General features: G+C 74.1%; 36 protein-coding genes (1 of these 36 cut by a window edge). 19 read left to right on the forward strand and 17 right to left on the reverse strand.

From position 1 onward, the window contains the following. Both EV284_RS02855 and EV284_RS02860 read left to right on the forward strand, forming a co-directional pair. Positions 1 to 12,117, forward strand: partial view of a non-ribosomal peptide synthetase gene (locus EV284_RS02855; RefSeq protein ID WP_130329895.1) — the 3' portion only. Its footprint begins 2,187 nt before the window's first position; only the last 12,117 of its 14,304 coding nucleotides appear in the window; its start codon lies beyond the left edge, outside the window; the stop codon is at positions 12,115 to 12,117. Beyond that, the gene (locus EV284_RS02860; RefSeq protein WP_130329897.1) at positions 12,114 to 19,622 is read left to right on the forward strand and encodes a non-ribosomal peptide synthetase; all 7,509 of its coding nucleotides are present in this window, start codon (positions 12,114 to 12,116) and stop codon (positions 19,620 to 19,622) included. Before EV284_RS02855 ends, EV284_RS02860 begins: the two co-directional genes overlap by 4 nt. Here EV284_RS02860 and EV284_RS02865 read toward each other — a convergent pair. Next, a complete protein-coding gene (locus EV284_RS02865; RefSeq protein ID WP_130329899.1) occupies positions 19,619 to 20,032 on the reverse strand; it encodes an SRPBCC family protein in 414 nt (137 codons plus the stop codon). The two genes, EV284_RS02860 and EV284_RS02865, sit on opposite strands and share 4 nt — an antisense overlap. Positions 20,033 to 20,248: 216 nt before the next feature. Between EV284_RS02865 and EV284_RS32920 the strand changes: the two genes are divergently transcribed. After that, complete coding sequence (locus EV284_RS32920) at positions 20,249 to 21,703, forward strand: DUF308 domain-containing protein (RefSeq protein ID WP_207228892.1); 1,455 nt, start codon at positions 20,249 to 20,251, stop codon at positions 21,701 to 21,703. Here EV284_RS32920 and EV284_RS02875 read toward each other — a convergent pair. Beyond that, complete coding sequence (locus EV284_RS02875) at positions 21,687 to 22,721, reverse strand: hypothetical protein (protein WP_130329901.1); 1,035 nt, start codon at positions 22,719 to 22,721, stop codon at positions 21,687 to 21,689. The genes EV284_RS32920 and EV284_RS02875 overlap by 17 nt on opposite strands. A 765-nt stretch (positions 22,722 to 23,486) precedes the next feature. On the opposite strand from EV284_RS02875, the gene EV284_RS02880 reads away from it, so the two are divergent. Both EV284_RS02880 and EV284_RS02885 read left to right on the forward strand, forming a co-directional pair. Next, positions 23,487 to 23,951, forward strand: coding sequence for a DUF5709 domain-containing protein (locus tag EV284_RS02880; RefSeq protein WP_130329903.1), 465 nt, complete (start codon positions 23,487 to 23,489; stop codon positions 23,949 to 23,951). Between the two features lie 78 nt (positions 23,952 to 24,029). Continuing rightward, positions 24,030 to 25,019 carry an NAD-dependent epimerase/dehydratase family protein gene (locus tag EV284_RS02885; protein ID WP_130329905.1) on the forward strand — a complete coding sequence of 330 codons (990 nt, stop codon included), beginning with the start codon at positions 24,030 to 24,032 and terminating at the stop codon, positions 25,017 to 25,019. Position 25,020: 1 nt separating this feature from the next. On the opposite strand, the gene EV284_RS02890 is transcribed toward EV284_RS02885, so the two are convergent. Further along, the gene (locus tag EV284_RS02890) at positions 25,021 to 26,133 is read right to left on the reverse strand and encodes a HAMP domain-containing sensor histidine kinase (protein ID WP_130329907.1); all 1,113 of its coding nucleotides are present in this window, start codon (positions 26,131 to 26,133) and stop codon (positions 25,021 to 25,023) included. Then, positions 26,126 to 26,872 (reverse strand): response regulator transcription factor, encoded by a 747-nt coding sequence (locus EV284_RS02895; RefSeq protein WP_130329909.1) that lies wholly within the window; start codon positions 26,870 to 26,872, stop codon positions 26,126 to 26,128. Before EV284_RS02895 ends, EV284_RS02890 begins: the two co-directional genes overlap by 8 nt. A 105-nt stretch (positions 26,873 to 26,977) precedes the next feature. Here EV284_RS02895 and EV284_RS02900 point away from each other — a divergent pair, with 105 nt between their 5' ends. Genes EV284_RS02900 through EV284_RS02910 form a run of 3 tightly spaced genes read left to right on the forward strand, consistent with a single transcriptional unit; the run spans position 26,978 to position 29,125 of the window. After that, the gene (locus EV284_RS02900; RefSeq protein WP_165425444.1) at positions 26,978 to 27,709 is read left to right on the forward strand and encodes a glycosyltransferase family 2 protein; all 732 of its coding nucleotides are present in this window, start codon (positions 26,978 to 26,980) and stop codon (positions 27,707 to 27,709) included. 43 nt (positions 27,710 to 27,752) lie between these two features. After that, positions 27,753 to 28,370 (forward strand): DUF2064 domain-containing protein, encoded by a 618-nt coding sequence (locus EV284_RS02905; protein WP_130329913.1) that lies wholly within the window; start codon positions 27,753 to 27,755, stop codon positions 28,368 to 28,370. Next, positions 28,367 to 29,125: a methyltransferase domain-containing protein gene (locus EV284_RS02910; RefSeq protein WP_130329914.1), complete on the forward strand. Its 759-nt coding sequence runs from the start codon at positions 28,367 to 28,369 to the stop codon at positions 29,123 to 29,125. The genes EV284_RS02905 and EV284_RS02910 overlap by 4 nt, the downstream gene beginning before the upstream one ends. 310 nt (positions 29,126 to 29,435) lie before the next feature. Here EV284_RS02910 and EV284_RS02920 read toward each other — a convergent pair whose 3' ends face one another. Further along, on the reverse strand, positions 29,436 to 30,668 hold the full coding sequence (locus EV284_RS02920; protein WP_130329915.1) for a molybdopterin-dependent oxidoreductase: 1,233 nt from the start codon (positions 30,666 to 30,668) through the stop codon (positions 29,436 to 29,438). Positions 30,669 to 30,781: 113 nt separating this feature from the next. Here EV284_RS02920 and EV284_RS02925 point away from each other — a divergent pair, with 113 nt between their 5' ends. Beyond that, positions 30,782 to 32,119 carry a hypothetical protein gene (locus EV284_RS02925; protein WP_130329917.1) on the forward strand — a complete coding sequence of 446 codons (1,338 nt, stop codon included), beginning with the start codon at positions 30,782 to 30,784 and terminating at the stop codon, positions 32,117 to 32,119. 12 nt (positions 32,120 to 32,131) lie between these two features. Here the strand turns inward: EV284_RS02925 and EV284_RS02930 are convergent, their stop codons facing one another. Further along, the gene (locus tag EV284_RS02930) at positions 32,132 to 32,659 is read right to left on the reverse strand and encodes a GNAT family N-acetyltransferase (RefSeq protein ID WP_130329919.1); all 528 of its coding nucleotides are present in this window, start codon (positions 32,657 to 32,659) and stop codon (positions 32,132 to 32,134) included. Further along, positions 32,646 to 33,473, reverse strand: a complete 828-nt coding sequence (locus EV284_RS02935) for an alpha/beta fold hydrolase (protein WP_130329921.1) — start codon at positions 33,471 to 33,473, stop codon at positions 32,646 to 32,648. The genes EV284_RS02930 and EV284_RS02935 overlap by 14 nt, the downstream gene beginning before the upstream one ends. A gap of 221 nt (positions 33,474 to 33,694) precedes the next feature. Between EV284_RS02935 and EV284_RS02940 the strand changes: the two genes are divergently transcribed. Both EV284_RS02940 and EV284_RS02945 read left to right on the forward strand, forming a co-directional pair. Beyond that, the gene (locus tag EV284_RS02940; protein ID WP_130331018.1) at positions 33,695 to 35,041 is read left to right on the forward strand and encodes an MFS transporter; all 1,347 of its coding nucleotides are present in this window, start codon (positions 33,695 to 33,697) and stop codon (positions 35,039 to 35,041) included. Continuing rightward, positions 34,995 to 36,152: an anhydro-N-acetylmuramic acid kinase gene (locus EV284_RS02945; protein WP_130329923.1), complete on the forward strand. Its 1,158-nt coding sequence runs from the start codon at positions 34,995 to 34,997 to the stop codon at positions 36,150 to 36,152. The genes EV284_RS02940 and EV284_RS02945 overlap by 47 nt, the downstream gene beginning before the upstream one ends. Before the next feature lie 13 nt (positions 36,153 to 36,165). Here the strand turns inward: EV284_RS02945 and EV284_RS02950 are convergent, their stop codons facing one another. Continuing rightward, entirely contained in the window at positions 36,166 to 37,269 is a 1,104-nt protein-coding gene (locus EV284_RS02950; RefSeq protein ID WP_130329925.1) for an NADH:flavin oxidoreductase/NADH oxidase, read from the reverse strand. 108 nt (positions 37,270 to 37,377) lie between these two features. Next, positions 37,378 to 38,553, reverse strand: coding sequence for a spore photoproduct lyase family protein (locus EV284_RS02955; protein ID WP_130329927.1), 1,176 nt, complete (start codon positions 38,551 to 38,553; stop codon positions 37,378 to 37,380). Positions 38,554 to 38,623: 70 nt separating this feature from the next. Here EV284_RS02955 and EV284_RS32580 point away from each other — a divergent pair, with 70 nt between their 5' ends. Together EV284_RS32580 and EV284_RS02960 are read left to right on the forward strand one after the other, a co-directional pair. Next, complete coding sequence (locus tag EV284_RS32580) at positions 38,624 to 38,797, forward strand: hypothetical protein (RefSeq protein WP_165425445.1); 174 nt, start codon at positions 38,624 to 38,626, stop codon at positions 38,795 to 38,797. A 28-nt stretch (positions 38,798 to 38,825) separates the two neighbouring features. Further along, complete coding sequence (locus EV284_RS02960) at positions 38,826 to 40,889, forward strand: SpoIIE family protein phosphatase (RefSeq protein ID WP_130329929.1); 2,064 nt, start codon at positions 38,826 to 38,828, stop codon at positions 40,887 to 40,889. Between the two features lie 9 nt (positions 40,890 to 40,898). Here the strand turns inward: EV284_RS02960 and EV284_RS02965 are convergent, their stop codons facing one another. Genes EV284_RS02965 through EV284_RS02985 form a run of 5 tightly spaced genes read right to left on the reverse strand, consistent with a single transcriptional unit; the run spans position 40,899 to position 48,436 of the window. Next, positions 40,899 to 42,233, reverse strand: coding sequence for a nitrate/nitrite transporter (locus tag EV284_RS02965; RefSeq protein WP_130329931.1), 1,335 nt, complete (start codon positions 42,231 to 42,233; stop codon positions 40,899 to 40,901). Then, on the reverse strand, positions 42,224 to 42,598 hold the full coding sequence (locus tag EV284_RS02970; protein WP_130329933.1) for a nitrite reductase (NAD(P)H) small subunit: 375 nt from the start codon (positions 42,596 to 42,598) through the stop codon (positions 42,224 to 42,226). Before EV284_RS02970 ends, EV284_RS02965 begins: the two co-directional genes overlap by 10 nt. Then, entirely contained in the window at positions 42,595 to 45,171 is a 2,577-nt protein-coding gene (gene nirB / locus EV284_RS02975; RefSeq protein ID WP_130329935.1) for a nitrite reductase large subunit NirB, read from the reverse strand. The genes EV284_RS02970 and nirB overlap by 4 nt, the downstream gene beginning before the upstream one ends. Then, positions 45,168 to 46,328 carry an FAD-dependent oxidoreductase gene (locus tag EV284_RS02980; protein ID WP_242625535.1) on the reverse strand — a complete coding sequence of 387 codons (1,161 nt, stop codon included), beginning with the start codon at positions 46,326 to 46,328 and terminating at the stop codon, positions 45,168 to 45,170. The genes nirB and EV284_RS02980 overlap by 4 nt, the downstream gene beginning before the upstream one ends. After that, a complete protein-coding gene (locus EV284_RS02985; protein ID WP_130329937.1) occupies positions 46,325 to 48,436 on the reverse strand; it encodes a molybdopterin oxidoreductase family protein in 2,112 nt (703 codons plus the stop codon). The genes EV284_RS02980 and EV284_RS02985 overlap by 4 nt, the downstream gene beginning before the upstream one ends. Before the next feature lie 192 nt (positions 48,437 to 48,628). On the opposite strand from EV284_RS02985, the gene EV284_RS02990 reads away from it, so the two are divergent. Both EV284_RS02990 and EV284_RS02995 read left to right on the forward strand, forming a co-directional pair. Beyond that, the gene (locus EV284_RS02990; RefSeq protein WP_130329939.1) at positions 48,629 to 49,786 is read left to right on the forward strand and encodes a uroporphyrinogen-III synthase; all 1,158 of its coding nucleotides are present in this window, start codon (positions 48,629 to 48,631) and stop codon (positions 49,784 to 49,786) included. Continuing rightward, positions 49,783 to 50,499 carry a CbiX/SirB N-terminal domain-containing protein gene (locus EV284_RS02995; protein ID WP_242625536.1) on the forward strand — a complete coding sequence of 239 codons (717 nt, stop codon included), beginning with the start codon at positions 49,783 to 49,785 and terminating at the stop codon, positions 50,497 to 50,499. The genes EV284_RS02990 and EV284_RS02995 overlap by 4 nt, the downstream gene beginning before the upstream one ends. 30 nt (positions 50,500 to 50,529) lie before the next feature. Here the strand turns inward: EV284_RS02995 and EV284_RS03000 are convergent, their stop codons facing one another. The 3 genes from EV284_RS03000 to EV284_RS03010 form a co-directional block, all read right to left on the reverse strand. Further along, positions 50,530 to 50,967, reverse strand: a complete 438-nt coding sequence (locus tag EV284_RS03000; RefSeq protein ID WP_207228893.1) for a DUF2267 domain-containing protein — start codon at positions 50,965 to 50,967, stop codon at positions 50,530 to 50,532. Positions 50,968 to 51,032: 65 nt separating this feature from the next. Continuing rightward, entirely contained in the window at positions 51,033 to 51,428 is a 396-nt protein-coding gene (locus EV284_RS03005) for a DUF2267 domain-containing protein (RefSeq protein WP_130329943.1), read from the reverse strand. Positions 51,429 to 51,538: 110 nt separating this feature from the next. Continuing rightward, positions 51,539 to 51,970 (reverse strand): Hsp20/alpha crystallin family protein, encoded by a 432-nt coding sequence (locus EV284_RS03010; RefSeq protein WP_130329945.1) that lies wholly within the window; start codon positions 51,968 to 51,970, stop codon positions 51,539 to 51,541. Between the two features lie 125 nt (positions 51,971 to 52,095). Between EV284_RS03010 and EV284_RS03015 the strand changes: the two genes are divergently transcribed. The 4 genes from EV284_RS03015 to EV284_RS03030 all read left to right on the forward strand — a co-directional run bounded on the left by EV284_RS03015 (position 52,096) and on the right by EV284_RS03030 (position 56,628). Beyond that, complete coding sequence (locus EV284_RS03015) at positions 52,096 to 52,728, forward strand: type III effector protein (protein ID WP_130329947.1); 633 nt, start codon at positions 52,096 to 52,098, stop codon at positions 52,726 to 52,728. A 316-nt stretch (positions 52,729 to 53,044) separates the two neighbouring features. Next, positions 53,045 to 54,022 (forward strand): alpha/beta hydrolase, encoded by a 978-nt coding sequence (locus EV284_RS03020; protein ID WP_130329949.1) that lies wholly within the window; start codon positions 53,045 to 53,047, stop codon positions 54,020 to 54,022. Positions 54,023 to 54,112: 90 nt separating this feature from the next. After that, complete coding sequence (locus EV284_RS03025; protein ID WP_130329951.1) at positions 54,113 to 55,033, forward strand: acetoacetate decarboxylase family protein; 921 nt, start codon at positions 54,113 to 54,115, stop codon at positions 55,031 to 55,033. 14 nt (positions 55,034 to 55,047) lie between these two features. Then, on the forward strand, positions 55,048 to 56,628 hold the full coding sequence (locus tag EV284_RS03030; RefSeq protein WP_130329953.1) for a succinic semialdehyde dehydrogenase: 1,581 nt from the start codon (positions 55,048 to 55,050) through the stop codon (positions 56,626 to 56,628). The last annotated feature ends 127 nt before the right edge of the window (positions 56,629 to 56,755 follow it).

The following is a 56,755-nucleotide window of genomic DNA, read 5'->3' on the forward strand; positions in this document are numbered from 1 at the left end:
GCGCTGTTCAACCTCGTCGCCGAGACCGACCCCGCCGCCTTCGCCGGGCTCCGCCTGGTCTCCACCGGCGGTGAGGCGGCCGCCCCCGGCCTCACCCAGCGGGTCGCCCGGGCCGCCCCCGGCACGCGCGTGCTGAACGTGTACGGCCCCACCGAGACCACCACCTTCGCCACCCGCCACCAGGTCGCCGCCGGCACGACGGGCGTGCCCCCGATCGGCCGCCCGCTGGACGGCATGAACGCCTACGTCCTAGACGACCGCCTGCGTCCGGTCCCGCCCGGCGTGGTGGGCGAGCTGTACGTCAGCGGCCGGGGCGTGGCCCGCGGCTACCTGGGCCGGGCCCGGCTCACCGCCACCCGGTTCGTGGCCGACCCGTACGACGCGGACGGCGCCCGGATGTACCGCACCGGAGACCTCGCCCGCTGGACCGCCGACGGCGACATCGAGTACGCCGGACGCGTCGACGGCCAGGTCAAGCTGCGCGGGTTCCGTATCGAGCCCGCCGAGATCGAGAACACCCTGCTCACCGACCCCGCCGTACGGTCCGCCCGTGTCCTGGTCCGGGAGGACGTGCCCGGCGACCCGCGTCTCGTCGGCTACGTCGTCCCCGCACCCGGCACCGCGCCGGACGCCGCCGCGCTCGCCCGTACCCTGGGCCGGGCGCTGCCCGCCTACATGGTGCCGTCGGCGTTCGTCCTCCTCGACGCGCTGCCCCTGAACGCCAACGGCAAGCTCGACCACCGCGCCCTGCCCGCGCCCCGCGCCACCACGGCCGCCGGGCGTGCCCCGCGCACCGCCCACGAAGAGGTGCTGGCGGGGCTGTTCGCCGATGTGCTCGGTCTGGACGAGGTCGGCGTGGACGACGACTTCTTCGCCCTCGGCGGCCACTCCCTGCTCGCCACCCGCCTCACCGGCCGGGTCCGCACCGCGCTCGGCGCCGAACTCGACCTGCGGACCCTCTTCGAGCACCCGACGGTCGCCTCGCTGGCCGCCGTGCTCGACACCTCCGGCGAGGCGCGCCCCGCGCTCGTCCCGCAGGACCGGCCCGACACGGTGCCGCTGTCCTTCGCGCAGCAGCGGCTGTGGTTCCTCAACCGGGCCGAGGACTCCGGCGACACCTACAACGTGCCGCTCGTCCTCGACCTTCAGGGCCCGCTGGACACCGGCGCCCTGCGGGGCGCCCTCGCCGACGTGGTGGCCCGGCACGAGAGCCTGCGCACGGTGTTCGCGGAGGAGGACGGGGTGGCCCGGCAGGTCGTCCTGGACGCCGCGCACGCCGCCGAGCTGGTCCCGCTCGCCGTCGAGGAGCCCCCGGCCGGGGCGGACGCCGAGGCGTGGGCCGAGGAGGCGGTGGCCCGGCTGGCCGGCGCCCCCTTCGACCTCGCCGGTGGTGTGGCCTTCCGGGCCGGGCTGCTGCGGCTCGGTGCCGACCGGCACATCCTGGTCCTGGTCCCGCACCACGTCGTCGCCGACGGCTGGTCCCTCGCCCCGCTGAGCCGGGACGTCGGCGCCGCCTACCGGGCCCGGCTCGCGGGGGAGGACACGCCCGACTGGCCCGCGCTGCGGGTGCAGTACGCCGACTACGCCCTGTGGCAGCGTGAGCTGCTCGGGGAGGACGGTGACCCGGAGAGTCTGGCCGGGCGGCAGCTCGCCTTCTGGCGCGAGGCGCTGCACGGCGTCCCCGACCTGCTCGAACTGCCCCTTGACCGGCCGCGCCCGGCCGTTGCGAGCCACCGGGGCGGGGCGGTGCCCTTCGCGCTGCCCGCCGACGCGCACACCGCGCTGACCGGGCTGGCCCGCGCGGCCGGCTGCACCCCGTTCATGGTGCTGCAGGCCGCCCTCGCCGTGACCCTGCGCGCCCACGGCGCGGGCGAGGACATCCCGCTCGGCACGGCGGTCGCCGGACGCGCGGACGAGGCGCTGGACGACCTGGTCGGCTTCTTCGTCAACACCCTCGTGCTGCGCACCGACCTCTCCGGTGACCCGACGTTCCGGGAACTCCTGGGCCGGGTGAAGGAGTTCGACCTCGCCGCGTTCGGCCACGGGGACATCCCGTTCGAACGGCTGGTGGAGGCGGTCAACCCCGAGCGCTCCGGTGACCACCACCCGCTCTTCCAGACCATGCTGGTCCTCCAGAGCCAGGAGCGGGCCGGGATCGACCTGCCCGGTGTCACCAGCCGGGACCGCTCCCGGCACACCGGGATCAGCAAGTTCGACCTGACCTTCTCGCTCACCGAGAACGCGGCCTCCGCCGACCAGGACGAGCCGGCCCGGGGCATCGGCGGCTACCTCGAGTACGCCACCGATCTCTTCGACGAGGCCACCGCCCGTGACCTGTGCGACCGGTTCGCCCGCGTCCTGACCGAGGCCGTGCGGCACCCGGACCGGCGCCTCGGCGACCTCGACCCGCTCGGCCCCGGAGAACGCGACCGCCTCCTCGCCCAGGGCCACGGCACCCACCGCCCGCTCCCCGCGCTCACCGCACCGGAGGCGGTCCGCGAGTGGGCCGCCCGCACCCCGGACGCCACCGCCGTCCGGGACGCCGGCACCAGCCTCACCTACGCCGAACTGGACCAGCGGGCCGACGCGTTGGCCCACGTGCTGCGCGAGCGCGGCGCCGGGCGCGAGACGCTGGTCGCGCTCGCCCTGCCGCCGTCCGTCACCTCCGTCGTCGCCATGCTGGCCGTCCTGCGGGCCGGAGCCGCCTATCTGCCCGTGGACCCGCGCTACCCGGCCGCCCGCGTCCGGCACATGGTCACCGACGCCCGCCCGGTCCTGCTGCTCACCACACCCGACGTCCACCAGACGCTCCCGCCCACCGACGTGCCGTGGCTCGACCCCGGGCGACCCGTCGCCGGCAGAGGCGAGTCGGTGCGGCCGGTCCACCCCGCCGACCCCGCGTACGTCATCTACACCTCCGGCTCCACCGGCCGGCCCAAGGGCGTGACCGTGCCGCACGGCGCGCTCGCCAACCACATGGCCTGGATGGCGGGGCACCTCTCGCTGACGCGGGGCGACCGGGTCCTCGCCCGCACCTCCACCAGCTTCGACGCCTCCGTGTGGGAGCTGTGGCTGCCCCTGATGAACGGCGCCGAGGTGTGCGTGCTGCCCGACGGGGTCAACCAGGACCCTCGGGCGCTGGTCGACTGGATGGGCCGGTTCGGCGTCACCATCGCCCAGTTCGTGCCCTCGCACCTCGCGCTCGTCCTCGCCGAGGCCGCCGACGCGGCACCGCTGCCCGCGCTGCGCGCCGTCCTGTGCGGCGGAGAACCGCTGCCCCGCGCCCTCGCCGACGACATCGCCCGCACCTGGCACGCCGAGGCGCACAACCTGTACGGCCCGACCGAGGCCACCATCGACGCCACCGCCCACCGCGTCCATGAGGCCGCCGAGGGCCACGCGGCGGACACCGTGCCGATCGGCCGGCCCGTCGACACCATGCGCGCCTACGTCCTCGACACCCGGCTGCGCCCCGTGCCCACCGGGGTCACCGGCGAGCTGTACCTCGCCGGGCCCAACCTCGCGCGCGGCTACCTGGGACGCCCCGGCCTGACCGCGGAGCGCTTCGTCGCCGACCCGTTCGGCACCGACGGTGCCCGCATGTACCGCACCGGCGACCTCGTGCGGTGGAACCGGCACGGGCTGATCGAGTACGTGTCCCGCGCCGACGACCAGGTCAAGCTCCGGGGTTTCCGCATCGAGCTGGGCGAGGTCGAGGCCGCGCTCCTCGCCCGTCCCGGTGTCACCTCCGCCTGCGCCGTCATCCGCGAGGACGCCCCCGGAAAGCGCCGGCTGGTGGCCTACGCCGTCACCTCCGACGGCGCCCCGCGCGCCCTCACCCTGCGGGACGACCTCGCCGAGACGCTGCCGCACTACATGGTGCCCGGCGCCGTCGTCGTCCTGGACGAACTCCCGCTGCTGCCCAACGGCAAGGTGAACCGGCGCGCGCTGCCCGAGCCCGAGCCGGAGGCCGGAACCTCCACGGCGCCCGGCCGGGGCACCCCGCAGGAGGAACTCCTCGCCGGGATCTTCGCCGACGTGCTGCACCGCCGTGCCGTCGGCCCGCACGACAGCTTCTTCGACCTCGGCGGCCACTCCCTGCTCGCCATGCGCGTCGTCAGCCGCATCCGCGCCGTCCTCGGGACGGAGGTCGCGGTGCGCACCCTCTTCGAGCACCCGACCGTCGCCGGCCTCGCCCGCGCCCTGGACACACCCGGCCGGGCCCGTCCCGCCGTCTCCCCCGCCCCCCACCGCCCCGAGCCGCTGCCGCTGTCCTACGCCCAGCTGCGGCTGTGGTTCCTCAACCGGCTGGAGGGCCCCAGCTCCACGTACAACATCCCCCTCGTGCTCGAACTCGACGGCGCCCTCGACCCGGACGCCCTCCGGGCCGCGCTCGGCGACGTCGTCGAGCGGCACGAGGCGCTGCGCACGGTGTTCCCCGAGCGGGACGGCGTGCCGTACCAGACGATCCTGCCCGCCGAGGCGGCCACGCCCGCGCTGCCCGTCGTGAGCACGGCGCCGGCCGACATGGAGGCCACCGTGCTGGCCGCCGTGCGGGAGACGTTCGACGTCACCGCCGACCCGCCGCTGCGCGCCCTGCTGCTGCGTTCGGCGCCCGGACACCATGTGCTGGTCCTCGTCCTCCATCACATCGCCGGCGACGGCTGGTCCCTCGCCCCGCTCGCCCGCCACCTCGGCACCGCCTACCGGGCCCGCCTCGAAGGCGCCGAGCCCGGCCTCACCCTCGGTACCCCGCTCCAGTACGCCGACTACACCCTCTGGCAGCGTGCCCTGCTGGGCGACGGTGAGGACGACGCCGAGGACGACGGCGTGCTGCGCGGACAGCTCGACCACTGGAACACCGCGCTCGCCGGGATGCCCGGTCTGATCGACCTCCCGCTCGACCGGCCCCGCCCGGCCGCCGTCGACCCCCGGGGCGGCGTCCACACCTTCGAGGTGCCCGCCGAGCTGCACACCCGACTGGGGCGGCTGGCGCGGGAGTCGGGCAGCAGCCTCTTCATGGTGCTCCAGGCGGCCGTGGCCACCCTGCTCCACCGGCACGGCGCCGGCGACGACATCCCGCTCGGCTCGCCCGTCGCGGGCCGCACGGACGAGGCGCTGGAGGACCTGGTCGGCTTCTTCGTCAACACCCTCGTCCTGCGCACCGACCTGTCCGGACGCCCCACCTTCCGCGAACTCCTGGTTCGCGTCAGGGAGTTCGACCTCGCCGCCTACGCCAACCAGGACGTGCCCTTCGAGCGGCTGGTGGAGCACCTCAACCCGGTCCGGGCCCGTGACCACCACCCGCTGTTCCAGACCATGGTGGTGCTGCAGAACCAGGACAGCGTCCGTCCCGACCTGCCCGGGCTCACCGTCGAGGACCGGCTCGTGCACAACGGGCTCAGCAAGTTCGACCTCACCTTCGCCTTCACCGAGGAGCGGGACGGCGGCCTCGCCGCCGGGGTCGAGTACGCCACCGCGCTGTTCGACCGCGGCACGGTCGAGAACCTCACGGCCCGATTGCTGCGCCTGCTCGAACAGGTCGCCGCCGAACCCGAACGCCCGGTCGCCGAGCACGACTTGCTGACGCCGGACGAGCACACCCGCGTCGCCCGCTGGGGCACCGGCCGCGCCCTGCCCGCCGCCGACGAGCCCGCCGTCCTGCCGGCGCTGTTCGCCGCCCAGGCCGCGCGCACCCCGCACGCGACCGCCGTCACCAGCGACGACGCCTGCCTCACCTACGCCGAACTCGACACCCTCTCCGCCGAACTCGCCGCCGGCCTCGCTGGTCTCGGCGTCGGCCCCGAGACCGGCGTCGGCGTACTGCTCGGCCGGTCCCCGGCCGTCGTGACCGCCTCCCTCGGCACCGTCCGCGCCGCCGGGGCCTACGTCCCGCTCGACGCCCGCTGGCCCGAGGAGCGGCTCGACCAGGTCGCCGGGGCCGCGGGCGTGCGGGTGCTCCTGGTCGACGAGGACGCCCACGGCTCGCCCTGGGTGCGCGCGGCCGCCGGACGGACACCGGTCGTCGTCCTGGACCGGCTCGGCCGGGTCCTGCGGGGCGCGCCCGAGCGCCCCGCCCGGCCGGTGCCCGTACCGGGCCCCGCGGCGCTGGCCTACGTGATGTTCACCTCCGGCTCGACCGGTCTGCCCAAGGGTGTCGGCGTCAGCCACGCCGACGTGGTCGCGCTCGCCGCCGACTCCGCCTGGCGGGACGGCGCCGCCGACGCCGTGCTGATGCACTCGGCGTACGTCTTCGACGCCTCCACCTTCGAGATCTGGGCTCCGCTGCTGCACGGCGGCCGGATCGTCGTCGCCCCCCAGGGCGTGCTGAACGCCCGCGCGCTGGACGACGCGGTGCACACCCACGGGGCCACGGCCGTCTTCATGACGACCGCGCTGTTCAACGTGATCGCCGAGACCGACCCCGGCGCCTTCACCGGTCTGCGGCTGGTGTGCGCCGGCGGTGAACTGGCCTCCCCGGACGCCATGCAGCGGATCGCGGCCCTCGCATCCGACACCCGTGTCCTGCACGTGTACGGCCCCACCGAGACCACCACCTTCGCCACCCGCTACCGGGTGCCCGCCGACCTGCCCACCGGGCCGCCGCCCATCGGCCGCCCGCTGGACGGCATGCGCCTGCACGTCCTGGACGACTCGCTGCGGCCCGTACCGCCGGGCGTGGTGGGGGAGCTGTACCTCGCCGGACACGGTGTGGCGCGCGGCTACACGGGCCGCCCCGGCCTCACGGCCACCCGCTTCGTCGCCGACCCGTTCGACGCCGCGGGCGGCCGGATGTACCGCACCGGCGACCTGGTCCGCTGGACCCCGGACGGGCAGATCGCCTACGTCGGCCGGTCCGACGGCCAGGTGAAGCTGCGCGGCTACCGGATCGAGCTGGGCGAGATCGAGAACACCCTCGCCTCCTGCCAGGGCGTCGCGGACGCCTTCGCCCTGGTCCGCGAGGACACGCCGGGCGACCGACGCCTCGTCGCCTACGTGGTCCCCGCGAGCGGCGCCGCCCCCGACCCCGCCGACCTCGCCCGCGCCGTCGGCCGGTCCCTGCCCGCCTACATGGTGCCCAGCGCCCTCGTCCCGCTGGACGCGCTCCCGCTCACCCCCAACGGCAAGGTGGACCGGCGCGCGCTGCCCGTCCCCGAGTACGCGCCGGTGAGCGGACGCCCGGCCCGGACCGCGCGCGAGGAGATCCTCTGCGGCCTCTTCGCCGACGTGCTCGGCCTGGACGCGGTCGGTCCCGACGACGACTTCTTCGCCCTCGGCGGCCACTCCCTGCTCGCCACCCGGCTCACCGCCCGCATCCGGGCCGCGCTCGGCGTGGAGGTCCCCGTCAAGACCCTCTTCGAGCACCCGGCGCCGACCGCGCTGGCCGCAGTGCTCGACGGCGCCGAGGCGGCGCGGCCGCCACTGCGGCGGGCCGAGCACCGTGCCGAGCTGCTGCCGCTCTCCTTCGCGCAGCGCAGGCTGTGGTTCCTCAACCGGTTCGAGGGGCCCAGCGACACCTACAACGTCCCGCTCGTGCTGCGCCTGGACGGCCCGCTGGACGCCGACGCGCTGGAAGGCGCGCTGGCCGACGTGGTGGAACGCCACGAGAGTCTGCGCACCGTCTTCCCCGACACCGACGGCGTGCCGCGTCAGCTCATCCTCGACGCCCGCACCGCCGACCTCGACCTCACCCCCCGCGACACCGACCCCGCCCGGCTGGACGAGGTGCTCGCCGCCGAGGTGGCCCACGCCTTCGACGTGAGCGCCGAGGCACCGGTACGGGCCCGGCTGGTGCGGCTCGGCACCGAGGCGCACGTCCTCGTCCTGGTCCTGCACCACATCGCGGGCGACGGCTGGTCCCTCGCCCCGCTCGCCCGCGACCTCGGCGAGGCGTACCGGGCGCGGCTCGCGCACGAGGAGCCGGGCTGGACCGACCTCGCCGTCCAGTACGCCGACTACACGCTCTGGCAGCACGCGCTGCTCGGCGACGAGCAGGACCCGGACAGCCGGGCCGCCCGGCAACTCGCCTTCTGGCGCGAGGCGCTGGCCGGGGCACCCGAGCTGCTGGAGCTGCCCGGCGACCGGCCGCGCCCGGCGGTCACCGGGCACCGGGGCGACGCGTTCGCCTTCCCCGTGGACGCCGACACCCACCAGGCCCTCGCCGCGCTCGCCCGTGCCCGCGGGTGCAGCCTCTTCATGGTGCTGCAAGCGGCCCTCGCGGTGCTGCTGTCCCGGCACGGCGCCGGGCAGGACATCCCGGTCGGCACCGCCGTGGCCGGCCGCACCGACGAGGCCCTGGACGACCTGGTCGGCTTCTTCGTCAACACCCTGGTGCTGCGCACCGACCTCACCGGCGACCCCACCTTCGACGAAGTGCTCGACCGCGTGCGGGAGTTCGACCTCGCCGCCTACGACCACCAGGACGTGCCCTTCGAGCGGCTGGTGGACGCCCTCAGCCCGGAGCGGGCACAGAACCACCACCCGCTGTTCCAGACCATGCTGGTGCTCCAGAACACGGCCGGCGCCGACATCGAACTGCCCGGCCTCACCGTCTCCGAGCAGCCGGTGCGCACCGGCATCAGCAAGTTCGACCTGACCTTCACCTTCACCGAGACCGAGGACGGCGCCGGGCACCCCACCGGGCTCGACGGGGTGCTGGAGTTCTCCACCGAGCTGTTCGACCACGCCACCGCGTACACCCTCGCCGACCGGCTGACCCGCCTCCTCGCCTCCCTCGCGGCCGACCCCGGACAGCGGGTGCACGGCACCGAGGTGCTGGGCGCGGCCGAGCGGGAGCGGCTGGAGCGGGTGGCACTCGGGCCGGTCCGCCCGGTGGCCGCACGGACGGCACCCGAGGCGTTCCGCGCGCAGTGCGCCCGCACCCCGGGCGCCGTCGCGGTACGCGGGGCCGACCGCACCCTCACCTTCACCGAACTCGACCAGCTCTCCGGCGACCTCGCGCACCACCTGCGCGGCCGGGGTATCGGCCGGGGCGATCTGGTCGCCCTCGCCCTGGAGGGCACCGCCGACCAGGTGGTCGCGATGCTCGCCGTCACCAAGGCGGGGGCCGCCTACCTGCCCATCGACCTGGAACACCCCGAGGCGCGCGTCGCCTACACCCTGTCCGACGCGCGCCCGGCCCTCCTGCTCACCCATGCCCACCGCGTCCGGGACCGCCGGCCGGCGGTCCCGATCCTCACCCTGGACGACCGCGCCGCCTGGTCCACCGGGCACACCGCCCCGCCCCTGACCGTGCCCGACCCGCGCGACGCGGCGTACGTCATCTACACCTCGGGCTCCACCGGCCGTCCCAAGGGTGTCGTCGTCACCCACGCCTCGCTCACCAACCACATGGCGTGGATGGCCGGGCACCTCGCCCTCACCGGTGACGACCGGGTCCTGGCCCGGACCTCGCCCAGCTTCGACGCCTCGGTGTGGGAGACCTGGCTGCCCCTGCTGCACGGCGGCTCCACCTGCCCGGTACCGGCCGCGCTCAACCACGACCCCGCCGGGCTGCTCGGCCGGGCGCGTGAACTGGGCGTCACCATCGCGCAGTTCGTGCCCTCGCACCTCTCGCTGGTGCTCACCGAGACGGCCGGAGAGGAAGCGCCGACCACACTGCGGGCCGTGCTCTGCGGCGGCGAACCCCTGCCGCGCTCCCTGGCCCGGCGGGTCCGGGACGCCTGGGGGGCCGAGCCGCACAACCTGTACGGGCCGACCGAGACCACCATCGACGCCACCGCCCACCACCACACCGACGACGACACCGGCACCGCCGAGGGGAGCGTGCCGCTCGGGCGCCCCGTCGACAACACCCGCGCCCACGTCCTCGACGCCCGCCTCCAGCCCGTGCCGCCGGGCGTCACCGGCGAGCTGTACCTCGCCGGCGACGGACTGGCGCGCGGTTACCTGGGCCGGGCCGGGCTCACCGCCACCCGCTTCGTGGCCGACCCGTACGGGCCCGCCGGAAGCCGGATGTACCGCACCGGCGACCTCGTCCGGCGCGACGCGGACGGCCTGCTCACCTACGTCTCCCGCGCCGACGACCAGGTCAAGCTCAACGGCTTCCGCATCGAACTCGGCGAGATCGAGACCGCGCTCGCCGCCCTGCCCGGCGTCACCGCCGCCTGTGCCGTCGTCCGCGAGGACCAGCCGGGCGAACGCCGGCTGGTGGCCTACGTCGTGCCCGGCGGGGGAGCGGCCGACGTGGCCGACGACGCGCTGCGCCGGGGACTGGCCGACGTGCTGCCGCCGTACATGACGCCCGCCGTCTTCGTACACCTGGACGCGCTGCCGCTGATGACCAACGGCAAGACCGACCGGCGCGCCCTGCCCGCGCCGGCCCGCACCACCGGCACCCGGCCGGGCGGGGAGCCGCGTACCGAGCGGGAGCGCGTGCTGTGCGAGGTGTTCGGCTCCGTGCTGCGGGCGGCCACCGTCCGTACCGACGACGACTTCTTCGCGCTCGGCGGCGACAGCATCCTCTCCATCCAGCTCGTCAGCCGGGTCCGGCAGGCCGGGCTCGCCGTCACCCCGCGCGACGTCTTCGTGCACCGCACGCCGGAGGCCATCGCGGCCGCCGCCACCGTGCTCACGGCGGGCTCCGCCGAACCCGCCGAGGCGGGCACCGGAGAGATGCCGCCCACGCCGATCGCGGCCTGGTTCCTGGAGCGGCCCGGCCCCACGGACGGCTACAACCAGTCCGCCGTTCTGCGCACCCCGGCCGGCGCCGACGAGGAAACCCTCGCCGCCACCCTCCAACTCGTCATCGACCACCACGACATGCTCCGGATGCGGGTCACCCGGTCCACCGAGGAGGAGCCGTTCCTGTACGCCCAGCCGCCCGGCTCCGTACAGGCGCGCAAGCGCCTCACCCGGCTCGACATCACCGGGCTGGACGCTGCCGCCGCGACCACCGCGCTCGCCGGGGCGGGCGAACAGGCCCGCGCCCGGCTGCGGCCCGCCGACGGCCAGGTCATCGAGGCCGTCTGGGGCGACGCCGGCCGGGCCGCCCCCGGCCGGCTGCTGATCGTCGTCCACCACCTGGCCGTCGACGCGGTCTCCTGGCGGGTGCTCGGCGCCGACCTCGCCGCCGCCTGGCGGACGGTCACCGGCACGCCGTCGCCGCTGCCGTCCGTCGCCACGCCCTACCGGAGCTGGGCCCGCCTCCTCGCCGCCCAGGCCCGCACCCCGGAACGGGAACGTGAACTCCCGCTGTGGGAAGGGGTACTGAGCACCCCGGACCCGCGCATCGGACACCGGCCGCTCGACGCCGAGCGGGACACCGCAGAGCGCACCCGGACCATCACCACCCGGCTGGACGCCCGCTGGACCGGTCCGCTGCTCAGCACCGCGCCGGCCGCCTTCCACGCCGGGGTCGACGACGTGCTGCTCACCGCGCTCGCCCTCGCGATCCGCGCCTGGCGCGAGGACCGGGGCACCGGCCGCACGGACGACACCGCCGTCCTGGTCGACCTGGAGGGACACGGCCGGGAGCAGCTCGCCGACCACATCGACCTCTCGCACACCGTCGGCTGGTTCACCAGCCTCTACCCGGTGCGCCTCGACCCCGGACCCGGCCGGGTCCTGGACCCCGGACGCTTCGACGCGACGCTGATCGACCGCGCGGTGAAGCTGGTCAAGGAACAGCTCCGGGCGATACCCGACCACGGCGTGGGCTACGGGATGCTCCGGCACCTCAACCCCGCCACCCGCGACCGGCTCACCGCCGAAGCACCGCAGATCGGCTTCAACTACCTGGGCCGGTACACGACTGCGGCCGAGGGTACCGGTGACTGGGAGGTCCTGCCCGAGGGCGGCCAGCCGCGCAGCCAGGACCCGGACATGCCCGTCCACCACGTCGTCGACATCAACGCGCACACCGAGGACCGCCCCGAGGGCCCCGTCCTCGTCACCCGCTGGGCCTGGCCCGGCGACCTCCTGAAGGAGGAGGACGTGGCGGACCTGGCCGACGCCTTCGCCCGCGCCCTGCGGGCCGTCGCCGAACACGCCGAACAGCCCGACGCGGGCGGTTACACGCCCTCCGACCTTCCCCTGGTCTCCCTCGACCAGGCCCAGATCGACCGACTTCAGAACAAGTGGGGTGGACGCAAGTGACCGGGTTCCAGCTGGAGGACGTACTGCCCTTGACGCCGTTGCAGGCGGGCATGCTCTTCCACTCGCTCTACGACTCCCAGGCCGTGGACGTCTACACCACCCAGTTCGTGTTCGACCTCGAAGGCACCGTCAGCGTCTTCGCCCTGCGCTCCGCCCTCGGCACCCTGCTGCGCCGCCACGCCAACCTCCGGGTCGGCTTCCTCCACGAGGACCTGGACCAGCCCGTCCAGGCGGTCGCGGCGCAGGTGCCCGTACCGCTGGAGGAACTGGACCTCACCCCGGCCGACGGCACGGAGGCGCTGGAGGCGTTCCTCGCCGAGGACCGCACCCGGCGGTTCGACCTCACCACGCCGCCCCTGATGCGGTTCACCCTCGTCCACACCGGGCCCGGCCGGCACCGCCTGGTGATGACCAGCCACCACCTCCTCTTCGACGGCTGGTCCGTCCCGCTGCTGGTCCGCGAGCTGTTCGAGCTGTACGCCCGCCAGGGCGACGACCTCACCCTGCCCCGCGTCACCCCGTACCGCACCTACCTCGCCTGGCTGGCCGCGCAGGACCGGGCGGCCACGCTGGACACCTGGCGGGCGGCGCTGGCGGGGCTGGAGACGCCGACCCTGCTCGCCGGGCGGGGCGCACCGGAGGGGCCCGACTCCGCCGAGCTGCCCGAGACCCTCGTACTGGAGCTGGACCGGGACACCACACACCGGCTGCGCGAGACGGCCCGCGCCTCCCGGCTCACCCTGAACACCCTGGTCCAGGGCGCCTGGGGCCTGGTGCTGGCCCACCTCACCGGACGCTCCGACGTGGTGTTCGGCACCACCGTCTCCGGACGGCCGCCGGAGATCCCCGGCATCGAGACGATGATCGGCCTGTTCATCAACACCGTCCCGGTCCGACTACGCCCCGAGCCCGGCGAGTCCCTGGCAGCGCTGCTCACCCGGCTCCAGGAGGAACAGGCCCGGCTGCTGGGCCACCAGTACGTCGGGCTGACCGAGATATGCGAGACCGCCGGGCTGGACCGGCTCTTCGACACCCTCGCCGTCTTCGAGAACTACCCCCTCGACGCCGAGGCCCTGCGCACCGCCCAGCAGGGCATGGCCGGCCTCACCGTCGCCGGGATCGAGGGCACCGACGCCGCCCACTACCCGCTCACCCTCACCATCGCCCCCGGCGAGGACAGCCTCCGCGTCACCTTCGGCTACCGCGCCGCGCTGCTCGAGCGCACCCTGATCGAGCAGACCGTGGCGCGCACGCGCCGCCTGCTCACCCGCATGGCGGAGGGCCTCGACGTAGCGGCCGACAGCCTGCCGCTGCTGCTGGAGGGCGAGCGGGAGCGACTGCTGGCGACCGGACGCGGCGCGGAACTCCGGCTGGACGTGCGGAACCTGAGCGTGCCGGACGCGGTGGCCCGGCAGGCCGTGCACCACCCCGGCACCATCGCCGTCACCGGCGCGGGCGAGGAACTGACCTACGGGCAGCTCCAGGAGCTGTCCGCCGGGCTGGCCAAGGCCCTGACCGGCTCCGGGGCCGGACCCGAGGACGGGGTCGGCATCCTGCTCGGCCGCTCCTCGGCCCAGGTCACCGCCGCCCTGGCCGTCCTGCGCGCGGGCGCCGCGTACGTCCCGCTGGACCCGCGCTGGCCCGCCGAGCGCCTCGACCGCGTCACCGAGTCCGCCCCGCTGCGCGCCCTCGTCGTGGACGGGACCACGCGGGACAACCCCTGGGTGCGCGGACTCGGCATCCCCGTTCTCACCGTGGACTCGGCCGGACGCGTCGTCAGCGGCGGCCCCTTCGCCCCCGGCGCGCTGCCCGCCGTGTCCGGCGGCGACCGGCTGGCGTACGTCATGTTCACCTCCGGCTCCACCGGCCTGCCCAAGGCCGTAGGCGTCACCCACGCCGACATCACCGCCCTCGCCGCCGACCGCACCTGGGCCGACGGGGCCTCGGACGCCGTGCTGCTGCACTCCGCGTACGTCTTCGACGCGGCCACCTTCGAGATCTGGGCGCCCCTGCTGAGCGGCGGCCGGGTCGTCGTGGCCCCGCCGGGAACGCTCCAGCCCGAGACGCTCCGGGACCTCGTCGCCCGGCACGGGGTGACGGCGGCCTTCCTGACCACCGCCCTGTTCAACGTCATCGCCGAGACCGACCCCGGTGCCCTCGGCCTGCTCCGGCTGGCCGCAGCCGGCGGCGAGGCGGCCACACCCGGCGTGCTCCAGCGGCTGGCCACCGCCCACCCCGGCACGGCCGTCCTCAACGCCTACGGGCCCACCGAGACCACGACCTTCGCCACCCTCCACCGCGTCCCGGCCGACGCCCCGCCCGGCATGCCCCCGATCGGCCGCCCGCTGGACGGCATGCGGGCCTACGTGCTGGACGCCGCCCTGCGCCCGGTGCCGCCCGGCGCCGAGGGCGAGCTGTACGTCGCGGGCCCCGGGGTGGCGCGCGGCTACCTCGGGCGCCCCGGCCTCACCGCCACCCGGTTCCTCGCCGACCCCTTCGAGGCGGACGGCTCCCGGATGTACCGCACCGGTGACGTGGTGCGCCGGGACACCGAGGGCCTGATCCACTACGTCAGCCGCGCCGACCAGCAGATCAAGCTCCGCGGCCACCGCATCGAGCCCGCCGAGATCGAGGCGGTCCTGCGCACCGACCCCTCCGTACGCGCCGCCTGCGTCCTGGTCCGCGAGGACCTCCCGGGCGACCGCACCCTCACCGCGTACGTCGTCCCCGCCCCCGGCCACACCGCGGACCCCGGCAGGCTGGCCGCGCACATCGGCCGTCACCTGCCCCCCTACATGGTCCCCTCCGCCATCCAGCCGCTCGACGCCCTCCCGCTCACCGTCAACGGCAAGGTGGACCGGGCCGCCCTGCCCGCCCCCACGGGGCCGGGACCGGGCGGAGCGGGACGCGCCCCGCGCGGGGCGCACGAGGAGATCGTCGCCGGACTGTTCGCGGACGTCCTCGGGGTGCCCCACGTCGGCCTCGACGACGACTTCTTCGCCCTGGGCGGCCACTCCCTGCTCGCCACCCGGCTGGTGGGCCGCGTCCGTACCGCGCTGGGCACCGAGACCGAGATCCGTACCCTCTTCGAGCACCCGACGGTCGCCTCCTTCGCCGCCGTCCTCGCCGACGGCGACCGCCCGGCGCGGCCCGCCCTGGTCCCGCAGCCGCGTCCCGAGGTGCTGCCGCTCTCCTACGCCCAGCGGCGCCTGTGGTTCCTGCACCGGCTCGACGGCCCTTCGGCCACCTACAACATCCCCTTCGCCGTACGCCTCGACGGCCCGCTGGACGAGGAGGCCCTGCGCGCCGCGCTGGACGACGTAGTGGCCCGGCACTCCGCGCTGCGCACCCTCTTCCCGGCCGGGGACGGGCCGCACCAGCACATCACCGAACCGGGCGCGGCGAGCGTGCCGTTCACCGTCCGCGACGCCGACGAGGACGGGCTCGACGCGGCCGTGGCGGAGACCGCAGCCGAGGCCATCGACATCGAGTCCGAACTCCCGCTCCGGGCCACGCTGCTGCGGCTGGCCGGCGACTCGCACGTGCTGGTGCTCGTCGTCCACCACATCGCCGCCGACGGCTCCTCCCTGGCGCCCCTCACCCGCGACCTGGGCACCGCCTACCGCATCCGTGCCGGCGGTCAGGCCCCGGAGTGGGCCGCGCCGCCGGTCGACCACGTGGACCACGCGCTCTGGCAGCGCGCCCTCCTCGGCGACGAGGACGACCCAGACAGCGTGCTCTCCAGGCAACTCGACCACTGGAGGCGGGCGTTGAGCGGGCTTCCCGAGCTGATCGAGCTCCCGTGGGACCGGCCGCGCCCCGCCGTGCCGCAGCACACCGGCGCCACCCACGACTTCACCCTGGACGCCGGCACCGCCCGCCGGATCGCGGACCTCGCCCGCTCCAGCGGATGCAGCGTGTTCATGGTCCTCCAGGCCGCCCTCTCCCTGTTGCTCTCCCGGCACGGCGCGGGCGAGGACATCCCGCTCGGCACCGCCGTAGCCGGGCGCACCGACGAGGCGGCCACCGATCTGGTCGGCTTCTTCGTCAACACCCTCGTCCTGCGCACCGACCTCTCGGGCGACCCCACCTTCCGCGAACTCCTGGACCGGGTGAAGGAGTTCGACCTCGCCGCCTACACCCACCAGGACCTCCCCTTCGAGCGGCTGGTCGAACTCCTCAACCCCGCCCGCTCGCAGAGCCACCACCCGCTGTTCCAGACCATGCTCGTCCTTCAGAACCACAGCCCCGCCGCCCCGGTCGAGCTGCCCGGCCTGACCGTGAGCCCGGTCCCGGTCGAGCTGGAGGTCAGCAAGTTCGACCTCTCCTTCACCTTCACCGAGACCCGCGACGACCAGGGCGCACCGGGCGCCATGCGGGCCGCCGTGGACTACGCGACGGAACTCTTCGACACGGCCACCGTGGAGGCCCTCGGCGAGCGCCTCACCGGGCTGCTCACCGCCGTCACCGCCGACCCCGACCGCCCGCTGCGCGCCTACGACGTGCTCACCGACGCCGACCGCGCCCGCGTCACCGCCTGGGGCACCGGCCCCGAGGCGGACCGGCCCGAGAGCGTCCCCGCACTCCTCAGGCGCTGGGTGCGCGGCACCCCGGACGCACCGGCGGTCCGAGACGCCGCCACCACGCTCACCTACCGCGAACTCGACGCCCTCGCCGGCTCCGTCGCCGCCGGCCTCACCGCGCGCGGCATCGGCCCCGAGGACCGGGTCGCGGTCGCGCTGCCCCGCGACCGCGAACTGCTGGTCACCCTGCTCGGCGTCCTCAAGGCCGGGGCCGCGTACGTACCGCTGGACCCCGACTATCCGGCCCGGCGCCTCACCCACATGGTCGAGGACTCGCGGCCGCGCCTGCTGCTGACCACCCCCGAGGTGCGCGAGCGGCTGCCCGAACTGCCGGTGCCGTACGCCCACGTGGGGGACCTCGCCGAGGCCACGGCGTCCGCACCCGCCCCCGGTGACCCCGACCCGGCGCACCCGGCGTACGTCATCTACACGTCCGGCTCCACCGGCCTGCCCAAGGGCGTCGTCGTCACCCACCAGGGAGTCGCCGCGCTGGCCCGCACCCACGCCGAGCGGCTGCGGGTCGGGCCGGGCCACCGGGTGCTGCACCTCGCGTCCGTGAGCTTCGACGCGGCGTTCTGGGAGATGTGCATGGGCCTGTTCACCGGGGCCTGCCTGGAGATCGACGAGCGGGACGCCCTGCTGCCCGGACCGGCCCTCGCCGGCACGGTCCGGGAGCGCGGGGTCACCCACCTCACCCTGCCCCCCGCCGCGCTCGCCGTGATGCCGCCCGGCTCGCTGCCCGAAGGCACCACCATCGCCCTCGCCGGTGAGGCGTGCCCGCCGCACCTGGTGCACACCTGGGCGCGCGACCGGCACCTGGTCAACGCGTACGGGCCCACCGAGACCACCGTCTGCGCCACCATGAGCGCCTTCCAGCACGCCGACGGCCCCCTCGCCCCCGACCGCACCGTGCCCATCGGCGTCCCCGTCGACGGCACCCGCGTCCACGTCCTGGACGACCGGCTGGCCCCCGTACCGCCCGGCGTGGTCGGCGAGTTGTACGTCTCCGGCGCCGGCCTCGCCCGTGGCTACCACGAGCGGGCCGCCCTGACGGCGACCCGGTTCGTCGCCGACCCCTTCGACCGTGCGGGCGGCCGGATGTACCGCACCGGCGACCTGGCCCGCTGGACCGCCGACGGCGAACTCGTCTACGTCTCGCGCGTCGACGACCAGGTCAAACTGCGCGGTTTCCGCATCGAGTTGGGCGAGATCGAGGCCGCGCTGACCGCGCTGCCCGGTGTCGGCTCCGCCTGCGCGATGGTCCGCGAGGACCGGCCAGGCGACCGGCGCCTGGTCGCCTACACGGTCGCGGAGGAGGGGCAGCGGGTCCCCGACGGCACCGAACTGCGCGCCCGGCTCGCCGAGACGCTGCCCGACCACATGGTCCCGGCCGCCTACGTCACGCTCGACACCCTGCCGCTGACCCCCAACGGCAAGACCGACCGGCAGGCCCTCCCCGCCCCCGGGCGCACCGCGCCTGGCGAGGGCACCGCCCCGCGCACCGACCTCGAACGTGAGCTGTGCGCGGTGTTCGCCGAGACCCTCGGGGTGCCCGAAGTCGGCGTACAGGACGACTTCTTCGCCCTCGGCGGCCACTCCCTGCTCGCCGTCACCCTCGCCCAGCGGATCGAGGAACGCCGCGGCCGGCGCCTGTCCCTGCGGGACCTCTTCGCCGCGCCGACCGTGGAGGGCGTCGCCCGCCTTCTGGAGCGCACCCCGGGGGAGCAGGGGTACGGCAGCGGGCCCGACCTCGCCGCCGAGGTCCGCCTCGCACCGGACATCACGGGCGCCGCGCGCAGGAGCGCCCGCCCCGGCGCGCGCCCGTTGCTCACCGGTGCCTCCGGGTTCCTGGGCGCGTTCCTCCTGCGCGACCTCCTGGAGAGCACCGGCGGCCCGGTCGACTGCCTGGTCCGTGCCGAGGACCCCCGCCGGGCCGCCGAGCGGCTGCGGGCGAACCTGGAGCACTACGGCCTCTGGCGGCCCCGCTACAAGACCCTGATCCACGCGGTGCCGGGCGACCTCGCCGCCCCCGGCCTCGGCCTCACCGCCGAGGAGCGCACCGCCCTGGTCCGCCGCCTCGGCCCGGTCCTGCACAACGGCGCCCGCGTCAACTTCGCGGCGGGGTACGGGGATCTGCGCGCCCCCAACGTCGCGGGCACCGAGGAACTGCTGCGGCTGCTCGCCGACTCGGCGTCCCCGGGCATGCACTACATCTCGACCACCAGCGTGTTCGCCCCGGCGGCCGGCGACGACCCGGTCGTCGTCACCGAGTCCACCCCGACCGGGCCGCCGGCCGGCCTGCCCGACGGGTACGCCCGCAGCAAGTGGGTCGCGGAGGGCCTGGTCGGACTCGCCGCCGAACGGGGCCTGCCGGTCACCGTGCACCGGCCCGGCCGGATCAGCGGGGACACCGCCACCGGTGCCTGCCAGGACCGGGACCTGCTGTGGCAGCTCATCAAGGGCTGCCTCCAGGCGGGCGCCGTGCCCGACCTGCCGTACGGCTCCACGGACTGGGTGCCGGTGGACCACGTCAGCCGCGCCGTCGTGGCGCTCGCCGGGGCGGCGCAGACGGGCGGCGAGGTCTACCACTTCACCAACCCGGACGCCCCGGACCTGGGCCGCGTCTTCGCGGCGGCCGCCCGGCTCGGCCACGGACTGGCCACCGTCCCCGTCGAGGAGTGGCAGGCCCGCGTCGCCGCCGACCCGGACAACGCGGCCCAGCTCTTCCTCGGGGACGAACCGCGGACCCGGCACGAGGCGATGGACCGGCGGCGCTTCGACTCCCACCAGACGGCCAAGGCGGTGGACACCCTGGGCGTCCACCAGCCCGACCTGACCGACGAGGTGCTCGCCCGCTACCTCACCTGGTTCCAGCGCACGGGCTTCCTGCCGGCGCCGGGGAAGGGAGGAGCCGCGCGCTAGCGCGCGGAACGCTCGGCGGCACGCTTGATGCCGTGCAGGGCCTCCTCCAGGCCGCGGCTGACGTGCTCGCCCTCGACGTTGTCGGTGTGCAGCTCGACGGTCAGCCGCGAGCTGCCCGCCTCGTCGCCCGCGGCCACGTGCAGCCGGCCGTGGTAGTCGTCGGGGCCGGGCGCTCCCCACTCCAGGCTCTTGCCGTCCTCCAGCACATGGACCCACGCCTGGCTGGTGACGTCCTGCTCCGGTTCGCCGGGCGGGTCGATGTGCGCGGTGACGGTGACCCGGTCCCCGCCCTCCGGCTCGACCGCGGTCAGCCGGGGGAGGTAGGACGGGAGGTTCTCCACGTCCGCGAGGTAGTCGAAGAGGCGGTCCGCGGGGACGGCCACGGTGATCGAGTTGTCGTAGTTGCCCATGGTCCCGCTGTGCCCCGGCGCGGGGGGCGGTAACGGCGCGGACGGGCGGATTGATCCGGACGGGTGAACGGGAGCGAATGGCTGCCCCCACTACCGGTCCAGGGGGTGGTCCTCTTGCCGGTCGGTCCACCCGCATCCGAGGGCGGGGCCGTCCGCGTGGCGCCAACCGGAGCGCACCCGCGTGCGCGGCTCCGCCTCCGGTTCGAGGCTGGCTTCATGAACATCCGTCCATGGGTCGTCGTCGAGGCGCCGGACGGTCGTGGTCTTCGCCGGGTGACTGTCGGCGGGGAGACCGTAGGCACTGCCTGGTCGCTGCGTGAGCTGCGAAAGCTGCTGGATCGTCTCGGTTACCCGGATGTGGATGTGGAGGATCCGGCATCCGTGTGCTGGCGCGGCGGGGACAGCGGTACCTGGCCCGCCCGGGTCTGCAGAAGACGCGTGACCAGCGTCCTCCTGATGCTGGGACTGGTCGCGTCGGCGGTCCTCAACGGAATCATCGGATGGCCGGACGCCTCCGGCGCCCTGACTTTCGCGCAACGGATAACCGGGGCCCTCTTCGTCCTGTCCGGTCTGATACAGATCGCGGCAGCGATCTCGGTACTCGACTACGGGGGAAGACGGCAGTCCAAAGTCTCGGGTGCGATCGTCCTGCTCGGTGTCCTCATATCGCTCGGTACGGACAGCCTTCTCCTTCTCATGTGGTTCGAAGAGCGGGAGTACACGCCCTACATGCTGGCGTTCATGCCTCTCTGGTGCTGGTCGGTGTGGGCCCTCGTCCTGCTGGTCCGGGAGAAGGCATGGAAGGGAGTTCCGCAGCCCAGGAAATTCGCGGCCGGCGTGTTCGTGTCGGCCCTCCTGACTGCTCTCAGTCTGGCGTACTCGACCCTGTACCAACCAGCGGTCGCCCCTATGCGTTTCGCGCTGAAGGCGGAATTCGGAACAGCGCGGGAAGATCGCGTACGCCCCTTCATCCAGGTCCCTCTGAAACTCTCTGTCCGGAACACCGGGGAGGTCTCGGTGTACGTCATCATCAATGACTTCACGGTGTACGGCAGAACTGCCAAGTATTCCGAGCAGGGTAACTTGACGGAGCAGCAGTGGAAGAAGAGCTTCGAAAAGGGAAAGACGGGAGAGGAGGCGGAACTTCACGTCGATCAACTCGAATACACGCGGATCAGCAGCGGGCGGTTCTATCATCCGGGTGAAGTACTCGGCAGTGGACAGGAAGACGCTCGGGTGCATGTTTTCGAGATCCCCAAGAACGTCCGGTACGACCTCCTGCGTGTCGACCTTCAGGTCACATACATGAGGAAGGATCGAGGGCGGATCGCCGTGAGGGATTTCAGTGAGCCACACGCATCGTGGATCAAGACGAGCCCGTACTACTGTCATCCGTCACTGTGCGGGGAAACGCTCAGATATCACGGCCGGGTGCGTCATGATGACAACCTGGTGAACGTGACGCGCGAACCACGCTATGTGACGGCGGAGTGGTCGCCGAAGAAAGGCCCCAAGTACTCTATTTCTTCCACTTATGATTTCGAAGGAGGAGGGGCTGCGGGAGATCCTGCCGAAGAAGCGAGAGAAGTCGACAGATTCGGCGTGTCCACGGTTTATGCCTATTCGGAGGTGCCTGTGACGGAGTTGCTGAAAGCTATTCCTTCTCCTTAGCCATCTTGAGCCAGGAGCCCGATGTGACACCGGAATTCTGATCAAGCTGCAAGGCCGCCCGGAGGCAATGAAGTCCCGGAGTGGCGAGGGTCTCGAACAGTTCACTTGCCGGTACTGCCTCGGCGAGCTTGGGGATGAGCCGTTTGATTTTCAGGCGAGCGTTGACGGATTCCTCGTTCAGCAACTGGACGAGTACCTCAAGGGAGTCGTCCCCTGATTCGTCGGATTTCCAGAAATCGTTGACACCTTCGGTTTTCCACTTCTCGGGAACCACGCTTTTGAGATCGCGGTTCAGAGTGTCGTCCGAGACGGAATCAAAGACGGCGTTGGTGCAGATTTCGGCCGCCTTCGGGAGTGGTTCGTCCGGCAGGGCCTGCGCGGAGGCGGCTTCCTCCTGCTTCTTCTTCATGCGCGCGGTCCGCTCGTCCGAGTCACCCTGGTCCGCCAGAGACGAACTGGCCTCGTGCGTGGTTTCCGCGAGCTCCTTCCGCTCCTTGTCGGGAGTGTTCGGGTCGCCGATGATGACGAACGAAGCAGTGATTGACTCGGCGAGCTTCAAGGCCCTCGCGTCACGGTGACGGCTCACGGCGCCGGTCGCGTCCTTCACGGCCCCGCTCAGCTCTACGCGCACCCCCTGCGTCGTCCCGCGGTCAGCGATCACGCCCGCGACGGACGCCGACCTCTCCGCGACCAGGGTGGCCGTGCGCCGCTGCCCGGGCGGTGTCCCTGACTGGTTCGCCGTGTCCAGTGCGGCGGTGACCTGCTTCACGAGCTCGGTCAACTGTCCCCGCAACGGTCCAGGTGTCTCAGGGTCGGCGATCACGTCCAGGGTGGAGCTCAGCGCCCGCGCGGTCCTGATGACGCCGTCACGCTCCTGCGGCGAGGTCCCCGGGTCCTCCACCGCCCGCAGGACAGTGGTCAGTTGCCCGAGGCTGGGGACCAGATCCTCCGGAACCTGCCCCTTCTTCTGGTTCAGGTCTCCCGTCACTTCGTCGATGTCCTTCTTCTGCCGCGTCACGGCGTGGGACGCGGATGTATCACCGTCGCTGGGACTGGGCGGCTCATCGGTGCCCGACGTCTTGCCCGGGCGCGGGGTCTCGCTCGGACTCGGAGTCCCGCTCGGTGTGGAGCCAGACGATGATGTCGTCGAGGGCGGAGTGCTCGGCGTCGACGCAGGAGTTGATGCCGTGTCCGACGGAGCGTCCGGCGTCGACGGGGGAGTGGGCCGCGGTGACGGAGGCGGTGACTGACGAGGCAGGACCGCCTGGGCCTCGCTGGGGACTTGGGGGGCCGGCAGAGGGGCCGAGGGGGTTGCCGGCACTCCGAGCGCCACTGCCAAGGCGGATGCGCCGGCCACGTGCAGAACGTTTCGCCGGGTAATTCTGGCCATCGTGCATCCAGACGGGATATACGTCGCACTGCCTTGTCCGTTACGGACAGAACTTTTCGAGAGTGGTCCAACGGCTTGCTCCGCGTACAGATCCGCTGCAAAAGCCGCCACAAGCACAGTTTTCACCGGTTCGGCCCCTCACGCAATGTGAGTCCGAGCGTCTGCAGAAGTACCCCTCGGGCGGAAGGAGCGTCAGCTCGTGGGCCGTACCCGCCCTCGGACGCCGCCGACGGGACGGCCGAGAACCTCGACGGCGTCAGCGGACCGGCCCGGACGGGAAGACCGTCCGCGATGCCCGGGCTGAGCAGGGGTTTCGCAGGTGGACAGGATTATCCGGCCGCCTCCGGGAAACGCGGACCCAGACCGCTTGACCGCGAGCGCCAGGAGGCGACCATGAGTGACGAGACCCCGATGGCGGACGACGCCTACCAGCCCACCGGCGGCAATGAGGAGCAGCAGGACGCCGCGCCGCTGGACCTGCAGGACGCGATCGGTGAGCGGGACTACGACGAGATCCTCGACGAGGGGTACTCCCCGCCCGAGCGGCCCCTGGGCGTCGAGCAGCACGGGACCACGGCCGCCGAGCAGCAGGAGGGGGAGACGCTGGACGAGCGGCTGGAGCAGGAGGTGCCGGACGTGACCGTGCCGACCGGGGACGGGGTGGGCGACCTGCCCGGCGGGGAGGGCGAACCCGTCGACCCGGAGGTGGGCGACGCCCGCGCGGGCCGCCTGGTCGCCCCGGACGAGGGCGCGCACTCCGACACGGTGAGCGAGGAGGTCGCGGAGGATGTCGGCATCGACGGGGGCGCGGCGGGCGCGGAGGAGGCGGCCGTGCACGTCATTCCGGACGAGGGCTGACCCCCCGGGTTCTTACCGAGTGGTGACGCCGGGGCGGTGAACCGGGGAAACGGGCGTCCCGGCGCCTAGCTTGAGGCCATGCGTGTATTGGTCACCGGCGGTGCCGGATTCATCGGGTCGCATGTCGTGGACGTGCTGCGGGCGTCCGGGCACGAGGCCGTGGTCTTCGACGTCCGTGCCGATCCCGCCGAGGACGTGCGGGACCGGGAGGCCGTCACCCGCGCCCTCGCCCGAGTGGACGCCGTCTGCCACCAGGCGGCCATGGTCGGCCTCGGTGACGGTGTCGCCGACGCCGCCGAGTACGTCTCCCGCAACGACCTCGGCACCGCCGTGCTGCTGGCCGCGATGGCGGAGGCGGGCGTACGGCGGCTGGTGCTGGCCGGGTCGATGGTGGTGTACGGCGAGGGCCGCTACGAGTGCCCCGCCCACGGGGTCGTACGGCCGGGCCCGCGTGCCGAGGCCGACCTGAAGGAGGGCCGCTTCGAGCCGCCCTGCCCCCTCTGCGGCACCGCGCTCGTCCCCGGCCTGGTGGGCGAGGACGCCCCGGCCGACCCGCGCAACGTCTACGCCGCCACCAAGCTGGCCCAGGAGCACCTGGCCGCCGCCTGGGCCCGCGCCACGGACGGCACCGCGCTCTCCCTGCGCTACCACAACGTGTACGGCCCCCGGATGCCCCGCGACACCCCGTACGCCGGAGTCGCCGCGTTCTTCCGCTCGGCGCTGGAACGGGGCGAGGCGCCCAGGGTGTTCGAGGACGGGGACCAGCGGCGCGACTTCGTGCACGTACGGGACGTGGCGGCGGCGAACCTGGCCGCGCTGCTGGCACCGGGGAGACCCGGCACGCTCACCGCGTACAACACCGGCAGCGGCGAGCCCCGCACGGTCGGCGAGCTGGCCCGGGCGCTGTCCGCCGCGCTCGGCGGACCGGAGCCGGTGGTCACCGGTGAGTACCGCCTCGGCGACGTGCGGCACATCACCGCGGACTCCGCCCGGCTGCGCACCGAGCTGCGCTGGCGGCCCCGGGTCGGCTTCGCCGAGGGCATGGCGGAGTTCGCGGGGACCGGCTGAGTCAGGAGGCCGGGGCGGGCAGCGTCACCTCGAAGCGGCAGCCGCCGGGGATGTTCCGTACGCTCGCCCGCCCCTGGTGCGCCTCCACGATCCCCCGGACGATCGCCAGCCCGAGCCCCGCGCCCGCCGGCGGCGTCCGCGCGTCCGTGCCGCGCCAGCCGGTGTCGAAGACACGGGGCAGGTCCTCCTCGGGAATGCCGCCGCAGCCGTCCGTCACCGACAGCACCACGCCCTCCGGCGCCCGCCGGGCCGCGACGGCGACCGTGCCGTCGGCCGGGGTCCGGCGGATGGCGTTGACCAGCAGGTTGGCGATGACCCGGCTCATCTCCTTGCCGTCCACCTCGACCGGTACCGGTCGCACCCCGTCGCCCACCAGCCGTACGCCGTGCTCGCGGGCGAGCGGGCCGACCCCGGCGAGGGCGTCGCCCACCAGGTCGTACAGCGAGATCCGCGAAGGGCTCAGGGGGAGCGTCCCGGCGTGGATGCGGGAGAGTTCGAAGAGGTCACCGACCATGCCGTTGAGGCGTTCCACCTCGGTGCGGATCTGTCGCAGATAGCGGGGCGGATCGGCGGCGACCCCGTCCTCCAGCGCCTCCGACATGGCGCGCAGACCGGCCAGCGGGGTCCGCAGGTCGTGCGAGATCCAGGCGACCAGCTCACGCCGGGACGCCTCCAGGGCCCGTTCGCGCTCACGGGAGGCGGCCAGCCGGGCGCTGGTCGCGGCCAGTTCCCGGCTCAGGGCGTCCAGTTCGGCGGTGGCCGGCGCGGCGGGTGCGGAGAAGGCGCCCGCGTCGCCGAAGTGCCGTGCCGCGTCCGTGAGTTCCCGGCTGCGGGCGACCACCCGGCGGCCCAGGAGGAGCGCGCTCGCGAGCGAGACGACCGCCGCCATGGCGACGACCGTGGTCACCACCCGCAGGTCGTGGGGGGACAGGAACATCGCCCACGCCACCGCCATGGTGCCCGCCAGCATGGCGAACACGCCGACGCCCGCGACCACCGTGAGCGAGGCGGTCAGCGAGCGGCGCCGCACCAGCCGCAGCACTGCGGCGCCGAGCAGACCGGAGGCGGCGGCGCCGAGGAAGGCGTACAGGGCGATGAGGAGGTTGTCACGCACGTCCGTCCTCCTCCGGCCCGGCGGCCGCGTCCGGTTCGAAGCGGTAGCCGACGCCCCAGACGGTGCGGATCAGCCGGGGCCGGGCCGGGTCCTCCTCGATCTTGCCGCGCAGCCGGCGGACGTGGACGGTCACCGTGGACAGATCACCGAAGTCCCAGCCCCACACCTCCCGCATCAGCTCCTCGCGGCCGAAGGCGCGGCCGGGGTGCCGCAGAAGGAAGGCCAGCAGATCGAACTCCCGCAGGGTCAGGGCCAGTTCTGTGCCGTTCCTGGTGGCCCGACGGGCAGCCGTGTCGAGGGTCAGGCCCGCCGCGGCCAACGGGCCGGGGGCGGCCGGAGCCCGGCCGGCGGGGCGGGTGCGGCGCAGTACCGACTCCACGCGCAGCACCAGCTCGCGCGGGCTGAACGGTTTCGTCACATAGTCGTCCGCGCCGACCTCCAGACCGAGCACACGGTCGTCCTCGTCGCCGCGGGCGGTGAGCATGATGACCGGCACCGGGCCGCGCTCCCGCAGCCGGGCGCACACCTCCAGCCCGTCCATGCCGGGCAGCATGAGGTCGAGCACCACCAGGTCGGGCCACCGGCCGGCGGCGGACGCGAGGGCGGAGGGGCCGTCCGCGGCGCGGTCCACCGCGTGTCCGGCACGGACGAGGTACCCGGCGACGACCTCCGCGACGGTCGGGTCGTCGTCCACGACCAGGACGCGGCCCGCGGACGGTGCTGTGTTCGGCTGCTGCATGCCCTCCAGCCTGGCACCACGGGAGGGCCCCGGCCCCCACGGCAGCCGGACGTCCGCGTTTCGTAAGGAGCGGAAGTCCGGTTCGTCCCGGTTCGGCTTCGTAGGGTGAAAGCCGTGACCACCTCATCCCCACCCACCCCTTGCCCCGTGGACGTCGTACTGCCCTGCCTGGACGAGGCGGAGGCGCTGCCCTGGGTGCTGGCCCGCATCCCGGCGGGCTGGCGCGCCATCGTCGTGGACAACGGCTCCAGCGACGGCTCCGCCGAGGTCGCCCGCGCCCTGGGCGCGACCGTCGTACGCGAGGAGCGGCGCGGCTTCGGCGCCGCCTGCCACGCCGGGCTGCTCGCCGCCACCGCGGACCTGGTCTGCTTCTGCGACTGCGACGCCTCCCTCGACCCGGGCCTGCTCGTGCCCTTCGTCGAGGAGGTACGCGCGGGCGGGGCCGACCTGGTGCTCGGGCGGCGCCGTCCGCAGGGGCGGGGCAGCTGGCCCGCGCACGCCCGCGCGGGCAACCTCGCGCTCTCCCTGCTGCTGCGCCGCCGCACCGGGCTCACCCTGCGCGACCTCGGCCCGCTGCGTGCCGCCCGCCGGGCACCGCTGCTCGACCTCGGCCTCACCGACCGGCGCAGCGGCTACCCCCTGGAGATGGTGGTCCGCGCGGCCGACGCGGGCTGGCGGGTGGCCGAGCACGACGTGCCGTACCTGCCGCGCTCCGGCGCCTCCAAGGTCACCGGCACCTGGCGCGGCACCTGGCAGGCGGTACGCGACATGAGCCGGGTCCTGCGCGACACACCGCCGGGCCCGCGGGAGCGGACGGCAGCGAGGGGTACCCGGTGACGGCAGGGCCGCCCCCCGGCGCTGCGGTACCTGGAGAACGCCCATGACCACTCTCCTCGTCATCGCCAAGGAACCCCGGCCGGGCAGGGTCAAGACCCGCCTGACCCCGCCGTTCACGCCCGTGCAGGCCGCCGCCCTCGCCGAGGCCGCGCTCACGGACACCCTGCGCGCGGTGGCCGCCGCCCCCGCGAAGCGCCGGGTACTCGTCCTGGACGGGCGGCCGGGGCCCTGGCTGCCCGCCGGGTTCGAGGTCGTCCCGCAGTGCGGGGGCGGCCTCGACGAACGGCTGGCGGACGCCTTCGCCCGCTGCACCGGGCCCACTCTGCTGGTCGGCATGGACACCCCGCAGCTCACCCCCGACCTGCTGGCCCCGGACTTCAGCGACTGCGACGCCTGTTTCGGGCCGGCCGAGGACGGCGGCTTCTGGGCCCTCGGCCTGGCCCGTCCCGAGCCGGGGCTGCTGCGGGGCGTCCCGATGTCCGTGCCGGAGACCGGGAGCGTGCAGCGCGAGCGGCTGGCCGCCGCCGGGCTCCGGGTGCGTGAGCTGCCCCGGCTGCGGGACGTCGACACCGCCGCCGACGCCCATGCCGTGGCCGCCCTCGCCCCGGACACCGCCTTCGCCGCGTCTCTGGCGGCCCTCACTCATCCCGGAGCAGCATGAGCACCGCGACCGCGCCCGCCTGGGCGGCCTCCGACCCGTACACGACCGCGCTGCGCACCGGCCGGGGCCCGCTGTTCCTGCGGCGCGGCGACGGCTGGCTGCTGCCGCTGGACGTGGAGCGCTGGTGCGCGGCGGCCGACACCGTGGACCGCGCGGTGCTGGACCGCTGCGAAGGGACCGTGCTCGACGTGGGCTGCGGCCCCGGCCGGCTGGTGGCGGAACTCGCCACGCGCGGCCGCAGGGTCCTGGGTGTCGACGTGAGCGAGGCCGCGGTGGCCCGTACCCACACGCTCGGCGGGCAGGCGCTGCACCGCTCGGTGTTCGACCCGCTGCCCGGCGAGGGCAGCTGGGGCACGGTGCTGCTCATGGACGGCAACGTGGGCATCGGCGGCGACGTGAGCGCCTTGCTGCACCGGATGCGTGAACTTCTCCGTCCCGACGGCCTGCTGATCGTCGAGACGGTGCCCGGGGACGTGGACGAGCGGGCCCGGGTGCGCGTGGTGGACGTGACGCACGGCGGGGGAGCGGTGGGCGAGCCGTTCTCCTGGGCCCGCATCGGCACCCCCGCGCTGCTGGAGCGCGCGCGGCGCGGGGGCTGGCCGGAGACCGTTCAGTGGACGGACGGCGACCGGTGCTTCGTGGGCCTGCGCAGCCGCAGGACGAGCAGCAGGGCGGAGCCGCCGAAGAGAACGGCCGTGATGAGCAGCCAGCGGAGCAGGAACACGTCCGGGTCGAGCCCGGTGGCCGACCGGTAGCGGTCGGCCGACAGGCCGAGGATCAGCGGACACCACACCAGCAGGGCCAGTGCGGACAGCACGGCGGGCACCCGTACGTACAGCGTCCACCGCGCTGCGGTCCCGGCCCGCAGCGCGCGGTCGAGCGCGGAGTACAGCGGCAGCAGCACCAGGTCGTGCAGCAGCGCCGCCCCCGCGAACCAGAGGACCACCCCGAGCCAGTCACCGGAGAGCAGCCGTACGCCCGCGTAGGCGGCGAGCGCGAACGAGCAGACCAGCAGCAGCAGTTGCAGCGGACTGCCGAGCGGGACACGGAAGGTCGGCCGGCTCATCACAGGTCTCCGAAGGTCAGCCGGCCCACCCACTTGGTGTTGTGGACGCCGGGAGCGGCGGGCACGATGATCCGCGCCGGATAGCCGTGGTCGGGGGACAGCTCCTCGCCGTTGACGTACAGGGCGAGCAGGGAACGCGGGTCGGACACCTGGTTGGCGCGCAGCGCCGCCCGCCGGAAGGCGCCGTGCCGCTGGAGCGACTCCACGAGCACGTCGGGCGGATCGCCCCCGTACCCGGCGAGCGCGGCGAGGTCGCGCAGCCGCACCCCGCGCCACCACTGGTCCGCCGTGGACCACCCCTCGACGCAGGCGATCGGCAGGGACGAGCTGTGCTGCGGCATACGGAGCAGCTCGGCCCGGCTGAGCCGGAGCGTGCCGGCCGGGCCGGTGACGACCAGGCGCCAGGCGTCCGGATGTGTGTCGGCGCCGGTGATCCCGGCGTAGCGGGCCGTCTTGTTGATCTGGAAACCGTTCGGACCGCCACCGGGATCTGACCCGCCGTGCGGCGCGAGCAGCGCGGTACGGCGCAGCGGGCCGCCGAGGCTCTGGCCCACCGTCGTCGCGAACAGCAGCAGCGAACCACCGCCGACCAGCCACAGTGCGCCCCGCCGGGAGACGGTGGGCGGGGCGGGCCGGGGCGCCTCCAACCCCGCCTCGTCCCGCCCTCGTGCGCGGACGGCACGCACGGCCATCGGTGTCCGCAACGCCGCGTGGACGGCGAACGCGGCGATGAACACCCAGGCGCCGTAGAAGTGCAGCGGGTAGAACGAGCCGGGAAAGACGTACTCCAGCTGGACGTTGAGCAGCCCGGTGACGAACTGGAACAGCACGCCCCCGACCAGGAGCAGCAGCGACACCCGCTCCAGCGCGTGCGCCACCGAGCGGGCCGGCGGCAGCGCGAACAGCTTCGGCACCACGGACCACAGCTTGGCCAGCAGGACCGGGACCAGCACCACGCCCAGCGTGACGTGGACGCCCTGGCTCAGCCGGTACAGCCAGGACGGCCCGGCCGGCCAGTCGAAGAGGTAGAAGCCGAGCACCCCCTTGTCCGGGGTCGTGTCGTTCACCGGCGAGAGGTCGGGGTTGTAGGCGGCGTACGACACCAGGCCGGTCACGAACAGCACGCTGATGCCGCCGAGCAGCACCAGCCCGAGCACCGCCGTGAACCAGGTGCCGCGCAGGGGGCTGCGCCAGAAGAGGGAAGAGGTGGGAAGCCGGGGATCGTCGCGCATGTTCCGACCGTAGGCCCGGCAGCACCCCGGAACGGGTGCGCGACCCATGACGAAACGCTGACGTCGGGCCCGGAAGGCGGACCGGAGCCGCCCCCACGGCCTAGCGTGCCGATGTGATCCACCGCGAGCCCCACGCCCCGCGCCGCGACCTGTACGCCGCGGCGGCAGCCGTCCTGCTGGTGACCGCCGCCGTCCTGGCCGGCCGTCACATCCAGCACGCCCACCACACCCTGTTCGTGCACTGGCCCCCGCTCTTCGCCGACTGGGACCCGCACCTCGGCCCCGGCACCCCGGCCGCGCTGATCCTCGCGGCCGCCGGAGTGGCGTACGGACCCCCGCTCGCCGCCCGGCTCCCGTGGCGCGCCCTGCCCTGGGTGGCCTGGGCCGCGTCCGCCGCCTGGATCGTCTCCCTCGCCCTGGTCGACGGCTGGCACGAGGGCATCGCCACCCGGCTCACCGCCGCGAACGAATACCTCCAGGTCATCGACCGCTTCCACGACATCCCGGCGACCCTGCGCGGCTTCGACGGCCACATCCTCGCGGGCGTCCCCGGCAACTGGCCCGCCCATGTCGCCGGCCATCCCCCCGCCGCCACGCTCACCTTCGTCCTGCTGGACCGGATCGGGCTGGGCGGGGGCGGCTGGGCCGGCATGTGGTGCGCGGTGCTGGGCGCGTCCGCGTCCGCCGCGGTGCTCGTCGCCGTACGGGCGCTGGCGGACGAGCGCCTCGCCCGGCGGGCGGCGCCCTTCCTGGTACTCGCCCCGGCCGCGGTCTGGATGGGCTCCTCGGCCGACGCCTACTTCGCCGCGGTGGCCGCCTGGGCGCTGGCCTGCCTCGCACTCGCCCTCACCCGGCGGTCACTGCCGTGGGCGGGCGCCTCCGGCCTGCTGGCCGGTCTGACCGGCTACCTCTCCTACGGCCTCGCCCTGATCGCCCTGATCGGCCTGGCGGTACTCGTCCTCGCCCGCGCGGACCTGCGGGCCCGCCCCTTGCTCGTGCTGCCCTTCCTCGCCGGACTGGCCGTCACCCCCGTGGTGTTCGGCCTGCTCGGCTTCAACTGGTGGACCGCGTATCACCTGCTGGTGACCCGCTACTACCAGGGCGTCGGCGGCACCCGCCCCTACGGTTACTGGATCTGGGCCAACCTCGCCTGCGCCGCGATCATCACCGGCCCGGCGACGGCGGCGGCCCTCCCGCGCACCGCGGGCTCCCTCGTCCACCGCGGCGACCGCCCCGCCACCCGTCTCGCCCTGATCGTCGGCGCGGCGCTGGCCGCCCTGCTGATCGCGGACCTGTCCGGCATGAGCAAGGCGGAGACGGAACGCATCTGGCTTCCCTTCGCGGTGTGGCTGCTGCCCGCGTGCGCCCTGCTGCCCCGCCCCCGAGCCTGGCTCGCCGCCCAGGTGATCCTGGCCCTGCTGCTCAACCACCTTCTGCTGACAGGATGGTGAGAGGCGCGCCGCTCATGGCCGGTCAGAGAGGTCGAGTTGGTACCAACTCCCCGACCTGCCGCCGAGGTCGGCCGGACCGGCGGGGCCCGTGCGGACGAACCCCGCCTTGAGCAGGACGCGTTGAGAGGCGATGTTCTCGTGGGCGGTGGCCGCGCGGAGGGTGTGCAGGCCGTGCCTGTCCGACGCCAGGGCGCGCAACTGGAGTACGCCCGCTGTGGCCACGCCACGTCCGCTCGCGTGCTCCGCCACCCGGTAGCCGACCTCGGCGGCGCCGTCGACGAGGTCGTAGAGGTTGAAGCGGCCCAGGACCGTGCCGGTGCCGGTGACGAGCAGGTAGAAGGCGCAGACGCCGGCGGCCTGTTCGGCGAGGAGGGCGGTGTAGCGGTCGGTGAAGCGGGCGAAGTACGCGTCGCCCCGGTCGGCGACGGCGGCGGCGAAGTAGTCCCGGTTCGCCAGCTCGAACGCCATCACGGCCGGGGCGAGTTCGGCGGTCAGCGGCTTCAGCGAGGGCGCCGCCCCGCCCCGCTCAGCGGCGGACATCCACCGAGGCCAGGAAGTCGTCGATCAACGCGGTGAGCGCGGCGGGCTGTTCGAGCGTGCTGCTGTGCCCCGCCCCCGGCACCACCGCCAGCCGGGCCCCCTCGACGGCGGCCGCGAGGCGCTCCGCGTCGGCGGGGGGAGTGGCCAGGTCGTCGGCGCCGACGGCGACCAGCGTGGGTACGGAGATCCGGCTCAACTCGGCATGACAGGATTCCCGTTCGATGACTCCCAGCACGGCCTTGCGTATCCCGGTCCGCTCGCAGCGCCGCAGGCGGCGGACCCACTCGTCGATCACCGGCCTGCTCGCCGGGTCGGCCAGGAAGCCGGGACCGAACATCGCGGCCTTCACCTTCCCCAGCACCGGCCCGACACCGGTGAAGCGGTAGACGCGCGCCAGCAGCCGGTACTCGGCCGCCTTGTCCGACGGCTCACCGTCCGCGCTCGTGTCCAGCAGCGTGAGCGAGCGCAGGAGTTCGCCGTGCCGGGCCGCTATGCGCTGGCCGACGAAGCCCCCCATGGAGAGACCGACCCAGTGCACCGGCCCGAGACCGAGGTGTCCGATCAGGGCGACGGCGTCGGCGGTCAGGGTGTCCATGTCGTACCCGGACGGCGTCGCGGGGGTGTCGCCCTGGCCGCGCCAGTCCACGGTCACACAGCGGTACCGCTCCCGGAGCACCTCGATCTGCGGATGGAACATCCAGCCGCTGAACAGCAGCCCGTGACCGAAGACCACGGCCGGCGCCTCCGGACTGCCCGGAGGCGCACCGGTGTCGGTGTAGGCGATCGCTGCGCCATTGACCTCGGCAGTGGGCACGTGCGGCTCCTTCGCCAGGGCAGGCGCTCCAAGACGCGCCCACGGTGGGAGCCGAGCATAGGGACGTGCCGAGCCGATGGCACGGCGGCGTGCGCGAGTCGGACGGCGCGGCCCGGGTAGGCGCGGGCCCGGACGGGCATCCATTGCCCTGACAGGTGGCCGGTGGTGCGGGCGGGGCGGGTGCCGGGCGCGAGGGAGTGACGACGGACGAGGGCGTGGCCATGGAGACGGAGCACGAGGAGCCCGCGGGCGCCGGCCGCAGGCCGTCCGTGCGAGCGCTGGCCGCCGGGTCGGTGGGCAACTTCATCGAGTGGTACGAGTTCGGGGTCTACGGCTACTTCGCCACCGTGATCGCGGAGCGCTTCTTCACCCCGGCCGGCGGCGGCACGGCCGAGGGCCTGGTCAAGACCTATGCCTCCTTCGCGCTGGCGTTCTTCTTCCGCCCGGTCGGCGCCGCCCTGTTCGGCCGGCTCGGGGACCGGATCGGGCGGCGGCCGGTGCTGATCCTGGTGATCTCGCTGATGACGGTGACGACGGCGGCGATCGGCGCGCTGCCGGCCTACGCCACGGTCGGCGTGCTGGCGCCCTGGCTGCTGACCCTGCTCCGGGTACTCCAGGGTCTGTCCGCAGGAGGGGAGTTCGGGGGCGCGGTCGCGGTCATGACCGAGTTCGCCCCGCCGGGCAGGCGGGGGCTGTACGGGGCGTGGCAGTCGTTCACCGTGGCGCTCGGGCTGCTGGGCGGAGCCGGGGTCGCCGCGGTGCTGGCGAGCCTCCTGAGCGAGGCCCAACTGAACTCGTGGGGCTGGCGGTTGCCTTTCCTGCTGGCGCTGCCGATGGGTCTGGGCGCGCTGTGGCTGCGGCTGCGGCTGGACGAGACGCCGACCTTCCGGGACCTGGAACCCACCGAGTCCCTTCCCGCGCGGGACGTCGCGTGGGCCGTCGCGCTCGGCGCCGGGCGGGTCATGGGCTGGGCCGCGGCCGGGTACGCCTTCCTCGTCGTGCTGCCCTCGTACCTCCAGACGGCCCTGCACGCGACCTTCCGCGAGGCGCTCACCGCGACCGTGCTGGCCAACCTCGGCTTCGCCGCCACGATCATCCCGGCCGGCCTGCTGAGCGACCGGATCGGGCGCCGGCCGGTGATGCTGACGGGGGCGGGCCTGGTCGTGGTGCTGGCGGTGCCCCTGCTCGACCTCCTGCAGAGCGACGGCACCAGCACCCTGCTCAAGGGGCCGGCCGTACTGCTCGCCGGTGCGATCGTGGGCCTGATGGCCGGACCGGGCCCCGCCCTGCTCGCCGAGATGTTCCCCACGCGGGTGCGCTGCACGGGCCTCGGACTCGCCTACGCCCTGTCCAATGCCGTGTTCTCGGGCTGCGCCGGGCTCATCATCGTGGAGGCGGTGAAGCGCACCGGGAACGTGGACGTGCCCGCCTACTATGCGGCGGCGGCCTGCGCGGTGAGCATGCTCGCCCTCTTCAGGAAGACCGCGTTCGACGGCACAGCGGGAAAGACGGGTGGGACGGATGCTGGTGATCGGTCTGATGTCGGGAACGTCGTACGACGGCATTGACGCGGCGGCGGCCGAACTGCGCCTCGCGGGGGACACGCTCCACCTGAAGCCGCTCGGAATGGTGAGCGAGCCCTACGATCCCGGTCTGCGGGAGCTGCTCGCCGGTGCGCTGCCCCCGGCGGCGGTACCGCTGGCGGACGTGTGCCGCCTGGACACCCGGATCGGGCAGGCGTTCGCCGCGGCGGCCGCTCGGGCCGACGCCGAACTGTGCGGCGGGGCCGCGGAGTTGATCGCCTCACACGGGCAGACGGTTTACCACTGGGTGGACGGCGACCGGGTGCGCGGCACCCTGCAGCTCGGGCAGCCCGCCTGGATCGCCGAGGCGACGGGGCTGCCCGTGGTCGCCGACTTCCGGTCCCGTGACGTGGCCGCGGGCGGTCAGGGCGCGCCGCTGGTCAGCCTGGTGGACCTGCTGTGGCTTCGGGGCAGGCCGGGGAGGCCGGTCGCGCTGAACATCGGCGGCATCGCCAACCTCACCGTGCCGGACGGTACCGCCTTCGACACCGGCCCGGGATGCGCCCTGGTGGACGCGGCGGCGCGGGAGGCCAGCGCGGGCCGGCTGGCGTACGACGCCGACGGCGCGCTGGCCGCCCGGGGGAGGGTGCACGAGCCGCTGCTGGAGCGGCTGCTGGCCGACCCTTACTACGCGCGCCCCGCGCCGAAGACGACGGGCAAGGAACTCTTCCACCCCGGTTATCTGCGGGCCATGGCGTCCGAACTGCCGACCGGCGTCTGTGCCGAGGACGTCCTCGCCACCCTCACCGAACTGACCGCCCGCACGATCGCGGACGCCGTCCGGCCGGTGTCCGCCACCGAGGTCGTCGCCTCCGGCGGCGGCACCCGGAACCCCACGCTCATGCGTGCCCTCGCCGCCGCGCTCACCGGCATCCCGGTGCGCCTCTCCGACGACCTGGGCCTCCCCTCGGCGGCCAAGGAGGCGTACGCCTTCGCCGTCCTGGGCTTCCTCACCCTGCACGGCCTCCCCGGCACCGACCCCGTCAGCACGGGCGCCCGCCATCCGAGCGTCCTGGGCTCGCTGACCCCCGGCCGCGACGGACTGAGACTGCCCGCGCGGCCGGAACAGGCCCCAGTGCGGCTGGAGTTGGAGTGACCTCGCAACCCGGTCAGTACGCCCGGTGGTACGGCTGCGGGACGTACGGCTCGTCACCCAGTTCGCGGGCGGCGCGCAGCGCGAAATAGGGGTCGCGGAGCAGCTCACGGCCGAGCAGGACGGCGTCGGCCTGGCCGTCGGCGACGATCTTCTCGGCCTGACGTGCCTCGGTGATGAGCCCCACCGCGGCGACCGGCAGGCCGGTCTCACGGCGCACCCGCTCGGCGAAGGGCACCTGGTAACCGGGGCCGGTCTCGATGCGGGCGCGGGGCGCGATGCCGCCGGAGGACACGTCGATCAGGTCGACGCCCCGGCGGCCGAGGTCGGCGGCGAGCCGGACCGAGTCGTCCACGGTCCAGCCCGTACGGTCGTCGCTCTCGTCCTCGGTGAGCCAGTCGGTGGCCGACACCCGGAAGAAGAGGGGGAGTTCGTCCGGCCATACCGCGCGGACCGCCTCCGCCACGCGCAGCGCGAACCGGGCCCGCCCCTCGTAGGAGCCGCCGTAGGCGTCGGTGCGGTGGTTGGCGTACGGGGAGAGGAACTGATGGACGAGGTAGCCGTGGGCTCCGTGGATCTCCGCGACCTCGAAGCCCGCGGCGAGCGCCCGCCGGGCGGTGGCGGCGAACTCCTCGACGATCGCGTCGATCTCGTCGGTGGTCAGCTCCGCCGGGGTGGTGTAGCCGTCGTCGAAGGCGAGCGCGCTCGCCGAGACGGGCTGCCAGCCGTGGCCGTCACCGGGGGCGATCGGGGCGCCCCGGTCCACCCAGGTCCGCTCGGTGGACGCCTTGCGGCCGGCGTGCGCGATCTGGATGCCGGGGACGGTGCCCTGGGACTTGAGGAAGCGGGTGATACGCGCGAACGCGGCCTGCTGGGTGTCGTTCCACAGCCCCAGGTCGTACGGGCTGATACGGCCCTCCGGGCTGACGGCGGTGGCCTCGGTGAGGATGAGGCCGGTGCCGCCCGCCGCGCGCGCCGCGAGGTGCTGGAAGTGCCAGTCGTTCGGCGCGCCGGTCTCGGGCCCCTCCGGCGCGGCCGAGTACTGGCACATCGGCGCCATCCACAGACGGTTCCGCACGGTCAGCGAACGGAGGGACAGCGGTTCGAACAGGACGCTCACGCGGGGCTCCCCTGGGTCGTGGGTCGGCATGGCGGCCCGCTGTGCCGGACGCGGGCCGACTCGGGTAACACCGTGCAGGGGCCACGGATTCCCGGGCGCCGATTGCGCTCAGAACGCGTACCGCACCCGCAGCCAGGGCGCGTGCGCCGCGACCAGCTCGGTCACCCGTTGTACGCCCGCGCGTTTGACGTCGTTTCGGTACCGCACGTTCAGCGCCCCGTTCTCCGAGCGCTTGGCCTGCTGGATCTCCGGGCGCCACAGCACGTCCTCGGCGCGCGGGTGCCAGCGCAGATTGACGTCGTGGAGCTGGCGGTTGTGGGTCAGCATGATGACCTCGGCCGCCGCCTGCGCCTTCACCCGCGCGGGCAGGACGTCGTCGAGGTGGCGCAGCAGGTCCGCCCAGTCCGCCTCCCAGCCGGGGCGCAGGACGACGGGGGACAGATTGAAGTGCACCTCGTAGCCGGCGTCCAGGAAGTCCCCGGCGGCGGCGATGCGTTCGGCCACCGGGCTGGTGCGCACGTCCAGCAGCCGGGAGTCGCCGGGCGGCATCACCGAGAAGCGGACACGGGTCGAGCCGCGCGGGTCCAGGTCGAGCAGGTCCCGGTTGACGTACTTGGTGGCGAAGGAGGCCATCGCGGTGGGCCACCGCCGGAAGGCCGCGACGAGGTCGGCGGTGTTGTCGCTGATCAGCGCGTCCACCGAGCAGTCGCCGTTCTCCCCGATGTCGTACACCCAGCGCTCCTCGTCGCACTGCGTGGGCTCCTGCTTCGGGCCGAGGGAGGTGATGTGCCGGTCCAGGGCGTCGACGACGTCCCCGATGTTGGTGAAGACGGTGATCGGGTTGGCGTACCCCTTGCGGCGCGGGACGTAGCAGTACGCGCAGGACATGGCGCAGCCGTTGGAGGCTCCGGGCGCGATCCAGTCCGCCGAGCGTCCGTTCGGCCGTACGGTCAGTGACTTGCGCACGCCGAGGACCAGCGTCTGCCGCTTGACCCGCACCCAGCGGTCCGCGTTGCCCTCGTTCCCGTGCAGGTGGGGGATGTTCCAGTGCGAGCCGACCTCCAGCACGCGCGCCCCGGGGAAGCGGGCGATGACCTGTCGGCCGCGGGGGGAGAGGGCGGCGGCGGGCTCGGCGTAGATCTCCCGCACGTCGAGCAGCCGGGACACGTGCGCGGGGGTGTCGCCCGGCGCCGGGTCCTCGCCGTGGCCCTCGGCGCCCAGCAGCTCGGTGAGCCCGAAGAGGGCGTCCGGGTCGCCGGGGGCGGGGGAGGAGGGCGGGGACACGGCGACTCCAGCGGGACGGGGTGTGCGGCGGTGGGGAGTGACGGCTCGGTCCCCCCAGCATCCCACTCCCATGGAGCTCGCCCGCGCGCCCGGCCACGTCCGCCACGCCGGGCCGGAGCGGGCGGGCACCGGCCGAGCGGACACCGTGCGCGGCGAGCGCGCCGGAAAGCCGGGCCGGTCACCGCGCACCGGCGCCCTCCGCTTCCCGGCCGAGTTGCTGGGGCCCGTCGATGCGAGAAGGTGAGGAGGTACGTCCGGGAAGGGAGCCTGCGGTGGCGAGCGATCCCATCGATGATGCCGCGGTGCTGAACGCGCTGTTCGGCAACTCTCCTCAGGGGCTGTACGTCTTCGACACCGAGCGGAAGGTCACGCGCTACAACCCGTCCGGACGAGGGGTGCGGAAGCTGGCCGCCGAGGACGTGGTCGGACACGACATCGAGGATTTCGCGCCCGGTGTGGAGTCGGCCGAGCTGAGCTCCCTGATGGACGAGGTGCTGGCCAGCGGCGTGCCCCTGCGGCGCATGCTGGTCCGGGGCCGGTCGCCCTCGGACCCGGACCGGACGCTCACGGTGGAGGTGTCCCTCTTCCCCTTGCCCGACCCGGGCGACGGGCCGCCCGGCCTGGTGGCCGTGGTCGAGGACGTGACCGAGAGACAGGCCGCGGCGGACCGGCTCGCGGTCCTGAGCAGGGTGCACTCGACCGTGGGTTCCACGCTGGACGTGCGGACCACGGCCGACGAGCTGGTGCGGGGCCTGGTCCCGGCGTTCGCCGACGGGGCGAGCGTCGACCTGCTGGACGACGGCTCCGCGTCCGGTCCCCTGTCGTCCGGGGTGCCACTGCGCCGGATCGCCTTCGCCCCGGCCGACACCGTCACCGCCCGTAAGGAGGGGGACAGCCGCCCCTTCCCCTACCCCACGCCGTACACGCAGGCCCTCAACGACACCGAGGCCCGGATCGTCGCGGTGACGCCGGACGCCCCGTGGCTGGCGGCCGACCCGGACATGTTCGAGCCGCTGCTCAAGGCGAACGTGCATTCCATGATCGTCGTACCGCTCAGGCTGCGGGACACCGTGCTCGGCCTGCTCACCCTGTACCGGCACCGGCCCGAGGCCTTCGAGGAGGCCGACCTCGACGTGGCCCGGCAGGCGGCCGCCACCGCCGCCGCCCACCTGGACAACGCGCGCAGCTACCGCCGCGAGCACATGGTGGCCTCCACCCTGCAGCGCAAGCTCCAGCCCAGCACCACCCCGCGCCTGTCGGCGGTGGAGACCGCCCACATGTACCTGCCCGAGAGCGCGGGCGGCGACTGGTACGACGTCATCCCCCTCTCCGGGGCGCGCGTCGCCCTCGTCGTCGGCGATGTCGCCGGGCACGGGATCGAGGCGGCGGCCACGATGGGCCAGCTCCGTATCGCCCTGCGCACTCTCGCGCTCAAGGACCTGGAGACCGACGAGCTGCTGACCCACCTGGACGAGGTCGCCGCACAGCTCGCCGAACCCTCCGACGCCTATGTGGCGACCTGCGCCATCACCGTCTACAACCCCGTCTCCCGCCGCTGCGCCATGGTGCGGGCGGGACATCCGGCTCCGGTGCTCGTCGACCCCGCCGGCTCGCCCATCCACGTGGACGTGCCGCTCGGCCCACCGCTGGGCGCGGGCGGCGGGCGTGTCTTCACCCCGGCCCTGATCGACCTGCCCGCCGGAACCCTGATCGCCCACTACACCAACGGGCTTCTCGGCGCCCACGCCCCCGACCCGGCCGCCGCCCGGCGCAGGCTCGCCCAGACCCTCGCCTCGCCCGCGCGGCCGCTGCGGGAACTGAGCGACGACGCCGTGTACCGCATGGCGCCCTCCCGCGACGACGACGCCGTCCTCCTGCTCGCCCGCACCCACACCCTGGCCAAGGAGAACGTCGCGGACTGGACGCTGCCCGCCGAGCCGTCCGTGGTGAGCACGGCACGGCGGCTCGTCGGCCAGCAGCTCGCCGTCTGGCACCTGGAGGGGTCGGCCTACACCACCGGGCTGATCGTCAGCGAACTCGTCACCAACGCCATCCGCTACGGCGCCGGGCCCATCCAGCTGCGCCTCATCCATGACAGCGGCCGGCTGCTGACCGAGGTCACCGACGCCAACAGCACCAGTCCCCACCTGCGTCACGCCCGTGACAGTGACGAGGGCGGGCGCGGCCTGTACATCGTCATGCGCCTCAGCACCCACTGGGGCGTCCGGCACAGCCAGCAGGACAAGACGATCTGGTCCGAGCAGCGGCTCGGCGGGGAGTCGGACGCGGCCGGGTTCGCGGCGTTCGACCTGGGGGACGTGGAGGAACTCTCCTGAGCGCCCCTGTCAGGCCGGCCGCCGCACGTACGCCGTCCAGGTCACGCCCGCGCACACCACGTACGCGGCGACGAACGCGACGTACGCCCCGTCGCCGTTCCCGACCGCGAGAAACGACTCGCGGAAGGCGATGTTGACCAGCACCCCGCCGAAGGCGCCGACCGCGCCCGCGAAGCCGATCAGCGCCGAGGCGCGGGCCTCGCCGCCGGGGGTGGTGCCGCACAGGGTCGGGATCATCTTGTAGGTCGAGCCGTTGCCCAGGCCGCTGAGGACGAACAGCGCGGTGAACGCCGTCACGAACAGGGGGAGGGAGTGGGCGCGGGAGGCGGCCAGCGCCAGCAGCGCGCCGCCCGCCATCGCCGCGAAGACCGCCAGACTCACCCGTGCCCCGCCGAACCGGTCGGCGAGCCGGCCGCCCACCGGGCGCACCAGCGAGCCGAGCAGCGGTCCGAGGAAGGTCAGGTACGCGGCGCTGACCGGGGTGGCGAACTCCTCGGCGAACTGCACCTGGAGCACCTGACCGAAGGCGAACGAGAAGCCGATGAACGAGCCGAAGGTCCCCACGTACAGCAGCGAGATCAGCCAGGTGTGCCGCCACCCGAGCAGCACGCGCAGCCGACCCGGCGGCCGGGGCACGCGCAGGTCGTCCATGCGCAGGTAGGCGCATACGGCGGCGGCGGCGACGAGCGGCACGTACAGCAGCACCAGCAGGCGCGGATGCCCGGCCCCGACCGTGGCGAGGACCGCGAGGCCCGCCAGCTGCATCGCCGGGACACCGAGGTTGCCCCCGCCCGCGTTGACGCCGAGAGCCCAGCCCTTGAGGGCCTGCGGGTAGTACGCGTTGATGTTCGCCATGGAGGAGGCGAAGTTGCCGCCGCCTACCCCGGCGAGGCACGCGGTGAGCAGCAGGGTGCCGTACGAGGTGCCGGGCTCCAGCACCACGGCGGTCGCCACGGTGGGGACGAGCAGGAGGAGCGCGCTCACCACCGTCCAGGTGCGGCCGCCGAAGACGGCGACGGCGGCGGCGTACGGCACCCGCAGCAGCGCGCCGAGCGCGGTGGGCAGGGCGGTCAGCAGGAACTTGCCGGCCGGGTCGACGCCGTACTCCGGACCCAGGAACAGCACGAGGACGGACCACAGGCTCCAGACCGAGAAGCCGACGTGCTCGGCGACGACGGACCACAGCAGGTTGCGGCGGGCGATCCGGGCGCCGCCCGCCTGCCAGAAGGCGGGGTCCTCGGGGTGCCAGTCGGTGAGTTCGCGGCGGCGGCCGGGAAGCAGCCGGCGCAGGGCCGGGGCGGCTTCCTGGACGCCGGAGGAGCCGGTGGGATGGGTCACGGGCATGCGGGGCCGCCTTCCGGGTCAGTGGTGCGCACCGGCCACACGGGCAGCCGGGCGGGCGTGCCGTCGGGGGCGGTGGGCTCGTCGAGACAGGTGCCGGTGCTCAGGTCGAAGATCTGCTTGTACATGGGCGAGGCGACGACCCGGGTGGTGCCCCGGCTGCCGAGCAGGCCGCGGGAGATGACCTGGGCGCCGCTGAACGGGTCGCGGTTGCCCACGGCGTGCAGAGCGCCTCCCCGGTCGCGGAAGAGGGCGACCTGCTCCTCGCCCAGCAGGACGGCCACGCCCCGGCCGGGGACGAGGTCGGCGTACCTGAGGACGGGCACCCAGCGGTCGCCGTGCCGGACCTCGACCAGGATGTCCGTCATCGGCCGGCCTCCCGGGCCGGGACGAGGGCCGGCTCCCGCAGCGGACGCCCGTTCTCGCCGGGCCGGGCGGGGCGGATCTGGTCGCGCTCGGGAACGAACGTGACCGTGGGGTCGGGTACGTCCGGGGCGTTGGCGAAGGAGGTGAAGCGGCGCAGCCGGTCGGGGTCGTCCAGGACGGCGGCCCATTCGTCCGCGTAGGCGGAGACGTGGCGGGCCATCTGGGCGTCGAGGTCGGCCGCGATGCCCAGCGCGTCGTCCAGCACGACGGCCCGCAGATGGTCCAGGCCGCCTTCGAGCCGCTCCAGCCAGGGCGCGGTGCGTTCCAGGCGGTCGGCGGTGCGGATGTAGAACATCAGGAACCGGTCGATGGCGCGGATCAGGGTCGCCTTGTCCAGGTCGGTGGCGAGCAGGTCGGCATGGCGCGGGGTGGTGCCGCCGTTGCCGCCGACGTAGAGGTTCCAGCCGGTGGAGGTGGCGATGATCCCGAAGTCCTTGGACCGGGCCTCCGCGCACTCGCGGGCGCACCCCGAGACGGCGGACTTCAGCTTGTGCGGGGCCCGCAGCCCCCGGTAGCGCAGCTCCAGTTCGATGGCGAGCGAGGTGGAGTCCTGCACGCCGTACCGGCACCAGGTCTGCCCGACGCAGGACTTCACGGTGCGCAGCGACTTGCCGTACGCGTGCCCGGACTCGAAGCCGGCGTCGACCAGACGGCGCCAGACCGCGGGGAGCTGGTCGACGCGGGCGCCGAGGAGATCGATGCGCTGCCCCCCGGTGATCTTGGTGTAGAGGCCGAAGTCGCGGGCCACCTCGCCGATGACGATGAGCTTCTCCGGGGTGATCTCGCCGCCGGGGACACGCGGGACGACCGAATAGGAGCCGTTGCGCTGGAGGTTGGCGAGGTGGTGGTCGTTGGTGTCCTGCAGGGCCGCCTGTTCGCCGTCCAGGACATGGCCGTTGCCGAGGCTCGCCAGGATCGAGGCGACCACGGGTTTGCAGACGTCACAGCCGTCGCCGGTGCCGTGGCTGTCGAGGAGTGTGGTGAAGTCGGTGATGCCCCGGACGCGGACGATCTCGTACAGCTCGGCGCGGGTGTGGGCGAAGTGCTCACACAGGTCGCGGGAGACCTCGGTGCCGGACGCGGCCAGCTCGTCCCGGACCACGGTGGCGAGGGTCTTCAGGCAACTCCCGCAGCCGGTACCGGCCTTGGTGCACTTCTTGACCTCGGCGACGTCGGTGAGCCCCTGTTCCCGTACGGCGGCGCGGGTGGCACCCGCGGTGACGGCGTGGCACGAGCAGAGCACCGCGTCGTCGGGCAACCGCGGAGTGGCGGCGCCCCCTTGGGCGAGGGGGAGCACCAACCGCTCCGGGGGTACGGTCAGCGGCTTTCCGGCGAGTGCCAGGGGCCGCAGTACGCCGTACGCCTCGGTGTCCCCCACCAGGACACCGCCCAGGAGGGAGCCGTCGGTGCCGATGACGAGCTTCTTGTAGACGCCGGAGCGGCTGTCGGCGAAGGTGACGTCGAGGGCGTCCTCGGCGATGCCGTGCGGGTCGCCGAAGCTGGCCACATCGACGCCGAGCAGCTTGAGCTTGGTGGAGAGGTCGGCGCCCGTGAACTCTGCTTTCACCCCGCACAGTTGGCGGGCGGCTGTCTCGGCCATCGCGTAGCCGGGAGCGACCAGGCCGTACACCCGGCCGTCCACCGCTCGGGCGCACTCCCCGATGGCCCACACGCGCGGGTCGGCGGTACGGCAGGCGGCGTCGACCGCGACGCCGCCGCGCTCACCCACCGGCAGACCGCAGTCGCGGGCCAGTCGATCGCGGGCGCGGACCCCGGCCGAGAACACCACGAGATCCGCCGGGAGTTCGGTGCCGTCCGACAGCCGCGCCGCGCGGACACGACCGTCGTGTCCCGCCTCCACGGCGGAGGTGCCCGCGCCGGTGTGCACGTGTACACCCAGCTCCTCGATCCTGCGCCGCAGCACCGCCCCTCCGCCCTCGTCCACCTGGAGGGCCATCAGCCGTGGGGCGAACTCCACCACGTGCGTGTCCACTCCGAGGGCGCGCAGGGCACCCGCCGCCTCCAGGCCGAGCAGTCCGCCGCCGACGACGATCCCGGTACGGGCCCGTGCCGCGTCCGCGCGGATGGCGCGGACGTCGTCGAGCGTGCGGTACACATGGCAGCCGGGGGTGTCGTGGCCGGGCACGGGCGGCACGAAGGGGTACGAGCCGGTGGCCAGGACCAGCGCGTCGTAGCGCAGGACGCGGCCGGAGGCGCTGGTGACGGTGCGGGCGGCGCGGTCGACGGCGGTGGCGGGGTCACCGAGGTGGAGGGTGACGCCGTGCCGTTGAAGAAAACCGGCGGGCACCAGGCTCAGTTCCTCGGCGGTGGTGCCGGAGAACCAGCTCGTCAGGTGGACGCGGTCGTAGGCGGGCCGGGGCTCCTCGGCGAGGACCGTGACATGCCAGGCGCCGGCGCCGGGCTGCTCGTACAGCGCCTCCAGGAAGCGCTGGCCGACCATGCCGTGGCCGACGAGCACCAGCTCCCTCGGGGGCTCGGTGGTGGGGGCGGTCATGGGCGGGACTCCTCGGTGGCTCGGGCGGACAGCGGTTCGGTGAGCAGGGACAACGGGTAGGGCCCGACGGGCCGGCCGGTGAGACAGGCACGGGTGAGGGTGCCCGCGGTGGCGAGATCGCCGACGAGGATCGCGCCGACGATCCGGTCCCCGCGCAGCACGAGCTTCTTGTACGTCCCCCGGGTGGCGTCCCCGATGCGCAGCACGTCGGCGCCCTCCTCGGCGGCGTCGTCGCACGCCCCGAACGCCGCGTACTCCAGGGGGCCCGCGGTGAGCCGGGTCATCGGCAGGGAGCCGGTGTAGCGCGCCTCGGGGTCGGCCCCGGAGAGACGGGCGGCGAGCACGTCGGCCTGCTCCCAGGCGGTCGTGGCCAGCGCGTACGGCGCGGCGCGATGCTCGGCGCAGTCCCCGATGGCATAGGTGTGCGGGGCGCAGGCCAGGGTGTCGTCGACGAGGATGCCGTGCCGCACCGGCAGTCCGGCCGCGCGGGCGAGGGCGGTGCGGGGGCGGACTCCGCAGGTGGAGACGACGAGGTCGGTGCTCGTCGGACCGAGGCCGTCGCCCGGCGCGGAGCCGAGATGGACGGTGACGCCGAGGCGGGCCAGTGTGGTGTGCAGCGCGTTGCCGGCCTGGCTGTCGAGGTGGCGGTCGATCAGGTGGGGTCCCCTGTGAACGAGGTTCACCGGCAGCCCTCGGGCGGCGAGGGCCCGTGCTGTGGCGACGCCCAGTACGCCCCCGCCGACGACCAGGGCGCGGGTGGCGACGTCTGCGTGCCGGGAGACCCGGGCGGCGTCGGCGAGGGAGCGCAGCGTGTGCGCACCGTCCGCCCCCGCCCGTACGGGCTCGGCACCCGTGGCCAGGACCAGGTCGTCGTACGTCTCGCGGCTCCGGTCGGCGAGCGTGAGCACCCGGCCCCGCACGTCGACGGCCACCACCTCGGTCCCGGTACGCACGCGCGCGTCCCCGGTCGGCAGAGCCGTCGCGCCGGCCCGGTACCGCCCGGCGAGGACGTCGGTCAGGAGCGCCCTGTTGTAGGGCGGTTCGGGCTCGGCCCCGTACAGGACCGTCTCCGTGCGCCCGGCGTGAGCCTGAAGTTGCTGAGCCAGGCGTGCGGCGGCCATCCCGGCGCCGACCACGGCGACGCGGCGGGACCTCACGCGCCGACCGCCGCCGGCTCGGCGGGTGCGCAGACCCGGGGGAGTACCGCCTTCTCCACCCGCACCGCGCACACCTTGAACTCGGGCATCCGGGAGACCGGGTCGAGCGCCGGGTTGGTGAGCAGGTTCGCGCGTCCCCCGCCAGGCCAGTGGAACGGCATGAACACCGTGTCCGGCCGGATGGCGGCGGTGAGGCGGGCCGGGGCGGTGACGGCGCCCCGGCGGCTGGTGACCGTGACCAACTCGTCCTCCCGGGTGCCGAGCCGGGCTGCCAGATCGGGATGCAGCTCCACGTACGGGCCGGGCGAGGCGGCGGCCAGCCGCGGCACCCGGCGGGTCTGCGCGCCGCTCTGGTAGTGGGTGACGGTCCGTCCCGTGGTCAGGTACAGCGGATACGCGCCGTCGGGCTCCTCGGCGGCGGGCCGGTGGGAGGGCGCGGTGAACCGGGCGCGGCCGTCGGGGTGGGCGAAACGGTCCAGGAAGAGGCGCGGGGTGCCGGGGTGCTCCGGGGAGGGGCAGGGCCAGAAGACACCGTCCTCGGCCGCGATCCGGTCGTAGGAGATGCCGGAGTAGTCCGCGGGCGCCCCGGCGGTGGCCAGGCGCAGCTCGGCGAAGACCTCCTCGGGGGCTTCGGGGAACCCCGTCGCGTGGCCCAGACGCCGGGCCAGCTGGTGCAGTACCGCCAGGTCACTGCGGACTCCGGCCGGCGGGGTGACGGCGGCGCGGCGGAGCAGGACGCGGCCCTCCAGGCTGGTGAGGGTGCCGGTCTCCTCGGCCCACTGGGTCACCGGCAGGACGACGTCGGCCAGCAGGGCCGTCTCGGACAGCACCACGTCGCACACCGCGAGGTGGTCCAGCGCGGTCAGCCGCCGGGTGATGCGGCCGGCGTCCGGCGCGGAGACGACCGGGTTGGACCCCATGACCAGCAGCGTGCGCACCCCGCCGGGCCGGCCGAGGGAGTCCAGCAACTCGTACGCCGACGCCCCGGAGTGCGGCAGGGCGGCGGGGTCGACGCCCCAGAGGGCGGCGATGTGCGCCCGCGCCCCGGGGTCCTCCAGCGAGCGGTAGCCGGGGAGCTGGTCCGCCTTCTGCCCGTGCTCGCGGCCACCCTGGCCGTTGCCCTGCCCGGTGAGGCACCCGTAGCCGCTCAGCGGGCGCCCGGCCCGGCCGGTGGCCAGGCACAGGTCGATCCAGGCGCCGACGGTCGCGGTGCCCTTGCTCTGCTGCTCGGGCCCGCGCGCGGTGAGCACCATGGCGTGCGGGGTGCGGGTGAACAGGGCGATGGCTTGCCGGAGTCGGGGCACGGCAACGCCGGTCAGGGCCTCCACCCGTTCCGGCCAGTGAGCCATCGCGGCGGCGCGGGCATCTGCCCAGCCGGTCGTACGGACCGCGATGAACTCCTCGTCCAACTGCCCTTCGGCGACGGCGAGATGGAGCAGCCCGAGCGCCAGGGCCAGATCGGTGCCGGGGAGGGGCTGGAGGTGGAGGTCGGCCAGTTCGGCGGTACGGGTCCGGCGCGGGTCGACGACGATCAGAGTGCCGCCGTTCTCGCGCAGTTCGCGCAGGTACCGCACGGCGGGCGGCATCGTCTCGGCCGGGTTGGCGCCGACCAGGATCACGCAGCCGGTGCGGGCCACGTCCGCGAGCGGGAAGGGCAGGCCCCGGTCCAGGCCGAAGGCGGCGCGGGAGGCGGCGGCAGCCGAGGACATGCAGAACCGGCCGTTGTAGTCGATCGAGCGGGTGCGCAGCGCGACACGGGCGAACTTGCCGAGCAGGTAGGCCTTTTCGTTGGTCAGGCCGCCACCGCCGAACACCCCCACCGCGTCCGGTCCCTGGGCCTCCGCAGTGGTCCTCATCGCCCCGGCGACCCGGTCCAGCGCCTCCTCCCAGGACGCCGCGCGCAGTCCGTCCGGGTCCCGCACCAGGGGCGCCGTCAGCCGTACGCCCGGTGCCAGCAGCTCGGCCGAGGTCTGCCCCTTCCCGCACAACGCCCCCCGGTTCACCGGGAACGTGTCGCGGCCGGTGACCTCGGGCACCCCGCCGGCGGGACTCGGGGTCAGGCGCATGCCGCACTGGAGGGAGCAGTAGGGGCAGTGGGTGTCGGTCATGGCGACAAGGCTGACCCGCCGCCGTTTCCGCCGGAGCTCGGCCGCGTTGCCCGTGCGGAACGGGACGCGCACAGGCCCGGCGGAGCGGTGTGCGGGAGAGGACATCTTCCGTAACACGGCAGCCCGTTGCGGTAACCGTGGCGTGACCGGCGGGCAACGGCCGCGACATCGCGCCCCCGCAGCCTCGGGGACATGAAGGCCGGTACCAGGGAGACGGCCGCCGAACTCACCGGATTCACGGTCGGTGTCACGGCGGCGCGCAGGCGTGAGGAGCTGACGGCGCTGCTGCGCCGGCGCGGGGCGCGGGTGATGGAGGCGCCCGCGCTGCGCATCGTGCCGCTGCAGGACGACGCGGCACTGCGGGCGGCCACCGAGCGGTGCCTCGCGGCCCCGCTGGACTACGTGGTCGCGACCACCGGCGTCGGCTGGCGCGGCTGGATGAGCGCCGCCGAGGGCTGGGGATACGGCGCCGCCCTCACCGCCGCCTGCCGCGACGCCGAGGTGCTCTCACGCGGCCCGAAGGCGACGGGCGCGGTCCGGGCCTGCGGCACGACCGAGACGTACTCGCCCGCCTCGGAGGCGGTGGACGAACTGCGCGCCTGGCTGCTCGCGCGGGACCTGCGGGGGCGGCGGGTCGCCGTGCAGGAGCACGGGGCGCCCCTGCCGGGGCTGGCCTCGGCGCTGCGGGAGCGAGGCGCCGAGGTGGTGGAGGTCCCGGTGTACCGCTGGGCGCCGCCCCAGGACCCCGAGCCGGTGCGCCGGCTGGCCGAGGCCACGGCGCGCGGCGAGGTGCACGCGCTGCTGTTCACCTCCGCCCCGGCCATCACCTCCTTCCTGGAGCACGCCGAGGCGGTGGGCAAGTACGAGACCGTCCTCGAACGGCTGCGCACGGACGTGCTCCCCCTGTGCGTCGGCGCGGTGTGCGCCCGCCCGCTGCTGGAGGTGGACGCCGGGCCGGTGTGGCCCGAGCGAGGCAGACTGGGAGCGATGGTCCACCTCCTCACCGCCACGCTCCCCGGCCGCGACCGCCACCTCGTCCCGGCCGGCGACCGCACCCTGGTCCTCCAGGGCAACGCGCTGCTCCTCGGTGACGACGCCCCGGCGGAAGCGGTATGGCTGACGCCGGGCTCGGCACGGGTGCTCCGGGCCCTCGCCGAACGCCCCGGCTGGGTGGTCGGCCGCACCGAGCTGCTGCGCCGGGTATGGCCGGGCCGGGGTGCGGACGAGCACGCGGTCGAGGCGGCGGTGACCCGTCTGCGAGCGGCACTCGGCCCCTACGCGAGCCTGATCCGCACGGTCCCCAAACGCGGCTACCGCCTGGCGGCCGAGCCCGGCGGAGGCACCCGGTGAACGCCACCCTGCTGGCCGTCGCCCACGGCACCCGCGACCCGGAGGGCGTCCGCACGGTACTCGCCCTGCTCGACGGGGTCCGCCGCCTGCGCCCCGGCCTGCGGGTCGAGCCGGCCTGGCTGGGCCTGGTGGAACCCTCGGTGCCCGAGGCGCTGTCCGCGCTCCCCGGCCCGGTGGTCGCCGTCCCCCTCCTGCTGGCCAGCGGCTACCACGTACGCGCCGACATCCCGGCCCTCCTCGCCGGCGCGGACCCCGGCAAGGTACGCGTCACCCCGGCCCTGGGCCCCTCTCCTCTGCTGGCCCACGCCCTCGCGGCCCGCCTGGGCGAAGCGGGCCGCCCCCCGGACGCGTCCCCCGTGGTCCTCGCCGCCACCGGCTCCTCCGATCCCCGCGCACGAGCGGACACGGCGGAGTCGGCCCGCCTGCTGTCCCTCCACCTGAGCGCCCCGGTATCGGTCGCCTACGCCTCCGGCGAGGGTCCGACCCCCAGCGAGGCGATCTCCGCCTGGCACGCGACCGGCCACCCCGACGTCTCCCTGGCCGCCCACCTCCTGGCCCCCGGCCACTTCGCCCACACCCTGACCCGGACCGCCGCCCGCTGGACCTCGTCGCCTCTCGGCACGCATACGTCGGTGGCGGAACTGGTGCTGCGGCGGTACGACGAGGCGGCGGTTCCGCAGACGGAGGCGAACAGGCCGGCCAGGGCCCGTTGAGAGGCCGCTGTCCGCGACCCCGGCCGACGCCTAGGCCGCGGGGGTGAGTTCGGCCAGGCCGAACAGCAGCGCGTAGCCGGGCGAGAGCTGGCGGAGGATGCGGGTCAGGAGGTCCGGGCCGGCGTAGGCGGCGACGGCGCAGAAGACGGAGCCGGTGTCCCAGCGGGTGGTGGCCGGAGAGGCTCCGGCGCGGGCGGCGAGGTCCTTGACGAAGGCCCAGCCGGTGAGCGGCCGGGTGTCGGGGATCTGCGCGGTGAGGACGCGTGCGGCTTCGAAGGGGAGCCGGGCGGCCAGTTCGACGCGTTCGTCGCCGGTCAGCTGACGTCCCAGGCCCGCGAGGACGAGGCGGACGGCCTCCTCGGCCCTCTCGCGGGTCGGGTAGGCGCCGTCATGGCGGACCTTCTCCAGCAAGTGCTCGTACGCCTTGTCGTAGGGCTGCCGGAGCGGCGCGCTCTGCTCGGACATCACTGCGGTGGTTGCCTTTCTGTCAACGGGGTCGTGGTGGCCGGTGGGCGGTCACCGGGGGTGGACGGTCAGGTGGGCCGGGGGCGGCCGAAGAGGAGGTCGTAGCCCGTGGGGAGCTGGAAGAGGACCTGTTCGAGGAGGTCGTCCCCGGCCGCGTCGGCGACCGTGGACAGGACGGCGCTGACGTCCCAGGACGCGGTGCGCTCGGTCGCTCCCTCGATCCAGGCCGCGGTCGCCCGCACGAACCGCTCCGGTGACAGCGGCTCGGCGCTCTGCAGCGGGTTGAGCAGGACCAGGGCGAAGCCCTCCGGCAGACGCGCCGCCAGGTGGGCGCGGATCTCGCCGACCAGGTGTGCGCCCAGCAGGGCGAGCACCACGCGCGCCGCGCGTTCGGCTTCCTGGGGGGTGGCATACTCGCCGCGCTCTTTCACCTGGTCGAGGAACGCTTCGCGTCGCACGGTCATGCCGGCCGCCGCCCTTCTTCGGTTCGCTCGCTGGGGGGCGGAGGACGGGCGAGGGGGAGATCGGAGGGATGCCCGTCCGCCGCCGCTGTTCAGCCCTCATCCAGTCCGGCTCAGCCGGAGATCTCCTTGCGGCCGCTTCCGACGCCGACGGCGATCTTGCGGGGCTTGGCGCGCTCGGCGATCGGGATGCGCAGGGTGAGCACCCCCGCGTCGTAGTCGGCCTGGATGTGCTCGGTGTCCAGTGTGTCGGCGAGCACGATCTGGCGGGAGAAGACGCCCAGCGGCCGTTCGGACAGCTCCATCTGCACGTCGTCGGCCTTCGCCGCGGGCCGGCGCTCGGCCTTCACGGTCAGCATGTTGCGTTCGACGTCGATGTCGATGCCGTCCGGGCTGACGCCGGGGAGGTCGAAGGCCACCACGTACTGGTCACCCTCGCGGTAGGCGTCCATCGGCATCGGGGACGGCCGGGACCAGGTGGCGGGGCCCGTCAACTGCTGGGCCAGCCGGTCCAGTTCACGGAAGGGGTCGGTGCGCATCAACACGGAAAACACCTCCAGGAAGGTCTCGGCAGTAGCTGCCAATGCGCTTCACGGACACCGTTGTAGCATGTCATCCAATGGATGACAAACACGGTGTCGTCCCATCGATGACACCAAGGGAGGTGCCCATGAACCAGGCCGACCAGCCGGCATCGTCCGGCGCCGACACACCGAACCCGGCGTCGTTCCTCGCCGCCGCGGCAGCCCTGGACGCCATCGACGACGCCCTGCGGACCGCCCGGCACGAGGTGCGCGGCGCGGCCGGGACGCACGACGTCGGCCCGGAGCGGGCGCTGGCCTCACTTCTGCTGCTGAGGCAGGTGCGCGAGCAGCTCGCCGGATGGGAGACGGGCCTGATCGAAACCGCCCGCCAGGCCGGCGCCAGCTGGGCGGATCTCGCCCATCCCCTCGGAGTCGCCAGCCGCCAGGCCGCCGAACGCCGCTACCTGCGCGGCCGGCCCGGCCCGGCCGGAACCACCGGCGAAGAGCGTGTCCAGGCCACCCGCGAACGCCGTGCCGCCGAACGCACCACCGCCACCTGGGCCCGCCGCAACGCGGCCGACCTGCGCCGGATCGCCGGCCAGATCACGGCACTCACCGACCTGCCCCCCGCGGCCCGCGCCCCGCTCGGCCGGCTCCACCAGGCCCTGGCCCACGACGACCCCGCCGAGCTCGTCCGCCCTCTCGCCGACACCCGCCCCCACCTGATGGGCACCCACCCCGACCTCGCCGCGCGACTCGACACCCTCACACCGCCCTGACCCCGCCCGGCTCCGGCGGCCACGGCACGGCACTCCTTCCGCGCCGGGTGCGAGGCCGGCCATCCGGCCCGCTCCGACGCCGCCCACCTCGCCGTCGTCGACCCGGTCCCGGGCGCCCCGGCATCCCGTACGCGTGAGTCCGAGGGGACACCCGGTGGCCGGTTGCGGTCCACGGCGGGGGCCCCAAACATGGACGAGGGGGGGATCACGTGCGTGGGTGATCCCCGACTCGGGGTAGCCGTCACCACGCCACGGCCGGACCGGCCGTGCGACGACGGGGCCCTCGCATGCCCGAAGGAACAGCCCTAGGAGTGCCATGTCCGAAATCCCGCCGCCCGTCACCCCCTACCTCGAACCGGCCGCCAAGGAGCTGGCCGAGGCGACCGATCCGCACCCCCGGATCTACGAGGTCCCGCCGGAGCAGGGCCGGGCCATCCTCGCGGACCTGCAGAGCGACACCAGCGTGCCCCGCCCGGAGGTCGACGAGGAGTGGGTCGACGTGGACGCCGGCGAGTGGGGCACCGTCCGGACCCGCGTCATCCGGCCCAAGGGCGTCACCGGCCCGCTGCCGGTGCTGATCTACCTCCACGGCGCCGGCTGGGTCTTCGGCGACGACAAGACCCACGACCGCCTCTTCCGTGAACTCACCGTCGGCGCGGGCGCGGTGGGCGTCTTCCCGGTCTACGACCGCGCGCCGGAGGCGAAGTACCCGACCCAGGTCGAGCAGAACTACGCCGTGGGCCAGTGGGTCCTCAAGCACGGCGCGGAGCACGACATGGACACCTCGAACATCGCCGTCACCGGCGAGTCGGTCGGCGGCTGCATGTCGGCGGTGTTCGCGCTGATGAACAAGGACCGGGGCGGCATCGACCTCAAGGCCCAGTGCCTGCTCTACCCGGTGACCGACGCCGGCTTCGACACGCCGTCCTACGCGCAGTTCGCCGAGGGCTACTACCTCACCCGCGACGGTATGAAGTGGTTCTGGGACGCCTACACCTCCGACCCGTCCCAGCGCTCCGAGAAGTACGCCGCCCCGCTCCAGGCGTCGCTGGAGGAGCTGAAGGGCCTGCCGCCCACGCTGGTCATCACCGACGAGGCGGACGTGCTGCGCGACGAGGGCGAGGAGTACGCCAACAAGCTCCGGGAGGCGGGCAACGACGTCACCTCGGTCCGGGTCGCGGGCATGGTCCACGACTTCCTCCTCCTGGACAGCCTGCGCGACACCCGGGCGGCGAACATCGCCCGGAAGATCGCCATCGACTTCCTGGGGTCGGCCCTGCACCAGGACGACTGAGACGGCCCGAGCGGCGATGTGTTGACGGTGCTTACATTGGTGGCTACGCTGATGTAATCACCGTCAACATGCGTTGCCAGGAGCCACGTCATGCCCTCGTCCCAGCCCCAGCCCGAAACCGTCGAGGTCGACCTCGGCGGCCGCTCGGTCACGGTCCCCAAGGGGGGCCTGTACGACCGGTACCGGATGGACACCGATCTCGACGCGGTCGCCCGCGACCCCCGCGTCAGCGGGGTGGACTTCTTCCGGAAGCTGCCCAAGACCAAGGTCGACTCGCCCATCGGGGAGACCCTCACCCCGAACTTCTACTACCGCATCTCCACCGCCCGGCTCACGATGCTCGCGCCCACCCGCGCCATCCGCACCCGGCTGCCCCGCGAACTGGCCCCGCTGGAGGTGGCGCCCGGCCTGGGCCTCGTCTCCGCGATGTTCTTCCGGTACGACGTGTGCGACATCGACTTCTACACCGAGGCCACCATCGGCATCGCGGTGAAGCCCGCCCGGCACGGCAGGCTCGGCTTCTTCGACCTCGTCGCCGCGCTGAAGAACGACCACCTCGACGCCTACGTGCTCTCCCTGCCGGTGAGCTCGGAGATCGCCCAGGTGCGGGGCCACGACGGCTACGGCTTCCCCAAGTGGGTGACCGGTCTGGACGTCGACATCGACGCGCGGCGCACCACCGCCCGCGTGGCCGACGACTCCGGCGGCACCGACCTCGCGCTCTCGGCGCCCACCCCGGCCCAGACCGTCCACCCGAGCGGCAAGCGGGTCTCGACCCTGACCTCGTACACGACGATCGGCGACGCCTGGCACTCCACCCTGAGCCAGACCAACGTGCTGGCGTCCGGTACCTCGCTCATGCCGCGTGATGTCGAACTCGAGGTGGGACAGGGCCGCATGGCCGACGACCTGCGCTCCCTCAAGCCGATGCGGACCATCCAGTTCGACGTCGTGACCGAGGGCCAGCTCGCCCTGCACATGCCGGTCCCGACCTCGGTCCGCACCCGGTAGACAGGAGCCCCGCCATGGCCACCGCCCAAGCCACCCACGCCCCGCTGCCCGCGTCCCTGACGCCGGCCCGGATCGAGCGGCTGGCGGCACGCGTCAGCGCGGCGCCCGGCGCCGTCCGCGTGACCACCACCGCCCCCTACACCGGCGCGCCCCTCGCCGACCTGCCCGTGTCCACGCCCGGCGACGTCGAGGACGCCTTCGCCCGCGCCCGGATCGCCCAACGGGCCTGGGCCGCCACCCCGCTCCGGCGCCGCAAGCGGATCCTGCTCCGCTTCCACGACCTCGTGCTCGCCCGCCAGGACGAGGCGCTGGACCTGATGCAGGCCGAGAACGGCAAGACCCGCCGGGACGCGTTCCTCGAAGTCCTGGACATCGCCCTCGTGTCCCGGTACTACGCCCGCAACGGTTCCCGGTACCTCGCGCCCAAGCGGCGCCGGGGTGCGATCCCGCTGCTCACCCACACCACCGAGCTGCGCCATCCCAAGGGTGTCGTATCCATCATCTCGCCCTGGAACTACCCGCTGAGCATGGCCGCCGGCGACGCCGTCGCGGCGCTCATGGCCGGCAACGCGGTCGTCCAGAAGCCCGACACCCAGACCGCGCTCACCGCGCTGTGGTCGCTGGAGCTGATGCGGGAGGCCGGACTGCCCGCCGGTGTCTGGCAGATGGTGATCGGGCGGGGCAGTTCCATCGGCGGCGCGCTGATGGCGGGCGCCGACTACATGATGTTCACCGGCTCCACCGCCAGCGGCCGGAAGATCGCACGGGACGCGGGGGAGCGGCTCATCGGCTCCTCCCTCGAACTCGGCGGCAAGAACGCCATGCTGGTCCTCGACGACGCCGACATCGAGAAGGCCGCCGACGGCGCCGTCGCCGCTTGCTTCCCCTCGGCGGGCCAGCTCTGCGTCTCCGTCGAGCGTCTGTACGTGGCGGACGCGGTGCACGACCGGTTCGTGGACGCCTTCGTCGCCCGCGCCGAGCGGCTCGAGATCGGTGGCGCGTACGACTTCAGTCGCGACGTCGGCAGCCTCACCACGGCCACCCAGCTCAAGACCGTCACCGAGCACGTCGAGGACGCCGTGGCCAAGGGGGCGAAGGTCCTCGCGGGCGGCAGGGCGCGCCCGGACCTGGGACCGCTGTTCCACGAGCCGACCATCCTCGCCGGTGTCACCCCGGACATGACGCTGTACGAGCACGAGACCTTCGGGCCCGTCGTGTCGGTCTACCCCGTCCGCGACGACAGCGAGGCGATCGCGCGGGCCAACGCCACGCCGTACGGCCTCAACGCGAGCGTCTGGTCCCGCAGTGCCGCACGGGGCCGCGCCGTGGCCGCCCGGCTGCACGCGGGCACGGTCAACGTCAACGAGGCGTTCGCCGCCGCGTGGGGCAGCGTCGACGCGCCGATGGGCGGCATGGGCGACTCCGGCCTCGGCCGGCGGCACGGTGCCGAGGGCATCCTCAAGTACACCGAGGCCCAGAACGTCGCCCATCAGCGCCTCGTGGGCTTCACCCCGCCGAAGGGCATCCCGCCCGAGACCTGGGCGGCGCTGCTGACCGGTGCCCTGAGGGTGCTGAAGGCGGTCGGCTCCCGTTGAGACACCCGGACGCGGGCGGGGGGGGGCCCCCCCCCGCCCCCCCCCCCCCGGCGGGGGGGGGCCCCCCCCCGCCCCCCCCCGGGCCCCCCCCAACGGAACCCCCGGAAGCCCCGAACAGGGGGGGCCG

Origin of the sequence: Streptomyces sp. BK022 (assembly GCF_004217355.1) — a bacterium.
GTDB lineage: Bacteria > Actinomycetota > Actinomycetes > Streptomycetales > Streptomycetaceae > Streptomyces > Streptomyces griseoluteus.

What these genes read in the sequence shown, in the direction of transcription:
- EV284_RS02885 (WP_130329905.1), top strand. Translation starts at nt 24,030, where the DNA reads ATGCGTGTATTGGTCACCGGCGGTGCCGGATTCATCGGGTCGCATGTC.
- EV284_RS03030 (WP_130329953.1), top strand. Translation starts at nt 55,048, where the DNA reads ATGGCCACCGCCCAAGCCACCCACGCCCCGCTGCCCGCGTCCCTGACG.
- EV284_RS02930 (WP_130329919.1), bottom strand. Translation starts at nt 32,659, where the DNA reads ATGTCCGCCGCTGAGCGGGGCGGGGCGGCGCCCTCGCTGAAGCCGCTG.
- EV284_RS02985 (WP_130329937.1), bottom strand. Translation starts at nt 48,436, where the DNA reads ATGACCGACACCCACTGCCCCTACTGCTCCCTCCAGTGCGGCATGCGC.
- EV284_RS02880 (WP_130329903.1), top strand. Translation starts at nt 23,487, where the DNA reads ATGAGTGACGAGACCCCGATGGCGGACGACGCCTACCAGCCCACCGGC.
- nirB (WP_130329935.1), bottom strand. Translation starts at nt 45,171, where the DNA reads ATGACCGCCCCCACCACCGAGCCCCCGAGGGAGCTGGTGCTCGTCGGC.
- EV284_RS03015 (WP_130329947.1), top strand. Translation starts at nt 52,096, where the DNA reads ATGAACCAGGCCGACCAGCCGGCATCGTCCGGCGCCGACACACCGAAC.
- EV284_RS02910 (WP_130329914.1), top strand. Translation starts at nt 28,367, where the DNA reads ATGAGCACCGCGACCGCGCCCGCCTGGGCGGCCTCCGACCCGTACACG.
- EV284_RS02965 (WP_130329931.1), bottom strand. Translation starts at nt 42,233, where the DNA reads ATGCCCGTGACCCATCCCACCGGCTCCTCCGGCGTCCAGGAAGCCGCC.
- EV284_RS03005 (WP_130329943.1), bottom strand. Translation starts at nt 51,428, where the DNA reads ATGACCGTGCGACGCGAAGCGTTCCTCGACCAGGTGAAAGAGCGCGGC.
- EV284_RS02970 (WP_130329933.1), bottom strand. Translation starts at nt 42,598, where the DNA reads ATGACGGACATCCTGGTCGAGGTCCGGCACGGCGACCGCTGGGTGCCC.
- EV284_RS03025 (WP_130329951.1), top strand. Translation starts at nt 54,113, where the DNA reads ATGCCCTCGTCCCAGCCCCAGCCCGAAACCGTCGAGGTCGACCTCGGC.
- EV284_RS02895 (WP_130329909.1), bottom strand. Translation starts at nt 26,872, where the DNA reads ATGCAGCAGCCGAACACAGCACCGTCCGCGGGCCGCGTCCTGGTCGTG.
- EV284_RS02865 (WP_130329899.1), bottom strand. Translation starts at nt 20,032, where the DNA reads ATGGGCAACTACGACAACTCGATCACCGTGGCCGTCCCCGCGGACCGC.
- EV284_RS02905 (WP_130329913.1), top strand. Translation starts at nt 27,753, where the DNA reads ATGACCACTCTCCTCGTCATCGCCAAGGAACCCCGGCCGGGCAGGGTC.
- EV284_RS02940 (WP_130331018.1), top strand. Translation starts at nt 33,695, where the DNA reads ATGGAGACGGAGCACGAGGAGCCCGCGGGCGCCGGCCGCAGGCCGTCC.
- EV284_RS02920 (WP_130329915.1), bottom strand. Translation starts at nt 30,668, where the DNA reads ATGCGCGACGATCCCCGGCTTCCCACCTCTTCCCTCTTCTGGCGCAGC.
- EV284_RS02945 (WP_130329923.1), top strand. Translation starts at nt 34,995, where the DNA reads ATGCTGGTGATCGGTCTGATGTCGGGAACGTCGTACGACGGCATTGAC.
- EV284_RS32920 (WP_207228892.1), top strand. Translation starts at nt 20,249, where the DNA reads ATGAACATCCGTCCATGGGTCGTCGTCGAGGCGCCGGACGGTCGTGGT.
- EV284_RS03020 (WP_130329949.1), top strand. Translation starts at nt 53,045, where the DNA reads ATGTCCGAAATCCCGCCGCCCGTCACCCCCTACCTCGAACCGGCCGCC.
- EV284_RS02990 (WP_130329939.1), top strand. Translation starts at nt 48,629, where the DNA reads ATGAAGGCCGGTACCAGGGAGACGGCCGCCGAACTCACCGGATTCACG.
- EV284_RS32580 (WP_165425445.1), top strand. Translation starts at nt 38,624, where the DNA reads ATGGAGCTCGCCCGCGCGCCCGGCCACGTCCGCCACGCCGGGCCGGAG.